Origin of the sequence: Streptomyces sp. ISL-100 (genome assembly GCF_018614615.1) — a bacterium.
GTDB lineage: Bacteria > Actinomycetota > Actinomycetes > Streptomycetales > Streptomycetaceae > Streptomyces.
The window spans coordinates 53799-108528 of record NZ_JAGGOK010000076.1; the positions used below are offsets into that span (position 1 = coordinate 53799).

General features: G+C 69.9%; 31 protein-coding genes and 5 pseudogenes (1 of these 36 running past the window's edge). 19 read left to right on the forward strand and 17 right to left on the reverse strand.

What is annotated here, in order from left to right; all coding sequences use genetic code 11:
* Both J7E89_RS31995 and J7E89_RS32000 read right to left on the reverse strand, forming a co-directional pair.
* Window positions 1-417, reverse strand: the 5' end (the start) of a protein-coding gene (locus J7E89_RS31995) for an acyl-CoA thioesterase II (protein WP_214978404.1). Its footprint begins 462 nt before the window's first position; the window shows 417 of its 879 coding nt (coding positions 1-417); the start codon lies at window positions 415-417; its stop codon lies off the left edge, out of view.
* A gap of 34 nt (window positions 418-451) precedes the next feature.
* The gene (locus J7E89_RS32000; RefSeq protein WP_214978406.1) at window positions 452-2965 is read right to left on the reverse strand and encodes an RNA helicase; all 2514 of its coding nucleotides are present in this window, start codon (window positions 2963-2965) and stop codon (window positions 452-454) included.
* Window positions 2966-3087: 122 nt separating this feature from the next.
* On the opposite strand from J7E89_RS32000, the gene J7E89_RS32005 reads away from it, so the two are divergent.
* The 5 genes and pseudogenes from J7E89_RS32005 (at window position 3088) to J7E89_RS32025 (ending at window position 8668) form a co-directional block, all read left to right on the forward strand.
* Window positions 3088-3879, forward strand: coding sequence for a metal-dependent hydrolase (locus J7E89_RS32005; RefSeq protein ID WP_214978408.1), 792 nt, complete (start codon window positions 3088-3090; stop codon window positions 3877-3879).
* 115 nt (window positions 3880-3994) lie between these two features.
* Window positions 3995-5894, forward strand: a pseudogene (locus J7E89_RS32010) (FAD-dependent oxidoreductase).
* A 181-nt stretch (window positions 5895-6075) separates the two neighbouring features.
* Window positions 6076-6465, forward strand: a complete 390-nt coding sequence (locus tag J7E89_RS32015; protein WP_214978416.1) for a hypothetical protein — start codon at window positions 6076-6078, stop codon at window positions 6463-6465.
* 83 nt (window positions 6466-6548) lie between these two features.
* A complete protein-coding gene (locus J7E89_RS32020; RefSeq protein WP_214978418.1) occupies window positions 6549-7157 on the forward strand; it encodes a carbonic anhydrase in 609 nt (202 codons plus the stop codon).
* Window positions 7158-7165: 8 nt separating this feature from the next.
* On the forward strand, window positions 7166-8668 hold the full coding sequence (locus tag J7E89_RS32025) for a SulP family inorganic anion transporter (protein WP_214978483.1): 1503 nt from the start codon (window positions 7166-7168) through the stop codon (window positions 8666-8668).
* 312 nt (window positions 8669-8980) lie between these two features.
* Here J7E89_RS32025 and J7E89_RS42500 read toward each other — a convergent pair.
* From J7E89_RS42500 to J7E89_RS32035, 3 genes and pseudogenes are all read right to left on the reverse strand, one after another.
* Window positions 8981-9316, reverse strand: a pseudogene (locus tag J7E89_RS42500) (DUF6234 family protein); the annotation flags it as partial.
* 104 nt (window positions 9317-9420) lie between these two features.
* Entirely contained in the window at window positions 9421-11202 is a 1782-nt protein-coding gene (locus J7E89_RS32030; protein ID WP_214978420.1) for an ABC transporter ATP-binding protein, read from the reverse strand.
* The gene (locus tag J7E89_RS32035; RefSeq protein WP_214978422.1) at window positions 11199-13064 is read right to left on the reverse strand and encodes an ABC transporter ATP-binding protein; all 1866 of its coding nucleotides are present in this window, start codon (window positions 13062-13064) and stop codon (window positions 11199-11201) included. Before J7E89_RS32035 ends, J7E89_RS32030 begins: the two co-directional genes overlap by 4 nt.
* 176 nt (window positions 13065-13240) lie before the next feature.
* Here J7E89_RS32035 and J7E89_RS32040 point away from each other — a divergent pair, with 176 nt between their 5' ends.
* Window positions 13241-14860: a peptide-N4-asparagine amidase gene (locus J7E89_RS32040; RefSeq protein ID WP_214978424.1), complete on the forward strand. Its 1620-nt coding sequence runs from the start codon at window positions 13241-13243 to the stop codon at window positions 14858-14860.
* 120 nt (window positions 14861-14980) lie between these two features.
* Window positions 14981-16603, forward strand: coding sequence for a GMC oxidoreductase (locus J7E89_RS32045; RefSeq protein WP_214978427.1), 1623 nt, complete (start codon window positions 14981-14983; stop codon window positions 16601-16603).
* On the opposite strand, the gene J7E89_RS32050 is transcribed toward J7E89_RS32045, so the two are convergent.
* The 4 genes from J7E89_RS32050 to J7E89_RS32065 all read right to left on the reverse strand — a co-directional run bounded on the left by J7E89_RS32050 (window position 16590) and on the right by J7E89_RS32065 (window position 21644).
* Entirely contained in the window at window positions 16590-17072 is a 483-nt protein-coding gene (locus J7E89_RS32050) for a carboxymuconolactone decarboxylase family protein (protein ID WP_214978436.1), read from the reverse strand. The genes J7E89_RS32045 and J7E89_RS32050 overlap by 14 nt on opposite strands.
* Window positions 17069-18148: a dihydrodipicolinate reductase gene (locus tag J7E89_RS32055; RefSeq protein WP_214978438.1), complete on the reverse strand. Its 1080-nt coding sequence runs from the start codon at window positions 18146-18148 to the stop codon at window positions 17069-17071. The genes J7E89_RS32050 and J7E89_RS32055 overlap by 4 nt, the downstream gene beginning before the upstream one ends.
* An 87-nt stretch (window positions 18149-18235) precedes the next feature.
* Window positions 18236-21169: an FAD-binding and (Fe-S)-binding domain-containing protein gene (locus J7E89_RS32060; protein ID WP_214978440.1), complete on the reverse strand. Its 2934-nt coding sequence runs from the start codon at window positions 21167-21169 to the stop codon at window positions 18236-18238.
* A gap of 19 nt (window positions 21170-21188) precedes the next feature.
* Window positions 21189-21644, reverse strand: coding sequence for a MarR family winged helix-turn-helix transcriptional regulator (locus J7E89_RS32065; RefSeq protein WP_214978442.1), 456 nt, complete (start codon window positions 21642-21644; stop codon window positions 21189-21191).
* Between the two features lie 94 nt (window positions 21645-21738).
* On the opposite strand from J7E89_RS32065, the gene J7E89_RS32070 reads away from it, so the two are divergent.
* Together J7E89_RS32070 and mltG are read left to right on the forward strand one after the other, a co-directional pair.
* Window positions 21739-23550 carry an ABC transporter ATP-binding protein gene (locus J7E89_RS32070; RefSeq protein WP_214978444.1) on the forward strand — a complete coding sequence of 604 codons (1812 nt, stop codon included), beginning with the start codon at window positions 21739-21741 and terminating at the stop codon, window positions 23548-23550.
* A gap of 198 nt (window positions 23551-23748) precedes the next feature.
* Window positions 23749-24570, forward strand: coding sequence for an endolytic transglycosylase MltG (gene mltG, locus J7E89_RS32075; RefSeq protein ID WP_214978446.1), 822 nt, complete (start codon window positions 23749-23751; stop codon window positions 24568-24570).
* Window positions 24571-24653: 83 nt separating this feature from the next.
* On the opposite strand, the pseudogene J7E89_RS32080 reads toward mltG, so the two are convergent.
* Window positions 24654-25043, reverse strand: a pseudogene (locus tag J7E89_RS32080) (pyridine nucleotide-disulfide oxidoreductase); the annotation flags it as partial.
* An 80-nt stretch (window positions 25044-25123) separates the two neighbouring features.
* On the opposite strand from J7E89_RS32080, the gene J7E89_RS32085 reads away from it, so the two are divergent.
* From J7E89_RS32085 to J7E89_RS32095, 3 genes are all read left to right on the forward strand, one after another.
* Entirely contained in the window at window positions 25124-26650 is a 1527-nt protein-coding gene (locus tag J7E89_RS32085; RefSeq protein ID WP_214978448.1) for a recombinase family protein, read from the forward strand.
* A gap of 1108 nt (window positions 26651-27758) precedes the next feature.
* Entirely contained in the window at window positions 27759-28094 is a 336-nt protein-coding gene (locus J7E89_RS32090; RefSeq protein ID WP_214978450.1) for a helix-turn-helix transcriptional regulator, read from the forward strand.
* A gap of 49 nt (window positions 28095-28143) precedes the next feature.
* Window positions 28144-28926: a hypothetical protein gene (locus J7E89_RS32095; RefSeq protein ID WP_214978451.1), complete on the forward strand. Its 783-nt coding sequence runs from the start codon at window positions 28144-28146 to the stop codon at window positions 28924-28926.
* Between the two features lie 464 nt (window positions 28927-29390).
* Here the strand turns inward: J7E89_RS32095 and J7E89_RS32100 are convergent.
* A pseudogene (locus J7E89_RS32100) lies at window positions 29391-30122 on the reverse strand (NAD(P)-binding domain-containing protein); the annotation flags it as partial.
* 75 nt (window positions 30123-30197) lie between these two features.
* Between J7E89_RS32100 and J7E89_RS32105 the strand changes: the two are divergent.
* Genes J7E89_RS32105 through J7E89_RS32115 form a run of 3 tightly spaced genes read left to right on the forward strand, consistent with a single transcriptional unit; the run spans window position 30198 to window position 31908 of the window.
* Window positions 30198-30488, forward strand: a complete 291-nt coding sequence (locus tag J7E89_RS32105) for a hypothetical protein (RefSeq protein ID WP_214978453.1) — start codon at window positions 30198-30200, stop codon at window positions 30486-30488.
* A gap of 41 nt (window positions 30489-30529) precedes the next feature.
* On the forward strand, window positions 30530-30952 hold the full coding sequence (locus tag J7E89_RS32110; RefSeq protein ID WP_214978455.1) for a secondary thiamine-phosphate synthase enzyme YjbQ: 423 nt from the start codon (window positions 30530-30532) through the stop codon (window positions 30950-30952).
* Window positions 30953-31002: 50 nt separating this feature from the next.
* On the forward strand, window positions 31003-31908 hold the full coding sequence (locus J7E89_RS32115; protein WP_251061375.1) for a DNA-binding protein: 906 nt from the start codon (window positions 31003-31005) through the stop codon (window positions 31906-31908).
* Here J7E89_RS32115 and J7E89_RS32120 read toward each other — a convergent pair.
* From J7E89_RS32120 to J7E89_RS32130, 3 genes are read right to left on the reverse strand one after another with little or no spacing between them, the layout of a single operon-like run.
* The gene (locus tag J7E89_RS32120; protein ID WP_214978457.1) at window positions 31880-32920 is read right to left on the reverse strand and encodes an ABC transporter ATP-binding protein; all 1041 of its coding nucleotides are present in this window, start codon (window positions 32918-32920) and stop codon (window positions 31880-31882) included. The genes J7E89_RS32115 and J7E89_RS32120 overlap by 29 nt on opposite strands.
* Window positions 32917-34506 carry an iron ABC transporter permease gene (locus J7E89_RS32125; RefSeq protein WP_214978459.1) on the reverse strand — a complete coding sequence of 530 codons (1590 nt, stop codon included), beginning with the start codon at window positions 34504-34506 and terminating at the stop codon, window positions 32917-32919. The genes J7E89_RS32120 and J7E89_RS32125 overlap by 4 nt, the downstream gene beginning before the upstream one ends.
* A gap of 6 nt (window positions 34507-34512) precedes the next feature.
* A complete protein-coding gene (locus tag J7E89_RS32130; RefSeq protein ID WP_214978461.1) occupies window positions 34513-35532 on the reverse strand; it encodes an iron ABC transporter substrate-binding protein in 1020 nt (339 codons plus the stop codon).
* Window positions 35533-35758: 226 nt separating this feature from the next.
* Here J7E89_RS32130 and J7E89_RS32135 point away from each other — a divergent pair, with 226 nt between their 5' ends.
* Together J7E89_RS32135 and J7E89_RS32140 are read left to right on the forward strand one after the other, a co-directional pair.
* On the forward strand, window positions 35759-38356 hold the full coding sequence (locus J7E89_RS32135) for an AMP-binding protein (protein ID WP_214978463.1): 2598 nt from the start codon (window positions 35759-35761) through the stop codon (window positions 38354-38356).
* 95 nt (window positions 38357-38451) lie between these two features.
* The gene (locus J7E89_RS32140; protein ID WP_214978465.1) at window positions 38452-41160 is read left to right on the forward strand and encodes a SpoIIE family protein phosphatase/ATP-binding protein; all 2709 of its coding nucleotides are present in this window, start codon (window positions 38452-38454) and stop codon (window positions 41158-41160) included.
* A 19-nt stretch (window positions 41161-41179) separates the two neighbouring features.
* Here J7E89_RS32140 and J7E89_RS32145 read toward each other — a convergent pair whose 3' ends face one another.
* Window positions 41180-50626 (reverse strand): non-ribosomal peptide synthetase/type I polyketide synthase, encoded by a 9447-nt coding sequence (locus J7E89_RS32145; protein WP_214978467.1) that lies wholly within the window; start codon window positions 50624-50626, stop codon window positions 41180-41182.
* Window positions 50627-50665: 39 nt separating this feature from the next.
* Window positions 50666-51544, reverse strand: a complete 879-nt coding sequence (locus J7E89_RS32150; protein ID WP_251061376.1) for a sterol desaturase family protein — start codon at window positions 51542-51544, stop codon at window positions 50666-50668.
* 300 nt (window positions 51545-51844) lie between these two features.
* Here J7E89_RS32150 and J7E89_RS32155 point away from each other — a divergent pair.
* A pseudogene (locus tag J7E89_RS32155) lies at window positions 51845-53108 on the forward strand (MFS transporter).
* Here J7E89_RS32155 and J7E89_RS32160 read toward each other — a convergent pair.
* The gene (locus J7E89_RS32160) at window positions 53099-53380 is read right to left on the reverse strand and encodes a WhiB family transcriptional regulator (protein WP_214978471.1); all 282 of its coding nucleotides are present in this window, start codon (window positions 53378-53380) and stop codon (window positions 53099-53101) included. The pseudogene J7E89_RS32155 and the gene J7E89_RS32160 sit on opposite strands and share 10 nt — an antisense overlap.
* A gap of 152 nt (window positions 53381-53532) precedes the next feature.
* On the opposite strand from J7E89_RS32160, the gene J7E89_RS32165 reads away from it, so the two are divergent.
* Window positions 53533-54717 carry a zinc-dependent alcohol dehydrogenase gene (locus tag J7E89_RS32165; RefSeq protein WP_214978473.1) on the forward strand — a complete coding sequence of 395 codons (1185 nt, stop codon included), beginning with the start codon at window positions 53533-53535 and terminating at the stop codon, window positions 54715-54717.
* The last annotated feature ends 13 nt before the right edge of the window (window positions 54718-54730 follow it).

The following is a 54730-nucleotide window of genomic DNA, read 5'->3' on the forward strand; positions in this document are numbered from 1 at the left end:
CTCGTCCACCACCGTCGGCAGCGAATCGGGGTCCGGGAAGGAGAGGCGCGGCGGCAGCTGGTGCTCGAAGGCGGCCTCCTCCGGCTGGTGGAAGGAAGCGGTCAGGTTGAAGATCGTCCGGCCCTGCTGCACCGCCGTGACCCGCCGGGTGGTGAAGGAACGCCCGTCCCGCACCCGCTCCACCTGGTAGACGATCGGCACGCCGGGGCGGCCGGGGCGCAGGAAGTACGCGTGCAGCGAGTGCACGGGCCGGTCGCCCTCGGTCGTACGTCCCGCCGCGACCAGGGCCTGGCCCGCGACCTGCCCGCCGAAGACGCGTTGCAGGGACTCCTGCGGGCTGCGGCCGCGGAAGATGTTGACCTCGATCTGCTCCAGGTCGAGCAGATCGACGAGCCGTTCGGCGGGATTCGTCGTCACGGGTGTCTCTCTCCTTAGCTCTTACAGCCGGCGGTTACAGCTGGCCTACCGAGGTGACGCGGACGACCGCCCGCCCCTCCTCGTCGGATGCGGCGAGGTCGACCTCCGCACTGATGCCCCAGTCATGGTCGTCGTTCGGGTCGGCGAAGATCTGGCGGACGCGCCACAGGCCGTGCTCGGCGTCCTCCTCGATCATCAGCAGCTTCGGACCGCGAGCGTCAGGACCCGTGCCCAGGTCGTCGTACTCGTCCCAGTACGCGTCCATGGCCTCGCCCCACTTGTCCTCGTCCCAGCCGGAATCGCCGTCCAGCTCGCCGAGCTCCCGGACGTTGTCCAGGGCGGCCAGCTCGACGCGGCGGAACATGGCGTTGCGTACGAGTACCCGGAACGCCCGCGCGTTCGCCGTGACGGGCTTGACCTGGTCGGCGCGCTCCTGCGCCTGCTCGGCCGTCTCCACCTCGGGGTTGGCCAGCTGCTCCCACTCGTCGAGGAGGCTGGAGTCGACCTGGCGCACCAGCTCGCCGAGCCAGGCGATCAGGTCCTCCAGGTCCTCGGACTTGATGTCGGTCGGGATGGTGTGCTCAAGGGCCTTGTACGCGCCCGCCAGGTAGCGCAGCACAATGCCCTCGGTGCGGGCGAGCTCGTAGTGCGAGGTGAACTCGGCGAAGGTCATGGCCCGCTCGTAGATGTCGCGGACCACCGACTTCGGGGACACCGGGTGGTCACCGACCCACGGGTGGCTCTTGCGGTACACGTTGTACCCGTGCCACAGCAGCTCCTCCAGCGGCTTCGGGTACGTGATCTCCTGGAGCCGCTCCATGCGCTCCTCGTACTCGACACGGTCCGCCTTCATCTGGCCGACCGCCTCGCCGCGCGCCTTGTTCTGCTGGGCGGCGAGGATCTGGCGCGGGTCGTCGAGGGTCGACTCGACGACGGACACCATGTCCAGGGCGTACGAGGGGGAATCCGGATCCAGCAGCTCGTACGCGGCCAGCGCGAAGGTCGACAGCGGCTGGTTGAGTGCGAAGTCATGCTGGAGATCGACGGTCAGCCGTACGGTCCGGCCGTCGGCGTCCGGGGTCTCCAGCATCTCCACCACGCCGCCGTCGAGCAGCGAACGGAAGATGGCGATGGCCCGGCGGATGTGCCGCAGCTGCGCCTTGCGCGGCTCGTGGTTGTCCTCCAGGAGGTGGCGCATGGCGGCGAAGGGGTTGCCGGGGCGGGCGATGACCGAGAGCAGCATGGTGTGCGTGACGCGGAAGCGGGACGTGAGCGGCTCGGGGTCGGAGCCGATGAGCTTGTCGAAGGTCGTCTCGGACCAGGCGACAAAGCCCTCGGGGGCCTTCTTGCGGACCACCTTGCGGCGCTTCTTCGGGTCGTCGCCCGCCTTGGCGAGCGCCTTCTCGTTCTCGACGACGTGCTCGGGCGCCTGCGCGACGACGAAGCCCGCCGTGTCGAAGCCCGCCCGGCCGGCGCGGCCCGCGATCTGGTGGAACTCCCGGGCGCGGAGCGTGCGTACGCGCGTGCCGTCGTACTTGGTGAGGGCCGTGAAGAGGACCGTACGGATCGGGACATTGACGCCGACGCCGAGCGTGTCCGTACCGCAGATGACCTTCAGCAGACCCGCCTGCGCGAGCTTCTCCACGAGCCTGCGGTACTTGGGCAGCATGCCCGCGTGGTGCACGCCGATCCCGTGCCGCACGAACCGCGAGAGGTTCTGGCCGAACTTCGTGGTGAAGCGGAAGCTGCCGATCAGTTCGGCGATCTGGTCCTTCTCCTCGCGCGAGCACATGTTGATGCTCATCAGCGACTGCGCCCGCTCGACGGCCGCCGCCTGCGTGAAGTGCACGATGTAGACCGGTGCCTGCTTGGTTTCGAGCAGCTCGGTCAGGGTCTCGGTGATGGGCGTCAGGCGGTACTCGTACGAGAGGGGGACCGGGCGGGTCGCGGAGCGTACGACGGACGTCGGGCGGCCCGTGCGGCGCGTCAGGTCCTTCTCGAACATCGAGACGTCGCCGAGCGTCGCGGACATGAGGATGAACTGCGCCTGCGGCAGTTCCAGGAGCGGGATCTGCCAGGCCCAGCCGCGGTCCGGCTCGGCGTAGAAGTGGAACTCGTCCATCACGACCTGGCCGATGTCGGCGTGCTTGCCGTCGCGCAGCGCGATGGAGGCCAGCACCTCTGCCGTACAGGCGATGACCGGGGCGTCGGCGTTGACGGACGCGTCGCCCGTCAGCATGCCGACGTTCTCCGTACCGAAGAGCTTGCACAGGTCGAAGAACTTCTCCGAGACCAGCGCCTTGATCGGCGCGGTGTAGAAGGTCACCTTGTCCTGCGCGAGCGCGGTGAAGTGCGCACCGGCCGCGACCAGGCTCTTGCCGGAGCCGGTGGGGGTGGACAAGATCACATTCGCGCCGGACACCACCTCGATCAGGGCCTCCTCCTGAGCGGGATAGAGACTGATGCCCTGGCCCTCGGCCCATGAGGAGAAAGCCTCGAAGAGGGCATCGGGGTCGGCGGTCGGGGGCATCTGATCGATAAGGGTCACGCCCCCATCTTGCCTGGCTTCCCCCCTGAACAGGGAACCGGTCGGTCGCACGAAGATCACGGGCGATACGCTGCCGTGTCAACTGGGCCACACCACAAGAGCAAATGGGGCGGGGAACGACCATGATGGGACCGGCGCACTCACTGTCAGGAGCAGCGGCCTGGCTGGGGGTGGGGGCGGCGGCAGCCGCGGCCGGGCATCCGATGCCGTGGCCCGTGATCGTCGTCGGCGCCCTGATCTGCGCGGGCGCGGCCCTCGCGCCCGACCTCGACCACAAGTCCGCGACGATCTCGCGCGCCTTCGGGCCGGTGTCGAAGGGCCTGTGCGAGATCGTCGACAAGCTGTCGTACGCCGTCTACAAGGCGACCAAGAAGCCCGGTGACCCGCGCAGGACCGGCGGCCACCGCACCCTCACCCACACCTGGCTGTGGGCGGTCATGATCGGCGGCGGAGCGTCGCTCGTGGCGTTCACCGGTGGCCGCTGGGCGGTGCTCGTGCTCCTCTTCATCCACCTGGTACTGGCGGTGGAGGGTCTGCTGTGGCGGGCCGCCCGGGTGTCCAGTGACGTCCTGGTGTGGCTGCTCGGCGCGACGAGCGCGTGGATTCTGGCGGGCGTACTGGACAAACCGGGCAACGGGGCCGACTGGCTGTTCACCGGCGACGGCCAGGAGTATCTGTGGCTCGGCCTGCCGATCGTGCTCGGTGCGCTGGTGCACGACATCGGTGACGCGCTCACCGTCTCCGGCTGCCCGATCCTGTGGCCGATCCCGGTCGGCCGCAAGCGCTGGTACCCGATCGGCCCGCCGAAGGCGCTGCGGTTCCGCGCGGGCAGCTGGGTGGAGCTGAAGGTGCTGATGCCGGTGTTCATGCTGCTCGGGGGAGTGGGGGGCGCGGCGGCGATGAACTTCATATGACGCGTTCCGGATGCATACACTCCGGATGTGTTCTGATGCGTTCTTATGCTTTCCGTTCGGGTGAATCCTGACGCGGACCCGCTGCCGGGCGGGCCAAGATCCAGTTCATGAGATCATGGAATCCTTAAAGCTGACGCGTCGTCAATTCAGTGTTCGCACCGGCGCGGTGGCTACAGCCGCTGGCGTCACCACCGTCGCCGGGGCGGCTGCTCCCGCAGAGGCGTTGGCGCCCGCCGCTCCCCGCTCCACCGCCGACTGGCAGACGTGCCTCACCGTCGCCCGCGCCCTGCTGGTGGTCGATGAGCACAACAAGCCCCTGGTCCCCAGGTACGAGAAGATCCTTCTCGGCGACGGGCTTCCGAGGGCCGGCGCCGCGCCGAAGAAGGTGCTGGTGATCGGCGCCGGACCGGCCGGCATGGTCGCCGCGTCGCTGCTCAAGCGAGCCGGTCACCGGGTCACCGTCGTGGAGGCCAACGGAAACCGCGCGGGCGGCCGCATCAAGACCTTCCGTACCGGCGGCCACGAGAACGCGAAGCAGCCGTTCGCCGATCCGAAGCAGTACGCCGAGGCGGGCGCCATGCGCATCCCCGGCAGCCACCCCCTGGTCATCGGGCTGATCGACCACCTCGGCATCGAACGCCGGCCCTTCCACTACATCGACACCGACCCCGACGGCAAGCCGGTGTACCGCACATGGATCCGCGTCAACGGGATCAGGGCCCGGCGCGCCGATTACGCGAAGAACCCCCAGGCGATCAACCGCTCCTTCGGCGTGCCGCGCGAATACGTGAATGTCCCCGCGTCCGAGATCGTCCGGCAGGCCCTGGACCCGGTCCGCGACGAGTACAGCACCCGCCGGCCCGACGGCACCCGCGTCAACAAGCCGATGCCCCGGCTGGTCGAAGGCTGGGCCCGGATCGTCCAGCGCTTCGGCGACTGGTCGATGTACCGCTTCCTCACCGAGCACGCGAAGCTCGACACCCGCACGATCGACCTCATCGGCACGCTGGAGAACATGACGTCCCGGCTCCCGCTGTCCTTCTTGCACAGCTTCATGGGCGCCTCCCTGATCAGCCCCGGCACCAAGTTCTACGAGCTGACCGGCGGCACCGCGGTCCTCGCGGACGCCCTCCTCGACGACGTACGCGACGAGGTGCACTTCGACCGGCGCGTCACCCGCATCGAAACCCGCGACGCGGGGGCCCCGGGGCCGCGCGTGCGGCTGCACACCGTCTCCGAGGGGCGCGACGGCGAAGTGGTGCGCGAGCAGTTCTCCGGCGACACCGCCATCGTCACCATCCCTTTCTCCGGCCTGCGGCACGTCCAGGTTTCGCCCCAGCTCTCGTACGGCAAGCGCCGGGCCGTCTGCGAGGTGCACTACGACAGCGCCACCAAGGTCCTCCTCGAATTCAGCCGCCGGTGGTGGGAGATGACCGAGGAGGACTGGAAGCGCGAGCTGAACGCCATGGATCCCGGCCTGTACGACGCCTACCGCAAGGGCCGGGTCGCGAACGACGGGCGGCTGCTCGGAGCCCACCCCTCCGTGCCGCCCGGGCACCTCTCCGAGGCACAGCGCACGCACTACGCGGCACACTGCTGGGTCTCCCGCGACCAGCCCGAGGCGGCGGAGGTCATCGGGGGCGGGTCGGTGACCGACAACCCGAACCGCTTCATGTTCAACCCGTCCCACCGCGTGCCGGGCAGCGACGGAGGCGTCGTACTCGCCTCGTACAGCTGGGCGGACGACGCCCGGCGCTGGGACTCCTACGACGACGAGGCCCGGTACGCGCTGGCGCTGCGTGGCATGCACGCAGAGCTGGCAGCGCGACCCGTACGCCTACGGGGAGGCGTCCGTACTCCTGCCCGGGCAGCACACCGAAATCCTCCCGGACATGGGCACCCGCGAAGGCCCGCTGCACTTCGCCGGGTGTCACACCTCGCTCAAGCCCGCCTGGATCGAAGGGGCGCTGGAGTCCGCGGTCCGGGCGGCGCTGGAGGTGCACGGCAGCCGCTGACAGCGTCGTGCTGCGGGGACGGTCCGGGGGGCGCGACGGTGCCCGGACCGTCCCCGCGGGGGTGATGTGGCCCCGTTCGCGGAGAGTTAACGGCGTTGTAAATTGCCGAGTTGCTGTCCGGTACCTCTTCCAGGACACAATGGTGGCGATCTTCGATACGACGTCACGGGGAGGGGGAACAGTGCTGCGGATCACCGCGGCCGCCAAGGCGCTGCTGCTGGCGGTATTCGCTCTGCTCTCCCTCGCGGTGGCGACCGGCAACGCCGTCGCGGAGCCTTCTGCTGTCGGTCCTACGGCTGTTGCCGAACCCGGGGCGGCGCCGCCGGTGGCCGCGCAGGGTTCTTGTTCGCCCCCCGACTCCGATTCCACGGCCCACCCGGGCCAGGTCCGCCGGGCGCAGCGGCCGGAGACCGGCGCCCCGCAGACTGCTGTCCATGCGGCCTGCGCCCTGTCCTCCCCGCCCGTGGAGCTCCCGCGCCACGCTCTTCCCGCCGACGGCGGTGCGCCGTACTGCCACGCGCCGTCGAGATCCGGGGACTTCCCCGTCGCCCTCCAGGTTTTCCGCTGCTGATGACGCTGCCCGTACGGACCGATTCCCGTACGTACTGATCCGTCACATCCCGGCACTGTCATCGCTCCTGGAGGCGATCCCTCATGCAGACTTTCATCGACCACGCCCGCTCCCTCGGCGCACGAATAGCCGCGCGCGACGAGCAGCGCGAGTGGTTCGGACGGCTGGCGGCAGGCCAGTCTCCGCAGGCGCTTTTCATCACCTGCTCCGACTCGCGCGTCGTTCCTTCCCTGATCACCGGCGCGCGCCCCGGCGAGCTTTTCGAGCTGCGTACGGCGGGGAACGCGGTGCCCGGCTACCACGCGGACCGGCCGAGCGGTGAGGCCGCGACCATCGAGTACGCGGTGAGTGTGCTGCGGATTCCCGACATCGTGGTGTGCGGGCACTCCCACTGCGGAGCCATCGGCGCGCGGGTGCGTGGTGAGGACCTCGGCGCCGTACCGGCGGTCGCGGGCTGGCTGAACAGCCAGCTGCCGGACGACTTGAACGGACTCCACGCGGACGCCGACACGGAGGTGGCGGCGGCCGTCCAGCGCAACGTCCGCGAGCAGGTGGAGCGGCTGCGGGCCTACCCCTGCGTGGCGGAGCGGCTGGCCGCCGGACAACTGCGGCTGCACGGCTGGTTCTACGCCGTGGACACCGGCCTGGTCCTGGCGCACCAGCCTGCCGTCGACGCGTTCCTCCCGCTGTGAGCGCCGGCGTGACCACCGCCGTCAAGGCCGTAACGAAGCGTTTCGGGGGGCGGCGCGGTCCGGGCGACCTCCGTGCCGATTTCACCGCCTCGCTCGTCGTCTTCCTGGTGGCGGTGCCGCTGTGCGTGGGCGTGGCCGTCGCCTCCGGCGTACCCGCCGAACTGGGCCTGGTCACCGGGATCGTGGGCGGGCTCGTCACCGGACTGCTGCCCGGCAGCACCCTCCAGGTCAGCGGCCCGGCGGCCGGAATGACCGTGCTCGTGTACGAGGCCGTGCAGGAGTACGGGATCGGCGCACTCGGCGCGATCGTGCTGGGCGCAGGAGTGCTGCAACTCGCCATGGGTGCCTTGCGGCTGGGCCGCTGGTTCCGGGCGATCTCGATCGCGGTGGTGCAGGGCATGCTCGCCGGCATCGGCCTGGTGCTGATCGCCGGCCAGTTGTACGCCCTGGCCGGCGCCGGGGCGCCCGCCGGCGGCCTCGCGAAGATCGGCGGCCTGCCGGGGCTGGCGGCCGGCACCTTTGGGTCGGGACCGGCCCTGGCCGCGCTGGGTATCGGGCTCGGCACGGTGGCGGTGCTGGTGCTGTGGCCGAGGATTCCGGCCGCGGCGCGCGTGCTGCCCGCCCCGCTCGCGGCGGTCGCACTCGCGACCGCGGCGGCGGTGATTTTCGACCCGCCGGTCGCGCGGGTCGAAGTGAAGGGGCTGCTCGACGCCGTACAGCCACCGGGCGTCTCCGACTTGGCACAGCTCGCCGAAGTCGGGCTGCTGGGCACGGTGGTCGCCTTCACCCTGATCGCGTCGGCGGAGAGCCTGTTCAGCGCGGCCGCGGTGGACCGGCTGCACGACGGCCCGAGGACCGACTACGACAAGGAACTCGTCGCCCAGGGCGCGGGCAACGCGGTGTGTGGAATGCTCGGGGCGCTGCCGATGACGGCGGTGATCGTACGCAGCTCCGCCAACTTGCAGGCGGGGGCGCGCACCAAGGCCTCCCGGGTTCTGCACGGGGTGTGGCTGCTCGTCTTCGCCGCGGCGTTCCCGGCGGCTCTCGGCGTGATTCCGGTGGCGGCGCTGGCCGGTGTGCTGGTGCACGCGGGCTGGAAGCTGATCCCGGTGAAGGAACTCGTCCCGCTGTGGCGCGAACACCGCGGTGAGGCGGTGGTGCTCGGCACTACGGCGCTCGCGATCGTCGTGACCAACATGTTCGAAGGGGTACTGATCGGACTGCTGCTGGCGGTCGCGAAGTCGGCGTGGGAAATCTCGCACGTCCATGTGGAGGTGTCCGGCGGCGACGAGGACGAGCGGGGGCCAGTGCGCGTCCGTGTCCTCGGCAACGCGACCTTCCTGCGGCTCCCGAAACTCCTCGACGAACTGGAGGCGCTGCCCCGCGACCGTCCGATCGAGCTCGACCTCGCGGGCCTGCGCCACGTGGACCACGCCTGCGGCGCGGCCCTGACGCAGTGGGCGGACCGCCACAACGAAGCAGGGGTGGAGCCAGTACGGGTCGCAGCCTGACCGACGCACAACGGCAACAAGGCCGCCCACGGACGGCGCCCCTGGGGTGGCGTCCACCGCAGTTACGCTCCCCGCCGCGCGCGGAACGCTCCGTGCGGGGCGGGGTGGGCCCCCGTGCGACGAGGTCGCGCACGGACGGCGTCCTTTCGGGTGGCGGTCCACCGCAGTTACGCTCCCCGCCGCGCGCGGAACAGTCCATGCGGGGCGGGGCCCGCGGCCCGCCAGGCGCGCCGGTGCTAGCCGCCGCTCTCGCTGCAGTCGCTGCCGCTGCGGCACGGCGGTTGTTCCCACACGTGGTCCGGCCGCGCGGGGGGGTGGCGCGGTGCGGTGCTCGTACGCGAACGCGCCCAGGACGCCCACGGCGAGTACCGCGGCTGCCAGTGCCTGTGTCCAGGTGGTCACCCACATCCTGGCGCGGCCGCAGAAGATGGCAACGACGAGCGCGACGGCCCCCGCGGCGCCGGCGCAGATCATCATCTGCGCCTCGTAGGACAGTCCATCCGGCTCGCGGCCGCTCTTGTTGTCGGCCCATGCGTTGATGCCGACGACGAACCACACGCCGACCACCACCGTTGCCTCGACGAGGAGCGCGAGGAGCGCTGCCAGGATGTCGGCGGCAAGGCTGGGACCACTGCGAGCGTTACTCATGCCTGCAGACTGGCGCCGGCGCGCGCGGAGCGCATGAGTGCGGGTACTCAGATGGCGAAGATCGCGAGATCCGCTGCCCCGCAGGAGCGTGCCCCCGGCCACTGCTAGCCGTGCCAGGAGCGCCAGAGCGCCGCGTACGCGCCGTCCGCTGCCACCAGTTCGTCGTGGCTGCCCAGTTCGCTGATCCGGCCCTCCTCGACCACCGCGATCACGTCCGCGTCGTGCGCGGTGTGCAGCCGGTGGGCGATCGCCACGACCGTACGGCCGTCGAGGACGCGGGCCAGTGAACGCTCCAGATGCCGCGCCGCCCGTGGGTCGAGCAGTGACGTCGCCTCGTCCAGCACCAGCGTGTGCGGGTCGGCGAGCACCAGCCTGGCCAGCGCGATCTGCTGCGCCTGTGCCGGAGTGAGGGCGTGGCCGCCGGAACCGACCTCGGTGTCGAGGTCATCGTCCAGCGCCCGCGCCCAGCCGTCCGCGTCGACCGCGCCGAGCGCCGCCCACAGCTCCGCGTCGTCCGCGCCCGTGCGGGCCAGCAGCAGGTTGTCGCGCAGGGAACCCACGAAGACGTGGTGCTCCTGGTTGACCAGTGCCACGTGCGCGCGCACCCGCTCGGCCGGCATCCGTGACAACTCCGCTCCGCCCAGGGTCACTTCGCCCGTACGCGGCGCGTAGATCCCGGCGAGCAGCCGGCCGAGGGTGGACTTCCCTGCGCCCGAAGGGCCGACCAGGGCCATCCGCGTTCCCGGCGCCACGTCCAGCGTCACCTTGTGCAGTACGTCGACGTCCGCCCGGTACCCGAAGTGCACCGCGTCGGCGCGCACCGCACGCCCGTCCGGCGCCATCTTCGTGTCACCCGCGTCCGGCTCGATCTCCCGTACGCCGACGAGCCGGGCCAGCGACACCTGCGCGACCTGAAGTTCGTCGTACCAGCGCAGGATGAGGTTGACCGGGTCGACCAGCATCTGCGCGAGCAGGGCGCCCGTCGTCAGCTGGCCGACGTTGATCCAGCCCTCCAGGACGAAGACGCCGCCGATCAGCACCACCGAGCACAGGATCGTCATGTGCGTGACGCTGATGACGGGGAAGAGCACGGTCCGCAGCCACAGTGTGTACCGCTCCCACGCCGTCCACTCCCTGACCCGCCGCTCCGACAGGGCCACCCGGCGCCCGCCGAGGCGGTGCGCCTCGATGGTCCGCCCGGCGTCCACGGTCTCGGCGAGCATCGCGGCGACCGCCGCGTACCCCGCCGCCTCTGAGCGGTACGCCGACGGCGCCCGTTTGAAGTACCAGCGGCACCCGATGACCAGCACCGGAACGGCCACCAGCACCGCAAGCGCCAGCGGCGGCGCGGTGACGGTGAGGCCGCCGATCAGCAGCCCCGCCCACACCACACCGATGGCGAGCTGCGGCACGGCCTCGCGCATCGCGTTGGCCAGCCGGTCGATGTCGGTGGTGATGCGCGACAGCAGATCGCCGGTGCCCGCCCGCTCCAGCACGCCCGGCGGCAGACCGACCGCCCGTACGAGGAAGTCCTCGCGCAGGTCGGCCAGCATCTCCTCGCCGAGCATCGCGGCCCGCAGCCGCATCTGGCCGGTGAAGAGTGTCTGGACGATCAGGGCGAGCGCGAAGATCGCCGCCGTACGCTCAAGGTGGAGCTCACGCGCCCCGTCCGCCAGATCCTCGACGAGCGAGCCCAGGAGGTAAGGGCCCGCCATCGAGGCGATGACGGCGACCGCGTTGAACGACACGAGCACGGCGAACGCCCTGCGGTGCCGCCGCATCAGCTCGCCCACGTACGTCCGTACGGTCGCCGGACTGCCGACAGGCAGGGTCGTCGCCGACTCCGGTGCCGCTGGGTCGTACGTCGGTGGCGCCACGCCCATCATGCCGATTCCTCGATTTCTTCCAGTACGGGTACGTCGGCGTGTGCCATGGCCCGCGTGCTCGCGGCGCTCGCTGCGTCCACTGCGTCCTCGTCGGCTGACTCGCGCGTGACGACCGCGCGGTACCGCGTGTCGGTGTGCAGCAGTTCGCGGTGCACGCCCACCGCGGCGACCGCGCCCTCATGGACGAGCACCACCCGGTCGGCCTGGTCGAGCAGCAGCGGCGACGACGCGAAGACGACGGTCGTACGCCCCGTCCGCAGCCGCTTCACGCCCGCCGCGACCCGCGCCTCGGTGTGCGAGTCGACGGCCGAGGTCGGCTCGTCCAGGACAAGCACCTCGGGGTCGGTCACCAGCGAGCGCGCCAGCGCCAGGCGCTGACGCTGGCCGCCGGAGAGCGAACGCCCGCGCTCCGTGATCCGGGTGCGCATCGGGTCGTCCGTGCTGTCCGTCGACGCCTGGGCGAGGGCGGCCAGTACGTCGTCGCAATGGGCCGCTTCCAGCGCGTCCGCCGCCGCCACGTTCCCCGAGGCCGGTACGTCGAGCAGTTCGCTGAGCGTGCCCGAGAGCAGCACCGGGTCCTTGTCCTGGACCAGGACCGCACCGCGCGCGGTGATCAGCGGCAGGTCGTCGAGCGCCACCCCGCCGAGCAGCGCCGAAGGCTGCGCCGCTTCGCCGGTGGTGGTGGCGGTGTCCGTGGTGGCGTGACCGCCGAGGCGCTCCGCGAGCACGCCCGCCATGTCCGGGTCGCCGCACACGACGGCGGTGAACCGGCCGGCGGGAGCGAGCAGTCCGGTGGCCGGGTCGTACAGGTCACCGGCCGGGGGCTCCTCGGCGACGGAAGCCGCCGGGTCACCCGGCGCGTACGCCGTGCGCTCCAGCGCCAGCACCCGAGCGGTCCGCTTGGCCGACGGCCGCGAGAAGGAGTACGCCATGGCGATCTCCTCGAAGTGCCGGAGAGGATAGAGCAGCAGCGTCACCGCGCTGTAGACGGTGACCAGTTCGCCGACCGCGATCCGCCCGTCGAGGGTGAGCTTCGCGCCGTACACCACGACCGTGATGAGCAGCAGGCCCGGCAGCAGAACCTGGACGGCCGAGATCAGCGCCCACATGCGGGCGCTGCGCACGGCTGCCTTGCGTACCTCCTGCGAGGCGCTGCGGTAGCGGCCGAGGAACAAGTCCTCGCCGCCGATGCCGCGCAGTACGCGCAGGCCCGCGACGGTGTCGGACGCCAGCTCGGTGGCCTTGCCGGCCTTCTCACGCTGGGCATCGGCCCGCCGGGTCGCCTTCGGCAGCAAGGGCAGTACGGCCAGGGCCAGCACGGGCACGCCGATGGCCACGACGATGCCGAGCGCGGGCTGGTAGACCATCAGCCCCACGCACACGACCACAAGCGTGAGCGCGGCGGCGGCGAAGCGCGAGAGCGCCTCGACGAACCAGCCGATCTTCTCGACGTCGCCGGTGGAGACCGCGACGACCTCGCCCGCCGCGACCCTGCGAGTCAGCGCGGACCCCAGCTCCGCCGTCTTGCGGGCCAGCAACTGCTGCACGCGTGCGGCAGCGGTGATCCAGTTGGTGACGGCGGTCCTGTGCAGCATGGTGTCGCCGAGGGCGACGGCCACACCCAGCAGGGCGATCAGCCCGGCGGCCACTGCCAGCCGGCTGCCGGATCTGTCGACCACGGCCTGTACGGCGAGCCCCACGCCCAGCGGCAGACCGGCGACACCGCACTGGTGCAACAGGCCCCAGGAGAGCGACTTCAGCTGCCCGCCGAGCTGGTTCCGCCCGAGCCAGTAGAGGAATCGGGGACCGGACCGGACGTCGGGGACGCCCGGATCGGGATACGGAAGATCGCGAATCTGCATGACGTCCCACGGCTCGGTGTGCTGGCTTGTCCTGGCTTGTACTGGCGAAACCGTGCAAGGTTCGCGTTTTTCCACCTGAATTCGCAATCGATTTATGGGCGCCGGGACACAGAACGCGCCAAGATCCAACATCTCGCTCTGGCGCTCCCCGCCGTCCCACGCTTCACTCCTGACGCATGAGACGACCAAAAGTCATGTGCATGCTCGCCACCCTGGCCCTGGCCGCCGGATCGGTGTTCGGGGCAGGCCAGGCCGGAGCGGCCACCGCCGCAGCTGAGCCGCCCGCCGAATTCGGCCGCGACTGGCACGATCCCGTCACCGCGGCGCCGCCCGTCGAGACACCCGGCACCCGGTCCTGCCAAGTCACCGTCGCACAGGCCCAGTTCCGCGACTTCACGCCGTACCGGGGCGGGTACTCGCCCCCGAAGGACTGCGGCGACCGCTGGAGCAAGGTGGTGCTCCGCCTCGAAGGCAAGGTCGCGGGACGGCAGTACGACCGCCTCGGCTACCTGCACATCGGCGGGGTCGAGGTACTGCGCACCTCCACCCCGCAGCCCTCTCCCGAAGGCATCACCTGGTCCGTGGAGAAGGACGTCACCCGCTACAGCGACACCCTGCGCCGCGAACAGCCCGTCGAGATGCTCATCGGCAATGTCGTCAACGAGACGTACACCGGGATCATCGACGTCAAGGCGACCCTGACGTTCTACGCCGCCGAAGGCCGCACCAAGCCGGCCACCCACACCCCGGACCGCGTCCTCACCCTCGACGGCGGGGACTCCCTCACCACCCCGCGCAACTCCGAACGCATCCTCGCCGAGGTGTACGCGACGGGCTCGGGCGGCGGCTGCGAGGAGTACTGGTACCTGTCCGTCCCCGAGGAGGCGCCGTACTCCTGCAAGACGCCGGACGGCCCCTACCGGGAAGTGCAGATCAAGGTCGACGGACAACTCGCGGGAATCGCCGCGCCGTTCCCGACGGTCTGGACGGGCGGCTGGTCCAACCCCTTCCTCTGGTACGTGATCCCCGGCCCGCGCGCCTTCGACATCAAGCCCATCCAGTACGACCTGACGCCCTTCGCGGGCAGGCTCAACGACGGTCGCCCGCACCGCGTGGAGGTCTCGGTCGTCGGTGTTCCCGAGGGGCAGACCGGCTGGAGCACGCCCGTCAATGTGCTGGTGTGGCAGGACAAGGGGAGTGAGGTGGTCACGGGCGCGCTGACCCGGCACGACAATGGCGCTCCGGCCAACTCCTCGACGTACACGCCGGGTTCGCAGCACCGTTTCGACGCCAAGGGCGGTCACCGGCTCACCGTCTCCGGCCATGTGAACACCTCGCACGGGCGCGTCGTCACCACCGTCGACCGGACGCTCGCCAACACCTCCGTCCACCGCTGGACCGACGGCGAGAGTCTGGACGCCCTCAAGGGCACGTGGACGGACAACGAGACCGTCACGGTCGACGGCCGCGGCCCGGCCACTGCCGTGCGCGCCCACCGGACGTACACGATGGACGGCACGACGACGCTCGGCGCGGGCGACCGGCTGCGCACCGTGCTCGCGCTCGGCGACCGCGCCGACACCTCTACGGAGCGCGGCGGGAAACGGGTGTCCTGGTCGCGGTTCGACGACGCGTACGAGGGCGACGCGACGTATACCGCGAACGTCCCGCGCGACCAGCGGCACGCGGTCGGCACGTCGAGCGAGCGCTACCGGCTGTACGGGACGGCGGGCTGCTACGACCGGAGCCTGAAGACGGCCCAGGGGACGGTGACGGAGGACCGGCTGCGCTGCTGACCGTGGTGCCCGGTCGGTACGCGGCCGGGCATCCGCCAGATTACTTGCAGGTATGTAGTGACTTCACACGCCAGCAGCAGTAGAACCTGTTCCCATTCACCTTGGAGTGAGGAACGTCACATGAGGCCGACCGGCGTCTCGCGTCGTGGGTTCATCGCTGGAACTGGTTCTATTCTGGGCGGCGTTGCCCTCGCGGGCCACGCCGCCCCCGCCCGGGCGAAGGCCGCCGCCGCGGCCGCTCCGATCACCACCGGGGCTCACGTCCCGGTGCTGGTGATCGGTACCGGATACGGCGGCTCCGTCGCCGCTCTGCGTCTCGCCCAGGCGGGCGTCGACGTCCACATGATCGAGATGGGCATGTCCTGGGACACCTCCGGTCCGGACGGCAAGATCTTCGCCAACACGACCAGGCCGGACTATCGGTCGTTCTGGCTCCGCACCAAGACCAAGCAGCCCCTCAGCAACTTCCTCGGCTTCCCGCTCGACAAGGACGTCCCCCGCCACACCGGCATCCTGGACGCCGAGGACTTCAGCGGCATCACGGTCTATCAGGGCCGCGGTGTCGGCGGCGGGTCGCTGGTCAACGGCGGCATGGCGGTCACGCCCAGACGTGAGAACTTCGGCGCCGTCCTCCCGACGGTCAACGCCGCCGAGATGTACGACGTCTACTACCCACGCGCCAACGCCGGGCTCGGGGTCGGTCACGTCGACCCCGCCTGGTGGGAGAGCGCCGCGTGCTACCAGTACGCGAGGGTCGGCCGTAAGCACGCCCAGCGTTCCGGTTTCCCCTTCGTCTTCGTGCCCAACGTGTACGACTGGGAGTACATGAAGCAGGAGGCGGCCGGAGGCGTCCCCAAGTCGGCGCTGGAGGGGGAGGCCCTCTACGGCAACAACCACGGCAAGAAGTCGCTGCTCCAGACCTACCTTGCCCGCGCCACGGCGACCGGCAAGGTCACCATCTCGCCGCTGCACAAGGTCACGTCGGTCGCTCCCGCGGCGTCCGGTGGCGGCTACACGGTCGTCATCGACCAGGTCAACACCGGCGGCGCCACCACGGCCACCAAGAGCGTGAGCGCGGACAAGGTCTTCTTCGCGGCGGGCAGTGTCGGCACCAGCAAGCTGCTGATCAAGCTCAAGGCGACCGGCGCGCTGCCCGGCCTGAACGACGAGACCGGCAAGGGCTGGGGCGACAACGGCAACGTCATGTGCGGCCGCGCCAACCACATGTGGGACGCGACCGGCAGGCTCCAGTCGTCCATGCCCACGGCCGGCATCGACAACTGGGCCGCCGGCGGCGCGTTCGCCGAGGTCGCGCCGCTGCCGACCGGGATCGAGACGTACGCCTCGTTCTATCTGTCGATCACCAAGAACCCGCACCGCGCCGAGTTCTCCTGGAACGCCGCGACCCAGAGGGCCGACCTGAACTGGCAGACCGCCTGGAAGCAGCCGTCCATCGACGCCGCCAGGACGATCTTCGACAAGATCAACGCGAAGGAGGGGACGATCTACCGGACCGACCTTTTCGGTTCGTACAAGATCTGGGGCGATCACCTCACGTACCACCCGCTCGGCGGCGCTGTCCTGAACAAGGCCACCGACAACTACGGCCGCCTGCACGGCCACCCAGGCCTGTACGTCATCGACGGCTCGCTGATCCCCGGCAACGCCAGTGTCAACCCGTTCGTCACCATCACGGCGCTCGCCGAACGCAACATCGAAAGGATCATCGCTACCGATCTGTAGCGATCACGCACACGGTGTCGAGGCCCAGCACGTGGTTGAGCCGGCCGAACGCGAGCCAGGAGCCGATGCTCATGCTCAGCTCCACGATCTCGCGCTGGCTGTAGTACGCCGTCATCCGCGTCCAGAACTCGTCGTCGAGGCCGTGGTGATCCAGGGCGTACCGCTCGGCGTACTCGGCGGCCAGGCGGGTGCGGTCGTCGAAGGCGTCGGTGGTGCGCCACCGCGTCACCGCGTCGGCGAACTCCTCCTCGACCTTCTGCCCGTCCCGTTCAGTCCGCCAGTCGAGGCAGAAGGCGCATCCGTTGAGCTGCGCGATCCGCAGGCGGGCGGCCTCGAACTCGCGCAGTCCCAGGGTCGTGTGGGCGTACACCGCGAGGGAGAAGTTGGAGGCGGCGGTCCCGATGCCGGGGACCATCTCGCCCCACACGTACTCGATCGCGTTCTTGCCCTCGGGTATGTCGATGTTCATCGCCGGCTCCTTCCGAGCTTGCCGACGGCGGGGCGCAGGGGGACGTCGAGCGCGTCGTAGAGTCCGGGCTTCGCGTCCACGAGCCAGTCGATGGCGCTCACCAGCCGGCCTACCGCGGTGGCGTTCCCGCCCGCCGACCGGTTCTCGCCCTCGTCGGTGGCTTCGACCGTGACCTCGATGCGCGGGCGGCCCTCGATGATCACCCGGTGTTCGCCGGCGCCATCGGGCGGCGACGGCCAATCGGGTGCGCAGGACGGGTGGATGCGGGTGACGTGCTCGATGACGATGCGGGGTTCGCCCGCGACAATGCCCTGCACCTCGAACCGCACGGCGCCTTGGGTGCCGGCCTCGAACTCGCCCATGGTTCGCGTGGTCACTGTCGTGTCGAGCGGGCGCCGGGCCACGGTCTCGCGGATCTCGTCGAGTTCGACGCCGAGCCCCCTGGCCATCAGCCGGATCTGCCCGCCCCACACCATCGTCGGGACCGACGGTGCGAGCATCAGCGGCTCGTAGTCCATCGGCCGGCCCATGCCGACCAGATCGCGGACCGAGTCGGGCTGGTCGTAGGTGGAGTAGTCGAAGATCTCCTGGCAGCGGATCACGTCCACGGTGGTGGCGAGTCCGCTGATCAGCAGGGGCAGTACGTCGTTGCCCCAGCCGGGGTCGACACCGGAGACGAACAGCGAGCCGCCGCTGTCCGCGACGGCGGCCAGCACGGGCTCGCGCAGCTCGGGTGGGGCGGTCAGTTGGTCGTAGAGCGCGTACATCGCGGGGGTGACGACCACGGCTCCGGCGTGGATCGCCTTGACGATGTCGGCGAGGGCCTCGTCGGGGCGCAGGTCGCCTGACGCCGCGTACACGACGGCGTCCGGGCGGGTCGCGAGTACCGCGTCGATGTCGTCGGTCGCCGCTACCCCCAGCGCGCGGCCGAGCCCGCCGAGATCGCCCGCGTCGCGGCCGACCTTGTCGGGGTTGTGGACGACAACGGCCGCGAGTTCCAGCGCCGGGTGGGCGTCGACGGCACGGACAGCCGCGCGGCCTACGTTGCCGGTACCCCATACCACCGTGGAAATCATGCGGCGGAGGGTAGCGCGTGGTCCTTTCGGTTCCCAGGCATGTGACCGTAAATAAAAGGGCAGTTGGGCGCCCCGGCTGATGCATCGTCACATTGTGGCGGGGCGGGTCACGCGCTCCAGCTCCAGCAGTACGGACCGGTAGGCGCGGCCCGTCGCGCGTTCCATCCCCACCTCGCACATCCGGTTCGCGGAGAGATGGACGTCGTACTCGCGCGCCCCGACCTCCGCCCCCTCCCGCGCCGTGGCCGACTCCGTCAGCTCCTTGTGCAGCATCCCGCGGTCGCCGGCGAACGCGCAGCAGCGTACGTCGTCCGGCACGACGACTTCCTCGGCGCACGCCTGCGCGACGGTGCGCAGTTGCTCCTCGTCGCCCAAGTGCCGCATGGAGCATGTGGGGTGCAGGACGGCGGATTCCGCCCTGCGCAGCACCGACAGACGCGGCAGCAGCTCGTCGGCGGCCCAGACGACCGAGTCGACGACGGTCAGCTCCGCGTGCAGCTCCCGGTTGGCATCGGTGAGGTACGGCGCCACCTCGTGCGCGATGCCCAGCGTGCAGGACGACGCGTCGACGACCAGCGGCAATGTGCCGCCGGCCGTCCAGCCCCAGGCGGCCTCGACGATGCGGTTCGCCATGACCGTGGTGCCCGCCTCGTAGCCCTTCGAGTGCCAGATCGTCGCGCAGCACGTGCCGACCACATCACCGGGGATCCACACCGGCCGTCCGGCGCGCTGCGACACGGCGACCACGGCTTGCGGGAGCGAGGGCCCCCAATAGCCCTCCGGCTCGCCGAAGATGCGGTTCACGCAGGCCGGGTAGTAGACGGCGTGCGCGCCCGTACGCACGGTGTGGGGGAGGGGGCTGGCGGCGGCGCCGGGGAGCTGCGGCAGCCACTGCGGCACCAGGTCGGGGCGTACGGCCTTGCGGGCCAGACCCGTGACCGCCTGGAGGAGCCGGTCGCCGGCACGGTCCGCGGCTGCCACCGCGAGGCGCGCGGACACCTCGACGGCCCCGAAGTGCTGGGCGGTCAGCGCCGCGATCCGTTCCTCGCACGGCGAATGCCTGCGGTGCCTGAAGTCCTTCATCAGCGCGCCGGTGTCGATACCGACGGGGCAGGCGAGCTTACACGTCGAGTCCCCGGCGCAGGTGTCCACCGCGTCGTATCCGTACGCGTCGAGCAGCCGGTCCTGGACCGGCGAACCTGCCGGCTGGCGCGTCATCTCCCTGCGCAGCACGATGCGCTGGCGTGGAGTGGTCGTCAGATCGGCGCTGGGGCAGGTCGGTTCGCAGAAGCCGCACTCGATGCACGGGTCGGCGATCAGCTCGACCCTGGGGATGGTCTTGAGGCCGCGCAGATGCGCCTTCGGGTCGCGGTCCAGGACGATGCGCGGGGCGAGCACTCCGTCGGGGTCGATGACCTGCTTCGTACGCCACATCAGTTCCGTCGCCTTCGCTCCCCACTCCAGCTCCAGGAACGGCGCGATGTTGCGGCCGGTGGCGTGCTCGGCCTTGAGCGAGCCGTCGAAGCGCTCGACGGTGAGCCGGCAGAAGTCGTCCATGAAGGCGGCGTACCGCGCGACGTCCGTGGGGTCGGCGGCGTCGAAGGCCAGCAGGAAGTGCAGATTGCCGTGCGCGGCGTGGCCCGCGACGGCCGCGTCGAATCCGTGCCGGCTCTGGAGCCGCAGGAGGGCCTCGCAGGCCTCGGCGAGCCGCGACGGCGGTACGGCGAAGTCCTCCGTGATCAGAGTTGTACCGGCGGGGCGGGCGCCGCCGACCGCCGTGACGAACGCCTTTCGGGCCCTCCAGTACCCGGCGATCGTCTTCGCGTCCCGGGTGAACTCATTGGTCACCGAGGCGACCGGCACGACGAGTTCGAGCCCGCTCAGCACCTCGGCCGCGGCCCGTTCGTACGTCGCGAGACGCGCCTCGTCGGGCGCCCGGAACTCCACCAGCAGCGCCGTCGTCTCCCTGGGCAGCCGCGCCCAGTCCGCCGGTACGCCGTCGACGCTCACCGAGGCGCGCAGGGTGTTGCCGTCCATCAGCTCGACGGCGATTGCCCCCGCGTCGTTGAAGCGGGGGACGGCGGCGGCCGCGGCGGACAGCGTGGGGAAGAAGAGCAGCGCGGTGGAGAGTTCGCGGTCCAGCGGCAGCGTGTCGAAGACGACCTCGGAGATGAAACCGAAGGTGCCCTCGGAGCCGACCATCAGGCCCCGCAGGATCTCCACGGGCGTCACGCCGTCGAGGAAGGCGTCGAGCCGGTAGCCGTTGGTGTTCTTGATCTCGTACTTGGCGCGGATACGGGCGGTGAGCTCCGCGTCCGCCTCGATCTCCGCCTTGATCGCCATGAGCCCCGCGCACAAGCCGGGCTCGGCGTGCGCCAGTTCCTCGTCGGCTGCCGGGTGCGCGGTGTCGACGACCGTGCCGGTCGGCAGCACGAAGGTGAGGGAGGCGACGGTGCGGTAGGAGTTGCGGGCGGTGCCCGCCGTCATGCCGGACGCGTTGTTCGCCACGACGCCGCCGATCGTGCAGGCGATGGCGCTCGCCGGGTCGGGGCCGAGGACGCGGCCATGGCGTGCGAGGGAGGCGTTGGCCCGTACGACCGTGGTACCCGGGCGGATCCGGGCGCGGACGCCACCGTCCAGGACCTCGATGCCTGCCCAGTGGCGGCGTACGTCGACGAGGATGTCCTCGCCCTGGGCCTGGCCGTTGAGCGAGGTGCCCGCCGCCCGGAAGACGACCTCGCGGCCCCTGCCATGGGCGTACGACAGCACCGCCGAGATGTCGTCGATGTCCTCGGCGACCACGACGACCTGGGGGACGAAGCGGTACGGGCTGGCGTCGGACGCGTACCGCACGAGGTCGGAGACCTTCCACAGCACCTTGTCCGCGCCGAGGAGTGCGGTCAGCTCGCCGCGCAGCGGCTCGGGTGTGCCGCCGGCCATGGTGTCCGGCACTCGGTCGGGCGCGGGGCCGTGCGGGGCGGCGGGGCGCAGGGATCCGGGGTCGGGCTCCAGCAGCGGCATCCAGGTCAGTCCCCTCGACTCAGCAGCGGCGCTCCGGCATTCCGTCGACCAGAGCGGACAGCAGGCCGCCGAGCACCTCGCGCTGATCGGCGTCCAATGGAGCCAGGATGTCCTCCGCGGCGTCGCGGCGCGCGGTGCGCAGGGCGCGGAGCGTGGCGCGGCCGATGTCGGTGAGCTCGATCCTGATCACCCGTCGGTTGGTGGGATCGGGCACGCGGCGCACCCGGCCGCTCGCCTCCAGGCCGTCGACGAGAGTGGTCACGGCGCGGGGGACCACATCGAGACGCTTGGCGAGATCGGCCATCCTCGGCGGCGGCTCGTGGTGCACGTCGTAGTGCGAAACGGTGCGCAGCAGGCGTGACTGCGCGGGCGTGATGCCGATCGGCTCCATCTGCTCGCGCTGGATCCGGTGAAGCCGGCGCGTCAGCCGGAGCAGCTGCTCGGCCAGCAGGCCGTCGGCGTCTGAGGTGCTCATACCGGGAACAATATCAGGACCTTATTCATTGTGAGTATAGGTAACAATCGGCTAGGCTCTGAAAATCCGTAACCTCACCCTCTCGAAGGAGCCCATGCATCCCGATCGGCCCACGTGGACACCACCGGCCCGCGATCCGGCCCAGCCGGAGGAGCCCGCGCAGGTGCGCCGCATCCTCCGGCTCTTCCGCCCCTACCGGGGCCGACTGGCCGTCGTCGGCCTGCTCGTCGCCGCCTCGTCGCTCGTGGCCGTCGCCTCCCCGTTCATGCTCCGGGAGATCCTCGACACCGCCATCCCGCAGGGGCGTACGGGACTGCTGAGCCTGCTCGCCCTCGGCATGATCCTGACCGCCGTGGTGACGAGCGTCTTCGGCGTGCTCCAGACCCTGATCTCCACGACGGTCGGCCAGCGCGTCATGCACGACCTGCGCACCGCCGTCTACGCCCAGCTCCAGCGCATGCCGCTCGCCTTCTTCACCCGGACCCGCACCGGCGAGGTGCAGTCCCGTATCGCCAACGACATCGGCGGCATGCAGGCGACGGTGACCTCCACCGCGACCTCGCTCGTCTCGAATCTCACCTCGGTCGTGGCCACGGTTGTCGCCATGCTGGCCCTCGACTGGCGGCTGACCGTCGTCTCCCTCCTGCTGCTGCCGGTCTTCGTGTGGATCAGCCGCCGGGTCGGCCGCGAGCGCAAGAAGATCACCACGCAGCGGCAGAAACAGATGGCCTCCATGGCCGCCACCGTCACGGAGTCGCTGTCGGTCAGCGGCATCCTGCTCGGCCGCACGATGGGCCGCGCCGACTCCCTCACCAAGTCCTTCGCCGACGAGTCCGAGCGCCTCGTGGACCTCGAAGTGCGCTCCAACATGGCGGGCCGCTGGCGGATGTCCACCATCGGCATCGTCATGGCCGCCATGCCCGCCGTCATCTACTGGGCGGCCGGCCTGACCATGCAGACCGGCGGGCCGGCGGTCTCGCTCGGCACGCTCGTCGCCTTCGTCTCGCTCCAGCAGGGCCTCTTCCGGCCGGCCGTGAGCCTGCTGTCGACCGGTGTGCAGATGCAGACCTCGCTCGCGCTCTTCCAGCGGATCTTCGAGTACCTCGACCTGTCGGTGGACATCACCGAGCCCGAGAAGCCGGTCCGGCTGGAGAAGATCTGCGGCGAAGTGCGCTTCGAGGACGTGCATTTCACGTACGACGAGAAGAACGGCCCCACGCTCACCGGGATCGACGTCACGGTCCCGGCGGGCGCCAGCCTGGCGGTCGTCGGACCGACCGGCTCCGGCAAGAGCACCCTCAGCTATCTGGTGCCCCGGCTGTACGACGTGACGGACGGCGGCGTCACTCTCGACGGCGTCGACGTGCGCGACCTGGACTTCGACACGCTGGCCCGCGCCGTCGGCGTGGTCTCCCAGGAGACGTACCTCTTCCACGCCTCCGTCGCCGAGAACCTGCGCTTCGCCAAGCCGGACGCGACCGACGAGGAACTGCGCGCGGCCGCCGAGGCGGCGCAGATCCACGACCACATCGCCTCACTGCCCGACGGGTACGACACGCTGGTCGGCGAACGGGGATACCGCTTCTCCGGCGGCGAGAAGCAGCGCCTGGCGATCGCCAGGACCATCCTGCGCGACCCGCCCGTGCTCATCCTCGACGAGGCGACGAGCGCGCTCGACACCCGTACGGAGCACGCCGTGCAACAGGCCATCGACGCGCTGTCGGCGGGCCGTACGACCATCACCATCGCGCACCGGCTCTCCACGGTCAGGGACGCCGACCAGATCGTCGTCCTCGACGGCGGCAAGACCGTCGAGCGCGGCACGCACGAGGAACTGCTCGCACGGGACGGCCGGTACGCCGCCCTCGTGCGCAGGGACGCCAGGCTCTCGCCCGCGGTCACCTGAGGAAGGCGCCGGCGAGAAGGTCGGTGATGAGGTTCAAAGCGTCCTGCGCCACAAGGCGGTCGAGCAGCGGAACGCCGTACGGCCATGCGTTCGGGCGAACGGCTGCTCCCGTGTTCGGGTGTTCGCGTCGACCGGGACCGACCGATTGCCGTTCTCGGCATCCCAGGAACGGCGAGTGAGGCGAGTTAGCGTGCCCGCATGGAGAACGAGTCCGCACAGAAACGGCCCGCGAACAGCCCCCGCCTGACGCGCCGCGCCCGACTGCTGCTGGTCGCGGGTATGGCCGCGACAGTGGCGACCGCCGCGGTCCTGGTGCCTCTGCTGCTGCTGAGGGAGGAGAAGCGCGAGCCGCGGAGCCTGCTGATTCCGGAGGGATGGCGGTCGTCCCAGGTGTACGCCGCCGTCGACAAGGCGCTCGGAGTCACGCCCAGAACCACCGAGAAGGCGGCGGGCGCGGCGAACCTGAACCTGCCGCGCGCGGCCAAGGGAAACCCGGAGGGATTCTTCTTCCCCGCCACTTATCCCATCGACGAGAGGACGACGCCGGCGAGCCTGATCTCGTACATGGTCAACACGGCCGGTAAGAACTTCGGCGCCACTCCCGCCGCCTACCGGAACGTCGTCATCGCCAGCATCGTGCAGGCCGAGGCCGACACCGCCGAGGACATGGGGAAGGTCGCACGCGTGATCGACAACCGGCTGGCGCGGCGCATGCCGCTCCAGATGGACTCGACGATCAACTACGCGCTGAAGCGCTCGACCCTCGACACCAGCCACGCGGACACGACGATTGACACCCCGTACAACACGTACCAGCGCGCCGGCCTGCCGCCGACCCCGATCGGTAACCCTGGCCGACAGGCGATGGACGCGACGCTCGACCCGCCGCCGGGGGACTGGCTGTACTTCGTCACCGTCGCGCCCGGGGACACCCGCTTCACCGACAGCTATGCCGAACAGCGGAAGAACGTGGCGGAGTTCAACGCGAACCGCAAGGGCGCGAGCAAGAACGGCGGCTGACCCCTTCAGCCACGCCCTCTTCAGTCACCGCCCCCTTCAGCCACCGCCCCTCCAGCCGCCGCCCCCTCCGGTTACCGCCCCCTTCAGCCGCCGACCGCGACCGGCTCGCTCTCCGTCCGCCGCTCCCGTTCCAGCAGCCGCATGATCCCGCGTACGGCCGCCCGCCCCGCCCGGTTGGCCCCGATGGTGCTGGCCGAGGGCCCGTAGCCCACCAGGTGGATCCGCTCGTCGTGGGTCGCCCGCGTGCCCTCCACGCGAATGCCGCCACCCGGCTCGCGCAGCTTGAGCGGCGCCAGGTGGTCGATCGCGGCACGGAATCCGGTGGCCCACAGGATGACGTCCGCGTCGACCGTGCGTCCGTCGGCCCAGGCCACCCCGTTCGGCGTAATCCTGTCGAACATCGGCAGCCGGTCCAGCACGCCCTCCGCGCGGGCCCGCGCGACCGCCTCCGTAACGGGCAGTCCGGTCACGGCTGATTGACAAATATGCGGTACCCTGGTGACCAGAGGTCAGGCACTGTGCCTGGCCTCTCAGTTGAGGGGTGGGGAGCGCGGTGACCGGTACCCGACGTGTCTTGTTGGCAGAGCGGATCTCTGATGCCAAGGGAGAGCGTTCTGAGTCCATTGAGGGCCAGGACGAGAAGCTAAGGACCAGGGCCTCACAAGAGGCAGACGTCACGATCGTAGGCACTGCCGTGGACATGTCGGTGCAGGGGGACGTGGACATGCCTGACAGGCCGAGCCTTGGTCAGTGGCTCACGCCTGAAGGGCTGGAGAAGTGGGACGAAATTTGGGTCACCACTCAGGACCGCCTCAGTCGTAGTGACGTTCACTTTATGGCCTTTGTGTTCAAGGTTATTGAGTGGTCCAAGAAAGTGACCGTGCTGGATGACCCTCAGTTCAATGAGCAGATGCACAGCAGCGAGGGACGGCTCATCCTTCACGCCAAGGCCCTAGGACCGGCCAAGGAGTTGGAGCGCATCAAGATCCGGGTCCAGGATTCGCACGACCGACGGCGCTTCACCAGTCGTTGGCACGGTGGCTTCCCTCCCTTCGGGTACCGGCCTGTCAACAAGTACGTGGACGGAAAGACAGCTGCTTACTTGGAGCTGGATGAAGAGATGGCGAGCGTCCTTCATGAAATGCGGAGGCAGATCATTGAAGGTCAGTCCTTCCTTGGCGTGGCTAAGTACCTGAACAAAGAAGGGATCCTCACATCTAGGGACAGGTCCCGTGTCCGTAAGGGGAAGCCAGTTAAGAGCAAAGGTGGTCAGGGGATACCCGAGCAGTGGTGTGAGACAACTGTTAGGCGAATCCTCACCGATGAGTCAACGCAGGGACTGAAGAAGCATAAGCGAGAAGTTGTCTATGGTATGGACGGTACCCCCGTCCGGTTGGCAGAGCCCATCTTCACGCCGGACGAGTGGGAGTCTCTGCAAGCGGCTGTTGCTAGAAGAGTGAAGACCACAGTGCGCCGGGTGAATGGGACCAACCCCATGTATGGCGTGGCGTTTTGTGCTGCGTGCGGCGCAAAGGCCGTACACAAGGTCTTTACGCGCGGCGAGACGACCTACCGGTACTACAAGTGCGGAGCCTTTCCAAAAGAAGTGCGTTGCCTGGGAACTACCATGCGAGCCGAGGAGGTGGAGGAGTGGATAGAGCTTCACTTCCTCCAGAAGTTCGGGTGGCAGAGGGTGACAAAGAGGGTTTGGATGCCGGGCTCTGACACTTCCAAAGAAATGTCAGAGATCACTCAGCGCATGGCTCGTCTGCGGAAGCAGGATGAAGAAGGTGACTGGGATGATGACCAGGACGGTTATCGTCACCGCATGAACACCTACAAGGCCCGGAAGAAGGTACTGGAATCTCTACCCGTCAAAAAGGCTGGTTGGGTGGAAGAGGACCAAGGCATGACCTTCCTTGAGCTCTGGCCGACCCTTGACCTGGATGGAAAGCGGAAGCAGCTCATTGACTCGGGGTACAAAGTGATGGTTGGTAGGAAGACGTTCGACTTTGAGCCCAAGCCTGATACTGCCGAGGAGAAGGAAGCCAGGGTGAAGGCTGCGACTACAACGCAGTAGGCAAAGGTGGGACGCAGAGATAGGGCCCTGGGTAATCGCTCAGGGCCTTTCTCATGTCACTCTTCGCTCTCACTTCTCCATGGCGCTGTCTCGCCTGTCTTCTGTTCCCAACGGCAGTCCTGGCAATTGCCTGCCCTGCCACCCTTCCTACGGGGATCCTTTCGGAACATCGAGAATGGCAACACCCTCTTACACCTTGGGCATTGGCGCGTCTCGACTTCTGATGACACTGGACTGTCTCCACACATGAAGAAGGGGCCGACCGGGATAACCCAGCCGACCCCCAGTGCAGATACTGCGCTTACTCCTCCGGATAAGGCCAGAGAAGGCACAGAACGTCGCACAGCGTCTCGGCAGTCAGGACATTCATGTCCGTCCATCCTGCGTCGTTCGCTGCCTTACGCAGCGTGCCAGGGGAATAGCCAAGCCCACGTTCGGCTGTCTCGAACGTGAACGTTGGAACTAACTGAGCTTCAGGGGTGCCGGTCAACGCGCTTCCCCCTCCCTTCATCGGTCGGGTACCGGGCCAGCCTAGTGCGACAGGCTCAGGCCGGAGAAGACCTAGGGGGAACAACGACAGACCATGCGAGTCGAGTTCCCATGGGCCCTGGATGGCCGCACAGGGCGTAGAAGGCCCTGCGCGGCTCCTGAGGCTCTAGCGGGTGCAGATCGCCGGGTTTGCCTGCCCTCCATCGAACGGGCCTCAGGGAGGCGTACAGAGCTTCCGATGGATCCCGTGCCGACTGAACCCCTGCCGGAGCATGGGCCTGAACAACTCTCGACCTTGGCGGGTGTGATCCGGATCTCTCTTCACGCCTTGGCTGTCCTCAAGACGCCAAAAGGACAGGTACCTACATAGTGAATACTATTTACAAGTAAGAACAGACTTACTAAGTAACAGATATTACCTCTAACTTCTATCAATCTAGCCTTTGGGGTTGCCTCTTCTCTTGGGGTTAGATCTGTCGAACCTTGGTGCTCCTCCATCAAGGTTCATTAGTCCTCAGTCGAGGCTGCGAAACCCTGACTCTCCGCCGTTGGCGGAGTCCCCTAACCAGGGAAGGTCAGGGTTATTTTTTTGCCCTCAGTCAATCCTCTTGGAGACATCATGGATAAGAGCATTGTTAGCAAGATATACAGCGGCCCTGAGTTCCGGTATCGACGGAAGGTTGTTCTCAAGATGAGCGCCGAGGAACTTGCTTCAAAGCTCGGCGTACATCCACACAGCATTAACCGCTACGAGAATGGCAACCGGATGCCTACGGCCTACGAAGTGGTTCTGATGGCTCACCACCTAGGGATCCCGTTCCTAGATATTACCGAGAAGGTATCCGATGATTCCTTGGCGTTCTTGGTGCTGCTCAATCTGGAAAGGCTCCGGTACGCCAAGGACGGTGAGGAGCCTATTTGCACCTGGCCTGATCTGGCTGAGGCGAAGCGATAAGAAAGTGCCCGAAAGGGCGGCCTGCTCAATATCATCTAGGAGATTCTATATGCCTCGTACTTTCCATACCCCTGTCCCTTCCGGTTTCAAGTTCTCTGCCGCGACGCAGAAGTTGGTGAAGAAGCGGGATGATCTTTACCATCAACTCTCTGAATACAAGGCACGTAATGCCGACTGCCAGCCACGCCGCAGCGGCTCTGTTTACCACCACGACAACCCGTCCTATGTGGTGCCTGCTGTGAATGCGGCAAAGCGCGAACTGGCAGAGCTAGAAGTGCAGGCCATTGCGGCAGGTAAGCCGCTGCCTGATAAGGATGCCCACATGGCCCCTGTGATGGCCAGGGTTGCTGAGTACGAGCGTATGACCCCTGCGCTTCGAGGAGCTTATGAGAAGGCATCTGAGGACGTGGAGAAGGCCATTTGGAAGGACATGCCTTCTCTTGCCTCTCAGGCCATGAAGGAGAGCGACAAGGCGCAGAAAGAATACCAGGAAGCCATTGGGAAGGCAGAGGCCGCACGGGACAAGATGAGTGGCAGCATCGACCGATTCCTGTGGGCCGTTTCTGGCACTGCCATTAAGGCGCCGATGGGCCCTGGCTGGGGTGGGGACCTCGAAGAGGATGCGACTGTCTGGGAGATGGACGGGAACGACCGAATCACTTATGAGTGTGCCAAGGCTCTTGGTCTCATCACCACGTACTCAGGAGACCTTGTTGAGCTGCGAGAGTTTATTGCAGAGGACGACACGGAAGAGGTTGCGACGCCATTTCATTCGGGCAGTCGGAGTCTTGGTGGTGCTGCCTACTCTGCGAACATCGACGGTTTCATCTAAGAGATTGACATAGTGGGGACACCTCTCGGGGTGTCCCCCTCTTTGTCGTTTCCAGAAAAACTGAAACCCGTACACGATGGAAGGAAGGCGCCCCTGCGGTCCTCGTCGCAGCATTTTCTTCGTATTATCCCCTGGGGTGCCAGGCCTATCCCCAGTGAGAGTCATTGGGAGTGTCCCGGAATTTGGTGCCTGAAGCAGACACGCTCCCTGCGCAGGGGTCAGTGAGGGGGCAGGAGAACAGTCCTGGGAGAAGGCGGTGCGTTGCCTGCCCCGGTGAGCAGGCCCAGGGCCACGGGCAGGGTGTAGGGAGCGCTGGTGCCACTCCTCTAGCCGAGGGGGTTCCAGCGTGGCTGGCTGACGGCGGTCTGAGGCTGTCTTCGCGACTGGGGCAGACGTCCCGGTCAGTAGCTACGGATAGCGATAAGCCCAGTCACGGGCAGGTGTTGTCAAAGTCTGGTAACTCGTAGGCCCGTCACCGACACGACGCTCTGCGGCGGCAGCCCGCGCCGTACCCGCTCGTCGACGAGCGCGACGGCGGCCCGCCCCTGGTCCTCGCCGAACGGGCCGTCGCGGAAGACCGGCGGCCGTCGCGTCACCCACGTCGTCCGCGCCCCGGCGCCGGCGATCTCCATCAGGTGCTGTACGCCCGACGTCCCGCCGCCCACGACGACCACCCGCTGTCCGGCGAATTCCCCCGGTCCCGGGTAGTTCGCGGTGTGCAGCTGCCGTCCGCGGAATGTCTCCTGGCCGGGGTAGCGGGGCCAGAAGGGCCGGTCCCAGGTGCCCGAGGCGTTGATCAGGGCGCGCGCCGACCAGACGCCCTCCGAGGTCTCGACGAGCAGCCGCCCGCCTTCTCCCTCACGTACGGCCGACACGTCCACGGGCCGGTGCACCCGCAGGCCGAAGGTGCGCTCGTATGTCGCGAAGTACTCCCCGATCACCTCGGAGGAGGGCCGGCTGTCGTCGGCGCCCGTCAGTTCCATGCCCGGAAGCGCATGCATCCCATGGACTTTGCCGTACGTCAGCGAGGGCCACCGGAACTGCCACGCGCCGCCCGGGTGGGGGGAGTGGTCCAGTGCGACGAAGTCGCGGCCGGGCTCCAGGCCCGCGCGCCGCAGGTGGTAGGCGCTGGAAAGACCGGCCTGCCCGGCACCGATCACCACGACGTCCACTTCCCGCACCCCAATATTGTTCATGTTTCTACTAACAGGGCGGTGGGGCCGGATCTTCCCGCCCCACGTAATCCCCTGCGATGTGGGTACGGTGCCGGAATGACCCCCGTCGAATACGTGTACCGAGTGGACGCACCCGCAGGAAGCGCCGGCTGGCATCCCCTGGGCCCCCGCTACCGGGGCACCATCACCACCGCCACCCAGCCGGAGGACGCCGAATTCGTGGCGGCGGTGGTGGTGCGTGACCTTGCGACGGAGTGGGACCACGAGGGTTCGGGCGTCCACCACGTACGCATCTGCGTATGGCGCGACGCAGAGGGTGTGGGCCCCGAGGACGCCGAGTGCACGGTAGAGGTCCAGCCCGACCTGGACACTCTGCCGGGCGCGTAGACCCCCACCCCCCGGGCGGGCTCGTGAGACATCATGGAGGCATGTCCGACGTGTTCACCACCCGCATCCTGAACGTCACCACCGGCTCGGACGAGACCGTGGCCGATCTGACCCAGGAGTGTGAGCGCTTCCTCGAGCAGGCGGCGCGCGGCAGGGACGGCCTGCTCAACGTCTTCGTCCCGCACGCGACGGCCGGTATCGCGATCCTTGAAACGGGCGCGGGCAGCGACTCCGACCTCCTCGCCGCGCTGCATCACCTGCTCCCCGCCGACGACCGCTGGCAACACCGCCACGGCACCCCGGGCCACGGCCGCGATCACGTACTCCCGGCCCTGGTGCCACCGCACGCGACGCTGCCGGTGATTGGCGGCCGGCTGGAGCTGGGCACCTGGCAGTCCGTCTGCCTGGTCGACACCAACAAGGACAACCCGGACCGCCAAGTCCGCCTGAGCTTCCTGGGCTGATCAAGATCGCCCACGAGGACAACGACCGTGAGCCGCTGATCCCGCTGGCCTTGCGCACCATTGAGCGCCTGGTGGCCATCGATGTCGCGCGGGGTGCGACGGCCGCGATGCCCGCCGTGCGCGACGCTGTGCGGCGCATACCGGAGTTGGGGGCCGACCCCGGGAGTATGCGCGGTCAGGACGGCGACCTGCTCGCGGCACTCGCCGAGCTGTGCGAAGTGATGGGGTGGATACTTTTCGACGCGGGCTTCTACCGTCAGGCACACCGCATGAACGCAAGGGCGCTGGCCCTGGCGGAACTCGGCGGCGACCGCTGGACGACACGGCTCGTGCTGCTGAACCACAGCATGCTCGGGGCCCATACCGGACGCCCGCGGGCCGCCCTGGCGACCGCCTCCCGCGTGAGCGGGCCGCGGACTCTGCCCGCCCGGGTGAGCAGCCTCGTCCTGGTGCGTCAGGCGCACGCGCTCGCCATGCTGGGCAGCCGCAAAGAGCCCATGGACCTGATCTCCCGCGCCCAGAGCCGGTTCCTGGACGGCGTCTCGCGCCACGACCCGCCCTGGGCCTGGTGGATCGACCAGACCGAGCTGACGGGTCACCAGGGATGGGTCCTGGCCAGACTGCGCCGGTGGCGCCGGGCCATACCCCTCCTGCACCGGGCAGCCACAGCTCCTGGTCCTTCCTACCGGCACCTGTTCGCCGCGGAGCTACTCTCCGCCCTTGCGGGGGCCGGTGCCTGGAGAGAGGCGGAGGACCTCATCACGGATGTCGCTCCCCGCGCCGCCGGCATCGGTTCCGTACGGACGACGGAGAGACTCCACAGGACGGCGACCCGCCTGCGCGGGTGCGCCGACGCTCCGGCGCCGCTGCGTGACGCGGCTGTCTTCCTGCTGGAGTCCCTGCCCGCTCGGCAGTCCGCAGGAGGAGTCAGGGATGCAGGGTCGCGTCGCCCGTGACGCGGATGCCGGTGCGCCGGCCCGGGCGTACGGACACGGGTCCGGCGACCCGTATGCCGACCGGGTCCCCCAGGCCGTCGACTGCGACCGTGACCATGGCGTCGTGACCGTAGAAGGCCACATCGGTCACGGTGCCCCGGACTTCCGATTCCTCATCGTTTTCGGTCAGTTGAAGTTGCTCGGGGCGCAGCAGGACGGTGCCGTCGCGCCGGCCCCCGGCGGGCGCGGCGAGCGACAGGCGGCCCAGCGCGGTCGCGGCCGTGTTCTCGTCAGCGGCGGCCGGGAGCAGTACGGCGTCGCCGACGAAGCGGGCCACCCAGGTGTCTGCGGGGCGGCGGTAGACCTCCTGCGGCGTGTCGCACTGAGCGACCCGGCCGTCCCGTACGACCGCGACGAGGTCCGCCGTGGAGAGGGCTTCCTGCTGGTCGTGGGTGACCAGGACACCGGTGGCTCCGGTGGCGCGCAGGGCCGCTCGTACATCCGCCCGGACCCCTGCGCGCAGGGCGCTGTCGAGGGCGTTGAACGGCTCGTCCAGCAGGACCAGGGCGGGCTCCGGTGCCAGGGCGCGGGCGAGCGCGATGCGTTGCTGCTGGCCGCCGGACAGTTCGTGCGGCATACGGTCGCCGTATCCGGCGAGGCCGACGAGTTCGAGCATCTCTTCCGTACGGCCGCGACGCTCGGCGCGGTCGAGGCCGGTCAGGCCGAAGGCGACGTTGCGGGCGACGCTCAAGTGCGGGAAGAGCGCGCCCTCCTGGGGCACGATGCCGACCCGGCGGTTCTCGGGAGGGAGATGGACCCCGGGGGAGGTCAGGGTGCGGCCGCCGACCGTGACGGTGCCCGCGTCGGCCCGCAGGAAGCCGGCGATGACGCGGAGCAAGGTGGTCTTGCCGCAGCCGGACGGGCCGAGCACGGCGGCCAGAGCGCCGCCGGGGACGTGCAGGTCGAGTCCGTCGAGGACCGTCGAGCCCGGGCCGTAGGCCTTGGACACTCCGGTGATCCGCAGATCGTTCATGTGCGGTGCCTCCCAAGGAGGTAGGAGGGGATGGCGGCGAGCAGGATCAGCGCCGCGGCGTACGGCGCGGCGGCGGCGAACGATCCGGTCCCCGTCTCGGTCCACAGACGGGTGGCGAGAGTGTCCATGCCGGTGGGGCGCAGGAGGAGGGTCGCCGGCAGTTCTTTCATGCATACGACGAAGGTGAGAGCCGCTCCCGCCGCGACACCTGGCGCGGCCAGCGGCACCGTGATCTCGCGCAGCACGCGAAGGGGACTGCGGCCGAGCGAGCGCGCGACGTCCTCCAGTACGGGCGGCGACTGAAGCACGGCGGCTCGCGTGGCGGCGACGGCGACCGGGAGGAAGAGCACGGCGTACGCGCAGACCAGCAGCGGGTAGGCCTGGTAGAGCGGTTCGGCGTAACGGACCGCGAAGAAGACCAGTGAGAGGGCCACCGTGATGCCCGGGAGCGCGTGGCCCGCGTAGGCGGACTGCTCCAGCAGGTGTGCGGCGCGTCCCCGGTGGCGGGCGGCGATCACGCCCACGGGGAGGGCGAGCAGGGTGGTGAGCGCGGCGCCCGCGGCGGCGACGCCGAGGGTCGTGCCGGCGGTGTCGAGCAGCCGCGCCGGGTCCCAGGTCGCGGAGTTACCGACGGCGAGCCAGTAGCCGAGCGTGGCCAGCGGAGTGACGACGGCGACGGCCGTGACCGCCCCGCACCAGGCCACCGCGGGTGTCCGCCACCGGCCGAGGGCGGCCGGAACGGCCGGACGCGCGGCGCCGGTTCCCGTCCTGGCGTGGCCCGCCCGGCCGCGCGTACGTGCCTCGGCGGCTACCAGCGCGATGGTCATCACCACCAGGACGACACTGAGCGCTGCGGCCGGAGTACGGTCGAAACTCGCCCGGTACGAGGTGTAGATGCCGCGCGTGAAGGTGTCGTACCGCATCAGGGACACGGCGCCGAAGTCGGAGAGTACGTACAGCGCGACCAGCACCGCGCCCCCGGCCGCCGCCGGCCGCACCTGCGGCAGCGTCACGCGCAGGAAGGTCCGCAGCGGCCCGATGCCGAGCGAGCGGGAGACCTCCTCCTGCGCCGGATCCGCGCCGCGCAGCGAAGCCGTGACGGGCAGGTAGACGTACGGGAAGCTCACCAGGGTCAGCGCGAGTGCCGACCCGGTGAAGCCCGCCAGCTCCGGGAAGGCGGACAGCCACGCGAACGCCGCGACGTAACTGGGCACCGCCAGCGGCAACGTCACCAATACCGACCAGACGCGGGCACCGGGCAGAGCGGTCCGTACGGTCAGCCAGGCCAGCGAAATGCCCAGCAGCAGACAGGCCGCGACCACGACAGCGGCCAGCCCAAGGCTCCGGCCGAGCAGTTCGGCCGTGCGCTCGTTCGCGACGACCTGCCAGGCGAAGGCGGGACCGCGCTCCAGGGAGCGGACCGCGAGATAGCCGAGCGGCAGCAGCGCGAACACCGCTGCCACGACGGCGGGAACGATCAGGACGGCGGGCGGGCGGCGCTCGGCGCCGGGCCGCCCCGCCGGCGTGGCCGGGCGGGGCGGAAGGGCGGCCGGTCCCGCCGGTACGACGGGATCCGGAGCAGTCATGACGGCTCAGACCATCCCGACGTCCTGAAGCATCTTCAGGGTCTCCTGAAGTGACTCCAGCTGGCCGAGGTCGATCTTGGGGGCGTCGAGGGAGTCCAGCGGCGGCAGGTCCTTGACCGTGCTGGTCACGCCGGCGGCCAGCGGGTATTCCTTGGTGTCCTCGGCGAAGTACGTCTGCGCCTTCTTGGAGAGCAGGAAGTCCACGGCCTTCTGCGCGGCCGCGGTCTGGTCGCTGCTCTTGAGGATGCCGACGCCGGCCGCGTTCACGAGCGAGCCCGGGTCGCCGCCGGGCAGGAAGTGGATCTTCGCGCCGACCTTGTCCTCGCCCTTCTCGGCTACCTGCTCGTACCAGTAGTAGTGGTTGACCAGGCCCAGCGCGACCTCGCCCTCGCCGACCGCCTCCAGCACCTTGAGGTTGTTCTCGTACACCTTCGGCTCGTTGGCCTTGAGGCCCTTGAGCCAGGTGCGAGTGGCGTCGTCGCCCTCCAGGACGCGCATGCCGGTGACGAACGCCTGGAAGGAGGCGTTGGTCGGTACGTATCCGACCTTGCCCTTCCACTCCGGCTTGGTCAGCTCGTGCACGCTGTCCGGCACCTTGGTGACCTGGCCGGGGTTGTACGCGAGGACGCGGACGCGTCCCGAGGTGCCGATCCAGTCGCCCGCGCTGCCGCGGAACGAGGGCTCCACGCGGTCCAGCGTCGACTGGGGGAGCTTCTTCAGCAGGCCCTTCGTGGAGAGGGCCCCGAGGGCTCCGGCGTCCTGGGAGAAGAACAGTCCGGCCTTGGTCTTGTCGCCCTCTTCCTGGATCTGGGCGGCCATTTCGGCGCTGTCGCCGTAGCGGACGGCGACCGTCGTGCCGATGGCCTTCTCCAGATCGTCCAGGAGCGGCTTGACCAGATTCTCGTTGCGGCCGGAGTAGATCACGAGGCCGGCGTCGTCCTCGGCGTTGCCGCAGCCCGCGACGGTGGCAAGGAGGGCCGCTGCCGCGCAGAACGCGGTCAGACGTCGGATCAGTGGGCGTCGCATGCGAAGCCTTTCTGCATGGCTGAAATCCGCCGCGCGGCGCGTCGTCGGGGCCCTATAGATAAGGCAAACCTAACCTAAACGTCAAGAGTGACGTACGCAACGTTTTGGCAGCGTCGAGCGAGCGGCGGAGCCGACCTTACCTGTTCTTTATCTGTGCACCGGGAGTGGATCAGTTGTGACTTTTCTGTGACTATGCCCTGAGGTAAGCCTTCCCTAAGATGCGGTTGTGATAGCCCCTTCCGGCCTGCTCCCAGGCGCCCAGACCGTCCCGTTCGCCCGCGGCCTCGCGGCCCACGGCGACCGCACGGCCGTCATCACCGCCGACGGCCCGGTGTCCTACCGCGAGCTCGCCGCGCGGGTCGACGCGACCGCCCGCAGCCTCGGCCGGGAGCGGCGCCTGGTCCTGCTCGTCGCCGCCAACACCGTCGACGCCCTCGTCGTACACCTGGCGGCGCTGGCGGCGGGACACCCCGTCCTGCTGGTGCCGGGCGACCACCCCGAGGCCGTACGGTCACTGATCGAGGCGTACGACCCGGACGTCGTGGCGCACCCGGACGGCGGCGAGTGGGTGCTCGACGAGCGGCGTGACGTCTCCGCGCACACCCTGCACCCGGACCTCGCGCTGCTGCTGAGCACCTCCGGCTCGACCGGATCGCCGAAGCTCGTCCGGCTCTCGCACGAGAACCTGCAGGCCAACGCGGAGTCCATAGCCGAGTACCTGGACATCCGGGACGCCGACCGCGCCGCGACGACCCTGCCGATGCACTACTGCTACGGCCTCTCCGTCATCCACAGCCACCTCCTGCGCGGCGCCGCGGTGATCCTCACCAGCCGGTCCGTCACCGACGCCTGCTTCTGGGAGCTGTTCCGCACCGCCCGCGGGTCGAGCCTCGCCGGCGTCCCGTACACCTTCGACCTGCTCGACCGCGTCGGCTTCGCCACGATGGACCTCCCGCACCTGCGCTACATCACCCAGGCGGGCGGCCGGCTGGCGCCCGAGCGGGTCGCGCGGTACGCCGCTCTGGGCCGCGCCGCCGGCTGGGACCTGTTCGTGATGTACGGCCAGACCGAGGCGACGGCCCGTATGGCCTACCTGCCGCCGGACCTCGCCGAAACCCGCCCCGAGGCAGCCGGAATCGCGATCCCCGGAGGGTCCTTCCGGCTCCAGCCGCTGCCGGACTGGCCCGGCGAATCCACCGGCGAGCTGGTGTACGCCGGACCCAACGTCATGCTCGGTTACGCCGAAAGCCCGGAAGACCTCGGACTGGGTCGTACGGTCGACGAACTGCACACCGGGGACATCGCCCGGCGTACGCCCGACGGCCTGTACGAACTGGTCGGCCGGCGCAGCGGGTTCGCCAAGATCCTCGGCCTGCGGATCGACCCCCAGCAGGTCGAGGTCATGCTCGAAAGGCACGGCGTCACCTCCTGCTGCACCGCTGACGACGACGCCTTGGTCGTGGCCGTCGCCGGCGATCCGGACGCGCTCGACCCCGCCCGGGTACGGCGACTGGTGAGCGCCGAATGCGGCCTGCCGGCGCGAGCCGTACGCGTCCGTGTCCTTCCCCAACTGCCCAGGCTCGCCACCGGAAAGCCCGACTACCGGGCGATACGCGAGCTGACCCGGCCGCCCGCGTCCGACGGGCCTGCCGGCGAGGCGGTGTCCGTGCCGGACGCTGTCGACCTGTGCCGGCTGTACGCACAGATCCTCGACCGGGACGACGTCACCGAGGGCAGCAGCTTCGTCAGCCTCGGCGGCGATTCCCTTTCGTACGTCGAGATGTCACTCAACCTCGAAGGGCTGCTGGGGCGTCTGCCCGACAACTGGCACACGCTCCCCATCCGCGACCTTCAGCAGTTGTCGGGGCAGCGGCCGGCCCAGCGGCGCCGCAGCACGCGCCGCCGCTCCCTGGAGACCGGCGTCGCCCTGCGCGCCGTAGCCATCGTGCTCATCGTCGGCTCGCACATCCACCTCTTCAACATCAAGGGCGGCGCGCATGTGCTGCTCGGCGTGGCGGGATACAACTTCGCCCGCTTCCAGCTCAGTTCCGCCGGACGTCGCGAGCGCCTGCGGAACATGGGCCGGAGTGTCGCGCGCATAGCCGCGCCGAGTATGGCCTGGCTCGCGCTGATGCTGCTCGTCACCGGCGACTACGGCTTCACCAGCGTCCTGCTGCTGACCAGCCTCCTCGGACCCAACGACGGCTTCTGGTTCATCGAGGTCCTCCTCTACATGCTGGTCGCCGCGGCGGCGCTGCTGGCCGTGCCCCTGATGGACCGCACCGAGCGGCGCTTCCCGTTCGCCCTCCCCGCCGGTCTGACGGCCGTGGGGCTGATCGGCCGCTACGACCTCTTCGGCCTCGACGCCCGGGGGCACGTTCCGCTGGCGGTCACGGTCTTCTGGCTCTTCGCCCTGGGCTGGACCGCCGCGAGAGCGACCACGGTGGGGCAGCGACTGCTGGTGAACGCCGCGGCCCTGGCGACCGTGCCGGGCTTCTTCAGCGGGCAGCCGTCCCGGGAGGTGGTCGTCATGGCCGGCCTGACGCTGCTGATCTGGGTACGGAACGTACCGAGCCTGGCCTCCGTCAACCGCGTCGCGGGCCTCCTCGCCGGCAGTTCCCTCTACATTTACGTGACGCACTGGCAGGTCTTCCCGCGCCTGGAGGACCAGTTCGCGGTGGTGGCGACGATCGCCTCGCTCCTTGTCGGCATCGCCTACGCCGCACTGGCCACCCGGGTGATGCGGTGGCGGCCCTCCCTGCGCCCATGGCGTACGGCTCCGGCCGGCGCCGGGCACGAAAGCGGGGCGAACCCCGTCCGCTGAACGGGTGCAGGGGCCGGGGGCGGGCCGCCCGGCCATGGGGTCCGCCGACCGGCACCGCCGTCGCCGGAGGGCGACAACGAGGCAAGAATGGCCCTATGGGCGGATTCGACCGATTCAGGGCGCGGCTCCGGGGATCCGGCCGCTCCCGGCAGGCGGGCCCGCCCCTCCGGTCCCTGTTCAGCGTACGAACGGTGGCCGGCCAGGTGTTTCTGCTGCTACTGGTCTTCGTGGTGCTCCTGGTCACTGCGGCAGTGGTGTCGCACGTACTGCAGGGCCGGCGCGAGAGCACGCAGGAGGCGTCTCTGCGCACGCGTGCCGTCGCCGAGGCGTTCGCCCACTCCCCGGCGATCGTGCCGGCGCTGGACAGCGAGAACCCCACCGCCACTCTTCAGCCGTGGGCCGAGGAGGCCAGGCGGGGCGGCGGCGTCGACCTTATTGTCGTGTACTCGCCCGACGGAATCCGGTACACCCACCGGTACCCCGACCTCATCGGGGAGCACGTGGTCGGCAGCGGAGAGCCGCCGAGTGAGCCCGTCACGCAGACCACGGACACCACCTCGGGCGTCTCCGTGATCTCCCTGTCTCCGGTCCGCCGGCCGGACGGCTCGGTCGCCGGCACCGTGGCGGCCGGCATCACGGTCGAGCGGGTGCAGGGCGTGGTCGGCCGGCAGCTGCCGGTGCTTCTCGGCTCCGCCGGCGTGGCGATGGCCCTGGCCACCGGCGGTGCGGTGCTGGTCAGCCGACGCCTGCGGCGGCAGACCCGCGGGCTGGACCCGGCTGAACTGGCGCGGCTGTACGAGCACCACGACGCGGTGCTGCACGCTGTCCGGGAAGGGGTTCTCATCATCGGGAGCGACGGGCGGCTGCTGCTGGCCAATGACGAGGCCCGCCGACTGCTCGACCTGCCCGCCGATGCCGAGGGGCGCCGCGTGAGCGACGTGGGCCTGGATCCCGCCACCGCCCGACTGCTCACCTCGCGCCGCGCCGCCACGGACGAGGTGTGTGTGGCGGGCGACCGCCTGCTGGCCGTCAATCTGCGCCACACCGGCGAACACGGCGGGCCGCCCGGGATCGTCGCCACCCTGCGGGACACCACCGACCTGAGGGCGCTCGCCGGCAAGGTGGAAGGGGTACGGGAGCGCCTGCTCCTGCTGTACGAGGCCGGGGCGCGTATCGGTACCACCCTCGACGTGACCAAGACCGCCGAAGAGCTGACGGAGGTGGCGATCCCCCGGTTCGCCGATTTCGCCACGGTCGACCTGGTGGAGAGCGTCCTGCGCGGCGAGGAACCGATCACTCCGCGCGGAGCGGTCACGAACATGCGCCGCACGGCCGTCGCAGGCCTGAGCACAGACCACCCCTTCCATCCCGTCGGCTACGTGCTCGGTTTCATTCCCGACGGTCCGTCGGCCCCGGGCATGCGCAGCGGCCGCACGGTTCTGGAACCCGATGTGACCACATCGCCGGACTTCCGCCGACGGGATCCCGAGCGTACGCAGAGGATCATCGCGTACGGAGTCCACTCGCTGCTCTCGGTTCCGCTGCACGCGCGCGGCGTGGTCCTGGGGATGGCGAATTTCTGGCGTACTCGCAATCCCGAGCCCTTCCACGAGGACGACGTGTCCTTCGCCGAGGAACTGGTGGCCCGGGCCGCCGTGTGCGTGGACAACGCCCGCCGCTACACCCGCGAGCACGAGATGGCGGTCACCCTGCAACGCAGCCTGCTGCCGAGCACTGTGCCCGAGCAGAACGCCGTCGATGTGGCCTTCCGCTACCTGCCCGCACAGGCCGGCGTGGGCGGCGACTGGTTCGACGTCATCCCGCTGCCCGGCTCCCGTGTCGCCCTGGTCGTCGGTGACGTCGTAGGGCACGGTCTGCACGCGGCCGCCACGATGGGGCGGCTGCGGACGGCGGTCCAGAACTTCTCCACCCTGGACCGCCCGGCCGACGAACTCCTCGCACGCGTCGATGAACTCGTCGGCCGGATGGACCAGGAGGAAAGAGCCGGCGCAGGGGAGACGGAGGTCACGGGGGCCACATGCCTGTACGCGATCTACGATCCGGTCACCGGGCGCTGTTCAGTCGCCAGAGCCGGACACATGGGACCCGCGGTGGTCCTGCCCGACGGCACCGTGGAGTTCCCCGAGACACCGGCCGGCCTCCCTCTCGGCCTGGGGGGCCTGCCGTTCGAGGCGGCCGAAGTGCGGCTGCCCGAGGGGAGCCGGCTGGTGCTCTTCACGGACGGTCTCGTCGAGGCGCGCAGCCGGGACCTCGATGCCGGTCTCGAACTGCTGCGCGCCAGCCTGAGCCGCCGTGGCCGGACTCCGGAGGAGACCTGCGCCGACGTACTGCGGACCATGCTGCCCACCCCTCCGGGCGACGACGTGGCTCTCCTGGTGGCCGGGACGCGCATTCTCGACCCGGACCGGGTCGCCAGCTGGGACGTGGCGCCCGATCCCTCCGCCGTCGCCGAGGTGCGCAAGGAGGTCACGCGCCGGCTCGGCGAATGGGGGCTGGAGGCGGAGGCGTTCGCCACGGAACTGATCCTCAGTGAGCTGGTCACCAACGCCATCCGGTACGGCGCGGCCCCGATCCGGGTCCGTCTGCTGTACGACCGCACACTCATCTGCGAAGTCTCCGACACCAGCAGCACCGCGCCGCACCTGCGCTACGCGGCGACGACCGACGAGGGCGGCCGGGGCCTGTTTCTCGTCGCCCAGTTCGCCGAACGCTGGGGCACCCGCTACACCGACAACGGCAAGGTCATCTGGTCGGAGCAGACCCCGGGCGCGGGCGTGCTCTGAGTGCGCGACGGGCCGGGTGTCACGCGACACGGCTCTCGCCTCCCGTGAGGCCGGTGAGACCGTCGAGGACGGCCAGGGCGAGTTCGGCGTTCTGCGCGAGGTACTTCTCGTCGAGCATCTCGGCGTGCGTGCCGAACCCGCGCAGCAGTTCGGTGCGAGTGGTCGAGCTGCCGTGCCACGTGCCGCGCTGCCCCGCCGTGTAGAAGGCCGACTTCCGCTCGTCGGAGATCACGCTGACGGTCGCCGCCACCGTGCCCAGGTTGGGAGTACGGCAGCAGAAGTCCAGGTACTCCCTGGCCTGTTCGAGGGTTTCGGCGGTGACGGTCTCCGAGCCGGTGTGGCGGTGCACATGGGCCCGCAGTTCCTGCTCGAACGCCTCGATGTGCTCGTCGGCCAGGGAGTGAGGGGTAAGGAGGCGGTACGAGTCCATGATCACCACATGGGGGACTTCGCGCCCGCGTTGTTCGAGTTCCTTGGCCACCTCGAAGGCGAGGTTGCCGCCGAGGGAGTAGCCGAGGAGGGGGCAGGGGCCCTCGGGCCGCAGCGTCTCGACCAGGTCGGTGTAGCGGGTCACCTTGTCGCCGTCGAGGTGGTTGAAGGCGACCAGTTCGTACTGGGGGAGGTGCGCTGCGAACCGGCGGTAGACCAGTCCGTGTCCACCGGCCGGCGGGAAGCAGAAGAGGACGGGGTCATCGCCGCCACGGCCGGAATTGAAGGTCAGGTACGGGCGGTTGCCGGAGATCCTGCCGGTGACGATGTCCTCGACCGTCCTGGCCATGCCGTGCAGGGTGGTGACCTTGAAAAGCAGACCGACCGGGATGGCGATGCCGAACTCCGACTGGAGGCGGTGGATCAGCTCGATGAGCCTGATGGAACTGCCGCCGGAGGTGAAGAAGTCGTCGCGCAGGCCCGTGCGTTCCCTGCCGAGCAGCGCCTGCCAGTGGGCCGCCATGCTCTGTTCGTAGAGCGTGACCGGCGGTTCATGGGTCCCGGCCGCCGGTTCCACTCGGTGCTCCGGAAGCGCGGCGACGTCCACCTTCCCGTTCGGGGTCAGCGGCAGGGCGTCGAGCGCCGTGAAGTACGTCGGGATGAGGTAGGTGGGGAGCCGGGCGGCGAGATGTCGGTGCAGCGCTCGCGGATCGAGCTCGGTGGCGGCGGCCGGCACGCAGTAGGCGCACAGCACGGCCTCGCTCCTGGCGTCCGTGCGAACTGTGACGCAGGCCTGGGCGATGCCGGGCCAGGACATCAGCAGGGACTCGATCTCGCCGGGCTCGATGCGATGGCCGCGCACCTTGATCTGGGCGTCGGCGCGACCGATGAGGTGCGTCCGGCCCTGCGGGTCGCGGCGGGCCAGGTCGCCGGTGCGGTACAGCCGTTGGGGTGCGGCGCCGGGGCCCCGGCCCAGGGCCAGGGTCACGAAGCGGTCCGCGGTCTGCCCGGGGTCGCCCGCGTAGTCGATGGCGAGGCCCGCGCCACCGACCCACAGTTCGCCCGTGACGCCGGGCGGGACGGGCTCGCGGCGGTCGTCGAGGATGTGCAGGGAGCAATTGGGCAGGGGGCTGCCGATCGGGACCGTCTGATGGGGGTCGAGTCCGTCGGTGGGTCCTTCGAAGCAGGCGCTGTCGACCGCGGCCTCGGTCAGGCCGTACGAGTTGATGACACGCGTGCGGGGGCCGCACAGGCGGCGCAGCCGCTCGTACTCCGCGACCTTCCACACGTCGGAGCCGACGATCAGCAGCCGCATGAAGTCCAGCCGGTGGCCGCCTTCTTCGCAGTGGGTCATCAGGGAACGTACGACGGCGGGGACGAACTCGGCGCAGTCGACGGCCTCGGCGGTCATCGTCTCGTGCAGCCGGGCGGTGTTGAGCAGCAGATCGCGGCCGATCAGGACCAGGCGGCCGCCCGAGCACAGGGCGCGGACGAGGTCGCCGGTGAACACGTCGAACGAGACGCCGGCCATCTGGAGGTGGACGCCGGGCGCGGCGGCAAGACCGTACTGCGCGCGCCAGGCGGCGTGTACGGCGGCGAGGGCGCGGTGGCTGACGCGTACGGCCTTCGGGCGGCCCGTCGACCCCGAGGTGTGGATGACGTAGGCGGGAGCGTCCATGTCGCAGGGGACGTCGTCGAAGTCCGACGCCGGGTCGCCGTCGGCGAGCGGATCGGTGAGGAAGCCGGCGTCACGCAGCGCCGCCCCCAGCCGTTCGCGTCCCGCCGCGTCGGTGAGGACGAGGCCCGCGCCCGCGTTGTCCGTCATGAAGGCGAGCCGGTCCAGGGGATGGTCCGGGTCGAGCGGCAGATAGGCGGCTCCCGCCTTGAGTACGGCGAGGAGCGCGACGATCAGCTCGGGCGACTTGGCGAGGCAGACGGCGACGACATCACCGGCCCGTACGCCCCGCTCGCGCAGCCTGCCCGCCAGGGCGCGGGCGTGGCGCTCCAGTTCGCCGTACGTCAGATGGCGCGTCGCGCCGGTCTCGGAGGGCACGGAGAGCGCGACGGCCTCGGGGGCGCGGCCGGCGGCCTCGGCGATCAGCCGGTGCACCGGTACGTCGTGGGGCAGAGGGCGGCCCACGGCGGCGCAGTCGTGGAGGACACGGTCGCGTTCTTCGGCGCCCAGCAGCTCCAGCCGGGGCACCGGCTCGTCGGCGGAGGCGCGGGTGAGGGCCTCCAGGGCGTTGACGTAGTGCGTGACCATCCGGCGTACGGTCTCGGGCAGGAAGAGGTCGGTGTTGTACTTCAGGACGCAGTGGAAGCGCCGCTCGGCCTCGTCCTCGTACGCCGACAGGGTGAGGTCGAACTGCCCTTCCTCCTCGGGGAGTTCGATGTAGTCGAGGGAGTATCCGTACTGCTGCGTGGCCACCTTGTGGGCGAGCAGGATGAACATCGCCTGGAAGACCGCCGACCGGCTCGGGTCGTGCTGGAGACCCAGCTTCTCCACGAGCAGGACGAAGGGGTACTCCTGGTTGTCGAGACCGCCGAGCACCGTCTGGCGGACCTGGGACAGGAGAGCGGAGACCGACGGGGCGCCGGACAGATCGGCGTACAGCGGCAGCGGATTGACGAAGTGGCCGTAGACGGAGGCGAACTGCTCGTCGGTGCGGCCGGTCACGGGGCTGCCGATGATGATGTCGTCCTGCCCCGAGTAGCGGTGCAGCAGGATGTAGTAGGCGCTGAGCAGCACCATGAACACCGTCACGTCGTGCTCGCGGGCCAGGGCGTGGACGCGGGCGCTGAGTCCGGCGTCGAGCACGAAGAACTCGGACGCGCCGTTGTGGGTCTGCACCGCGGGCCGGGGCTTGTCGGTGGGCAGGTCGAGGGCCGGGATCTCGGCGGGCAGGCTGCCCCGCCAGTACTCCAGCATGCGACGCGCTTCGGGGGAGGCCAGGAACTGGTTCTGCCGGTTGAGGAAGTCCAGGTACCGGGCCGGTACAGGCGGCAGCTGTACGCTCCGGCCCGCGCGCATGCCTTCGTACAGGGCGAGGAGTTCCTCGATGAACGTGAAGGTGGAGATCGCGTCGGAGATGATGTGGTGGACGGCCTTCATGATGACCCAGCGGTCCGGGCCGCGCTTGAAGAGCCGGAAGCGGATCAGCGGGTCGTGTTCGAGGTCGTACGGCTTGCGGTACTCACGGACGATCAGGGCGTGGATGTCGGTCCAGCCGAGGTCCTGGACGTCGAACAGCGCCACGTCCGGCTCGCCGGGGTCCGAGACGCGCTGCACCGGCTGCCCGTCCTCCAGCGCGAAGTTGGCGCGCAGCATGGGATGCCGGGCGACGAGGGCACGAACGGCGGCGAACATCAGCTCCGGTTCCAGCTCGGCCCCCACCTCGACGGCGCCGCCGATGTTGTAGGCGAAGCCGTCGGGATTGAGCTGCTTGAGGAACCACAGGGCCTGCTGGTTCTGGGTGAGGGGATATAGGGACGCGTCCTCGTGGATGGCGACCGCCACCGAGGCGCCTGCCCCGCCCGCGGTCTCCTCGGCCAGGGCGGCGGTGGCGTCGTACAGCTGGGTGATGAGCTCGTGCGTCGGAGCGCCGCTGAGCAGGGCCACGACGGGCAGGGCGACGCCGGTCTCGGCGTGGACGCGGGCGCGCAGTTCCATGGCGAGGAGCGAGTCGAGGCCGAGCGAGCCGAGGCGGCTCGCCGGGTCGATCTGCTCGGTGCGTACGCGTAGTACGGCCGAGGCCAGCGCGGTGAAGCGCTCGACGATGAGCCGGGTGCGCTGCTCCTCGTCCGCGGTGCGGAAGACATCCAGGAAGTCGCTGTGTCCGTCCGCAGACGCGTCGCCGGCGGCAGCGGCCTCGGCGGCGAGTCGCGTGACGAGCGGGGGAGGGGATGCGTACCAGGCGAGGAAGACCTTCCAGTCGACGATCGTGGCGATCAGCAGCTGCGGGCGGTCCTGGCCGATGACGCGTTCCAGCACGCCCATGCCGGCGCCGGGCGTGAGCGAACTCATGCCGCGGCTGGTGCGGTAGTGCTCGACCAGGCCGAGCTCCTCGATCATGCCGGTAGCCCACGGCCCCCAGTCGAGGCTGAGTGCGGGCAGGCCGCGGGCGCGGCGGTGGTGGGCCAGCGCGTCGAGGAAGGCGTTGCCCGCCGCGTAGTTTGTCTGGCCCGTCGTGGTGAGGAGGGAGGCGACGGAGGCGAAGAGGACGAAGTGTTCGAGCGGTTCGTCACGCAGATGGTGGTGCAGGAGCCAGGCACCGGCGGCCTTGGGGGCGAGGACGGAGTCGAAAGCGGTCCGGTCCATGTCGCGGACGAGCGTGTCCTGTACGTGCCCGGCGAGGTGGAACACGCCACGCACGGGCGGCGCGTCCTGTTCGCGGTACGTGTCGAGCCAGGCGGCCAGGGCCTGTTCGTCGGTGATGTCGAGGGCAGCGTGCACGGGGTGGGCGCCGAGGGCTTCCAGTTCCTTGACGAAGTGCGTGTTACTGCCTGCCGCAGAGGCGGGATCAAGGTCGCGCCAGCGGCTGCGTTCGGGCAGCGGGGTGCGGCCGACGAGGATGAGGTGGCGGGCGCCGCGCTGGACGAGGAAGCGGCACAGGAGCCTGCCGAGGGCGCCGAAGGCGCCGGTGACGAGGTAGGCGCCGTCCGGGCGCAGGCGCGGCGGGAGGGGGCGGGTTAGCCCTTCGGGACGGGTGAGCCTGCTGATGAGGCGACGGCCGTCGCGCAGGGCGACCTCGTCGTCCGTGGTGCCCCCTGGCCCGGCGGGGGCCGCCAGGATCTCGTCCAGCAGGGCCTCCGCCTCCGCCCGGCGGGTCATGCTCGGGGCTTGCGCGACATCCGGGGCGAGGTCGATCAGTTTGCCGGGGTGGGCGGTCAGTTCCTGGTGGCGCAGGACGCGGCCGATGCCCCAGGCGGGGGCGCCCAGCGGCTCGACCGGGTCGCCGGCGGCCGCCGCCTGCGTACCCCGGGTGACGATGTGCAGAGCGGCAGGAGAGGCGGTCTGCCGAGGGTCGTCCTGGAGCGCCTGGGCGAGGGCGACGAGGGAGTACCCGCCGGTGGTGCTGTGCCGGCCGAGATACCGGCGCGCGGTGTCGTCCAGCGTCGGCAGGTCGAGGTTCCACAGGTGGACGACGGTGTCGGCGCCCTCTTCCAGCTCGGCGAGCAGCCGGCGCAGGTCGTCGGCGCGGCCGGGCACCACGGTCGAGGTGCGGGTGTCGTGGCTGATGGCGTAGGAGTCGCCGGGGCGCACGAGGTGGCAGCGGCCGCCCAGCGCCGTCACGAGCTCCGCGAGCACGTCCGCGACGCCGCCCCGCGCGTCGGCGAACAGCAGCCAGGTTCCCGGGGCCGTGGCGGTGGCGGCCGGGTCGGCGTCGAGAGGCGCCTCGGACCAGGTGAGTTCGGTGAGCCAGTTGTCGATCGTGGCGAGTCCCACGGTGGCCGAAGTCTTCTCGACGTCGGCGGCCCGGAAGCCGCCGATGTGTCCGAGCGGCCGGCCGTCGTCGCCGTAGAGGGTGATGTCACCGATGAGTTCGTCGCCCTGTTGCCGGGTGACAGTGGCGTGGGCCCACAGCGGCCGGTCGCCCACCGCAGTGGTGCGTACGTCGGTGATGGACAGCGGCAGCAGGATACCGGTGCCCCGCACTCCCGGCTTGTCGCTCGCGGCGGCGAGCAGGGTCTGGAAGCAGGAGTCGAGCAGGACGGAGTGCACATGGTGACGCGCCGCGTCGTCACCGATGGACTCGGGCGGTCGGATCAGGGCCAGCGCCTCGCCCTGGCCGGTCCACACCTCTTCGATGCCCTGGAAGGCGGGTCCGTAGTGGTAGCCGAGTGCGCCTAACGCCGAGTAGCAGGCCGTGGCGTCGAGGTGCTGTTCGCTGCGCGCTCTGATCGCGTCGATGTCCAGCGGGGCGGCGGTGCGCGCGGAGTCACTGTGTCCTGTACGGACGACGCCGCACGCGTGGACAGCCGACTCGTCGCTGCCGCCGCTTCCTGTCCCGATGGTGAAGGCGGCGTTCTGCGAGGAGAACGACAGCTGCACGGAGCGAGGCGCGTCGTCGGGAAGGAACAGTGCCTTGCGCAGTTCGATGTCGCCGAGCGAGACGTCCATACCGCCGGTCATGGCCCGTACCGCCTGGGCGGCCATCTCGATGTAGCCCGCCGCCGGGAAAAGGGTCCGGCCCTGGATGCGGTGGTCGCCGAGGTAGGGCGCGCTCTCGACGTCGAGCTGCGCTTCCCACGCGGGTTCCGCGGTGGCCAGGCGGCGGCCGAGGAGGGGGTGGTCGACCCGGCCGAGCCTGACCTGCGCCACGGGCGCGGGCTCGGTCCAGTACCGGTCGCGCTTCCACGGATAGCGCGGCAGCGGTACGGTCCGGCCCGCGCCCCGCGGGTGCAGTACGCCCCAGTCGATGGCGCAGCCCACGTTGTGGAGCGCGGCGAGCGAGGTGGTGAAGCGCGCCGCCTCGTCCTCCTCCCGGCGGATCGAGGTCAGCGTCAGCACGCCCTCGGCGGCCTGACCGGCCGGCCCGCCGTCGACGCACTCCCTGATCGAGTGACCCAGCACAGGGTGCGGGCCGATCTCCAGGAAGACACGGTGGCCGTCGTCGGTCATCCGCTCGACGGCCGCGCGGAAGCGGACGCTGTCCCGCACATTGCTCCACCAGTAGTCCGCGCCGAGTTCGGGGCCGTCGGCCAGGCCCTCCCGCGCTGTCAGGTAGAGCGGTACGCGGGCGGGGCGCAGCTCGATGCCGGCGAGGCTGCCGAGTAACTCGTCCTTGATCAGTTCCATCCGGGCGCTGTGGTAAGGCACCCGTACGGTGAGGAACTTGGCGAAGATCTGCTCCGCCTGCAGGGTCTCGGCGAGCGCGGCGAGCGCCGTCTCGTCCCCGGCGAGGGTGAGCGCGCCCGGGCTGTTCACGGCGGCGACGGACACCTGGCCGCCGTACGGGCGCAGGCGGCGTACCGCCTCCTCCTCGGCCAGGCCCACGGCGAGCATCGTCCCGGTGCCCACCAGCCGCTGCTGGAGACGGCTGCGGTGTACGACGATCCGCACCGCGTCGCGCAGGCTGTAGACGCCGGCTTCGTAGAACGCGGCGATCTCTCCCGTGCTGTGGCCGACGATGGCGTCGGGATGTACGCCGTGCGCGCGCCACAGGGCGGCGAGCCCGGTCTGGACGGCGAAGCTGGCGGGCTGAGCCAGCCACGTCTCGTCCATCCGGGAGTCGGCCGCTTCCGCGCTCATCTCCTCGACCAGGGACCAGCCGGCCAGCGCGGCGATCTCACGGTCGCAGCGCTCGACGGCCTCACGGTAGACGGGCTGCGAGGCGAACAGCTCACGGCCCATGCCCCACCACTGGGGGCCCATCCCGGTGAACACCCAAGCGGGCCGCCGCTGTTGGCCCTCGCGGCGCCGGCCGAGGGTCACGCGGGGGTGGGCCTCGCCCCGTACATACGCCGAGAGCGCCTTGTCGAGTTCGTCGCGGGAGCTGTACACCACCGACAGCCGGGCGTCGTGATGCTGGCGGCGGTGCGCGAGCGTGTGACCGAGGTCGGCGGTAGAGGTGGTGTGGCCGCTGAAGGGGCTGTGGGGCCGTGCCAGTTCCTGGCGGATCCCTTCAGCGAGTACGGGCAGGCCGGAGGCATCGCGCGCGGTCAGCGGAAGGATGCTGTAGCCGGGGCGGGGCGCCGCGTCCCGGTGACTGGCGTGCGAAGGCAGCGGCGGCGCCTCCAGCAGGACATGCGCGTTGGTGCCGCCGAAGCCGAAGGAGTTGACGCCGGCGCGGGCCGGTCCCTCGTGTGCGGGCCAGCGGGTGACCTGGGTCGGAATGTCGAAAGGCAGAGCGGCGAGGTCGATGGCCGGGTTGACCTGTTCCAGATTGATGTGCGGGGGGATGACTCGGTGCTTGACGCTGAGGGCGGTCTTGATGAGTCCGGCGATTCCGGCGGCCGACTCGGTGTGCCCGATATTGGTTTTGACGGAGCCGACATAGCAGTCGGCGCCCGGCTCGCGGCCGATGGCGAGGGCCCGGCCGAGGGCGTTGGCCTCGACGGGATCGCCGACCGGGGTGGAGGTGCCGTGCGCCTCGACGTAGTGGAGGTCACCCGGTGCGATGCCGGCCTCGGCGCACACCCGCTGGATCAGGGCGACTTGGGCGTCGGCGCTGGGCACGGTGATGCCGTTGCTGCGCCCGTCCTGGTTGACACCGCTCGCGGTGATCACGGCATGGACGGGATCGCCGTCGCGGACGGCGTCCTCAAGGCGTTTCAGGGCCACCACACCTTCGGCGCGGACATAGCCGTTCGCACCGGCGTCGAACGCGCGGGATCTGCCCTCGGGAGAGAGGAAGCCGCCCTTGGTCTCGGCGATGGTGTACTGCGGGGCCAGATGCAGCAGCGTGCCGCCGGCGAGGGCGACGGTGCTCTCGCCCCGGCGCAGGCTCTCGCAGGCGAGGTGCACGGCGACCAGGGACGAGCTGCACGCGGTGTCGATGGAAACACTGGGCCCGCGGAAGTCGAAGCAGTACGAGATGCGGTTCGACACCATCGTCATCATCGTGCCGGTCGCCGTGTGTGCGCCCAGGGTGTCGAACCGCAGGTCGGCGAACTGAAGGATCTTGTAGTCCAGGGTGAACGCGCCGATGAACACGCCGACATCGTGTCCGGCCAGCTCGGCCGGCTTCTGCCCGCCGTCCTCCAGCGCCTCCCACGCCACCTCCAGCAGTTTTCGCTGCTGGGGGTCCATGTGGGTCGCCTCGCGCGGGCTGATGCCGAAGAACGCGGGGTCGAACTCGTCGAACCCGTCGATGTATCCGCCCCTGCCTCCCACCAGGCGGCCGGGTTTGGCCTTGTCCCGGCTGCCCAGGGTGGTCACGTCATATCGGTCGTGCGGCGTCGCTGTGATGCAGTCCTTGCCGTCGAGCAGGTTCTGCCAGAAGGTCCGGTGGTCGCACGCGCCGCCGGGGAAACGGCAGCCGATGCCGATGATCGCGATCTTCTCGGGAGGGGTGGTGCGGAGCGAGTCGGTCATTTCAGCTCCTTGAGTTGGGTAGCCGTAAAAAAGACAAGGTCATCCGGGGGTTTCGCCGGTCCTGACGGACCGGCGGCGCAAGGGGTGCACGAGGGTGGCGACGATGGCGCCGGTACCGGGGAACGAATCCGGGTCCGCGAGCCCGACGGCGGCCGGTTCGCGCCCGGGATGCCAGGTGAAGCTGCCGAACGCCCGGTCCCAGATGGACAGGTCGGCGCCGTAGTGCCCGGCCTCGGCCAGATCGGCGCTGTGGTGCAGCCGGTGCTGCTCGGGGCTTGCGAAGACGTGGTTCAGCGGGCCGAGCCGGACGGCGACATTGGCGTGGATGAGGTAGCCCTGAGCGACCACGAACAGGCCCACCCCGAAGACGGCCGTGTCCGAGAACCCGACCAGCGCCAGGGCCAGTTGGACAATGGCCTGGCTCAGCAGGATGTCGCCGATGTGGTTGACGCCGTTGTTGCCGACGTTGACCTTCTCGGGCACATGGTGCACGCCGTGCAGCCGCCACAGCCACGGATTGGTGTGTCCGAGCCGGTGGAAGCCGTAGCCGGCGAGCGACCCCAGCAGCAGGGCGAGCGGGATCTCCGCCCCGAGCGGGAGTATGGAGTCGGGCCGGGCCAGGAGGCCCACGGCGAACACCACCAGGGCCGACCCCAGAGCTCCGCCCACTGCCGTGAGCGCGTAGTACACGGCGTACCACCGCCACTCCCGCCGGTCGGGACGCCAGGCCGGCTCGTACGGGATCAGGCTCTCCAGCACCACGAGAGCGCCGAGCGTCGCGAGCTGGAAGAGGAACGTGACCCGGCCGGGTTCCCAGCTGTAACGCACGGTCGCGGCGAAGACGGCCACGACCGAGAGCAGGAGAAGGGGGTGGGCGACGCGGGCCAGGACAGCGCCGCTTGTCGACGAACTGGACATGGGCATCCCTCTCATCGACGGGTCGTCACGGGAGCGCTCCCCTTGGGGCGTAGCCCGGCGGGGAGCGTGCCAACAGAGTGCTGTGGATCGATTACGCAGAGCAATGGCGCCCGACCGGCGCGCGGAGTCGCACCGCGCGAGCCGTGATCCGCCCGCCCCCCGGGCGTGACCCCGGCGGCGCTCGCGATTTTGCATATCTTGCGAATGGCGGTTCAACGGAGCCGCCGCGGACGGCCTGAGTGGCCCACGTTCCACGGTGCGAAGTGGTCCTGTCGGGGGCTCCATTGCGGCCCTAACGTCATGGCTGTGACGACAACTCACCGGCTGCTGCCGCCCCCAGGACCTCCACGGATCCTCGCTCTCGCCCAGCTCGGCAACTCCGTTGGTGACGGCGCGTATTACGTCACCTCGGCGCTCTACTTCACGCACGTCGTCGGCCTCTCGCCGGCCAGGGTCGGGCTCGGGCCGACGATTGCCTGGGCGGTGGGCTCGGTCGTGGGTGTGCCGGTCGGGCGGGTCGCGGACCGGTGCGGGCCGCGGGGTACCGCGGTGGTGCTCGCGCTCGGGACGAGCGCGGCCGTCGCGTCGTTTCTGGTGATCCGTTCGTTCGCGCCGTTCCTGGCCGCGGCGACCCTCTACGCTATCGCGCAGTCCGGTCTCGCCGCTGCCCGGCAGGCACTGCTGGCGGGGCTGGTCGCGAAGGGGGAGCGGACCGGCGTACTGGCCCATCTCCAGTCGACGCTCAACGCGGGACTGGCCGTCGGCGCGGCGCTCGGCGGTCTCGCGCTGCACTACGGCACGCAGGGCGCGTACCTTTCGGTCTTCGCGCTGGACGCCGCGAGCTTCCTCGTCTGCGCGCTGGTGCTGCTGCGGCTGCCCACTGTGGCGCCCGTACCGGCGGTGAAGGGTCATGGGCTCGCGGTGCTGCGCGATCGCCCGTACGCCGTCGTCACCCCCCTCAACGCGGTACTGCTGCTGCGCATGCCGCTGCTCAGCCTCGGCATTCCGCTGTGGATCACGGAGCGCACGCAGGCGCCCGAGTGGATGGTGTCGGCCCTGTTCGTGCTGAACACGCTGGCTGTGACGTTCTTTCAGGTGCGCACCGCACGCGGGGTGACCGGGCTTGCCACGGCCGCCCGCGCCGTCCGTCACTCCGGGCTCATCATGCTCGTCGCGTGCGCCGTGTTCGCCCTGTCCGCCGCCGGGGTGTCACCGTGGGTGGCGGCCGCGGTGCTCGTCGGCGGCGCGGTGCTGTTCGTCGCCGCCGAGATGCTGCAGTCCGCGGGCTCCTGGCAGATCAGCTTCGACCTGGCGCCGCCCGGACGGGTCGGCGAGTACCAGGGCTTCTTCGGTACGGGCGTGACCGTGGCCCGCACCCTCGGCCCCCTGCTGCTCACCGCGCTGCTGGTGACCTGGTGGCGTACCGGGCTGGCTGCTGCTCGGCGCGCTCTTCCTGGCCGCTTCATGCGCGATGGGGCCGGCGGCGCGCTGGGCCGAGCGGTCGCAGCTCTCCCCTGCGGGGACTGCGGCGCAAGCCGTGGAGCACCTGCCGGTTCAGTCCTGAGCGCCCGTCTTCCGGCCGGACCGCGCCTTGGCCCGGTGCAGCGGAGAGCGTTCCTCCTCGCCCAGGCCGCCCCACACTCCGGTGCGCTGTCCGGAACGCAACGCGTAGGCGAGGCACTGCCGGGTCACGGAACAGCGCCCGCAAATCTCCTTGGCCGCGGCCTGCTCTTCCAGCGCGGGTCCTTTGACCCCCACGGGGAAGAAGAGTTCCGGGTCGGTGCCGGCGCAGGCAGCCCTGCGTAACCACCCTTGGTCCAGTGGCAGCCCATCCATGAGTCGCCGGGTGCCCTTCCCGTTCCGGGCCAAACGCGGGTGTGGCGGGTGTGTCATCCACCGGGCAGCAAGGAATGACGGCGGCCGTCAGGGGGACCCGGAGCGTCATGGAGACCCAGTGACGAGGGAGACCCAGCGACGAGGAGAGAGCGATGCGCGCACTGACCTGGCACGGAAGGCGGGACGTACGGGTGGACACCGTGCCCGACCCGCAGCTGAAAGAGCCGACCGACGTGATCGTACGCGTCACCTCGACCGGCATCTGCGGTTCCGACCTGCACCTGTACGAGGTCCTGGGGCCCTATCTGGACCCGGGGGACATCCTCGGACACGAGGCCATGGGCATTGTCGAGGAAGTCGGCGCCGGAGTCTCCACGCTCGCGCCGGGCGACCGCGTGGTGATCCCCTTCAACGTCTCGTGCCAGCACTGCTTCATGTGCGAACAGGGGCTGCACTCGCAGTGCGAGACCACCCAGGTCCGGGAGCGCGGCACGGGCGCGGCACTGTTCGGATACACCAAGCTGTACGGCCAAGTCCCCGGCGGCCAGGCGGAGTTCGTGCGTGTACCGTTCGGTGACAGCCTGCCGATCAAGGTGCCGGAGGGGCCACCCGACGATCGGTACGTCTTTCTCTCCGACGTCCTGCCCACCGCCTGGCAGGCCGTCGAGTACGCCGCGATACCGCCCGGCGGCACCGTGACCGTACTCGGCCTCGGCCCCATCGGTGACATGGCGGCCCGTATCGCCCTGCACCGGGGCGCGAGCCTGGTGGTCGGCGTCGACCTGGTGCCGGAGCGGCTGAGCCGGGCGGGCACGCGCGGCGTCAGGGCGCTCGACCTGCGCAGTTACGGGAAGGACCTCTCCGACGCCATCCGCGACCTGACCGACGGCCGGGGCACCGACGCCGTGATCGACGCCGTCGGCATGGAGGCCCACGGCGCGCCCGTCGCCAAGGCGGCGCAGTGGATGACCGGTCTGCTGCCCGACGCCGCCGCGCAGCGGCTGATGGAACACGCGGGAGTCGACCGGCTGCACGCCCTGTACACCGCGATCGACGTGGTGCGCCGGGGCGGCACGATCTCCCTGTCCGGCGTGTACGGCGGCATGGCGGACCCGATGCCGATGCTGACCCTCTTCGACAAGCAGATCCAGCTGCGGATGGGGCAGGCCAACGTCAAGCGCTGGGTGGACGACATCCTGCCGCTGCTCGGCGACGAGGACCCGCTGGGCGTGGAGGGATTCGCCACTCACTCCATGCCGCTGGCGAACGCGCCGAGGGCGTACGAGATGTTCCAGGCCAAGGAGGACGGCATGATCAAGACACTGCTGAGGCCCTAGAAGGCTCGTGAAG

Excerpts from the sequence above, each read along its gene's own strand:
- J7E89_RS32005 (WP_214978408.1), top strand. The coding sequence starts at position 3,088 with ATGATGGGACCGGCGCACTCACTGTCAGGAGCAGCGGCCTGGCTGGGG.
- J7E89_RS32020 (WP_214978418.1), top strand. The coding sequence starts at position 6,549 with ATGCAGACTTTCATCGACCACGCCCGCTCCCTCGGCGCACGAATAGCC.
- J7E89_RS32030 (WP_214978420.1), bottom strand. The coding sequence starts at position 11,202 with ATGATGGGCGTGGCGCCACCGACGTACGACCCAGCGGCACCGGAGTCG.
- J7E89_RS32035 (WP_214978422.1), bottom strand. The coding sequence starts at position 13,064 with ATGCAGATTCGCGATCTTCCGTATCCCGATCCGGGCGTCCCCGACGTC.
- J7E89_RS32040 (WP_214978424.1), top strand. The coding sequence starts at position 13,241 with ATGAGACGACCAAAAGTCATGTGCATGCTCGCCACCCTGGCCCTGGCC.
- J7E89_RS32045 (WP_214978427.1), top strand. The coding sequence starts at position 14,981 with ATGAGGCCGACCGGCGTCTCGCGTCGTGGGTTCATCGCTGGAACTGGT.
- J7E89_RS32050 (WP_214978436.1), bottom strand. The coding sequence starts at position 17,072 with ATGAACATCGACATACCCGAGGGCAAGAACGCGATCGAGTACGTGTGG.
- J7E89_RS32055 (WP_214978438.1), bottom strand. The coding sequence starts at position 18,148 with ATGATTTCCACGGTGGTATGGGGTACCGGCAACGTAGGCCGCGCGGCT.
- J7E89_RS32060 (WP_214978440.1), bottom strand. The coding sequence starts at position 21,169 with ATGCCGCTGCTGGAGCCCGACCCCGGATCCCTGCGCCCCGCCGCCCCG.
- J7E89_RS32065 (WP_214978442.1), bottom strand. The coding sequence starts at position 21,644 with ATGAGCACCTCAGACGCCGACGGCCTGCTGGCCGAGCAGCTGCTCCGG.
- J7E89_RS32070 (WP_214978444.1), top strand. The coding sequence starts at position 21,739 with ATGCATCCCGATCGGCCCACGTGGACACCACCGGCCCGCGATCCGGCC.
- mltG (WP_214978446.1), top strand. The coding sequence starts at position 23,749 with ATGGAGAACGAGTCCGCACAGAAACGGCCCGCGAACAGCCCCCGCCTG.
- J7E89_RS32090 (WP_214978450.1), top strand. The coding sequence starts at position 27,759 with ATGGATAAGAGCATTGTTAGCAAGATATACAGCGGCCCTGAGTTCCGG.
- J7E89_RS32095 (WP_214978451.1), top strand. The coding sequence starts at position 28,144 with ATGCCTCGTACTTTCCATACCCCTGTCCCTTCCGGTTTCAAGTTCTCT.
- J7E89_RS32105 (WP_214978453.1), top strand. The coding sequence starts at position 30,198 with ATGACCCCCGTCGAATACGTGTACCGAGTGGACGCACCCGCAGGAAGC.
- J7E89_RS32110 (WP_214978455.1), top strand. The coding sequence starts at position 30,530 with ATGTCCGACGTGTTCACCACCCGCATCCTGAACGTCACCACCGGCTCG.
- J7E89_RS32120 (WP_214978457.1), bottom strand. The coding sequence starts at position 32,920 with ATGAACGATCTGCGGATCACCGGAGTGTCCAAGGCCTACGGCCCGGGC.
- J7E89_RS32125 (WP_214978459.1), bottom strand. The coding sequence starts at position 34,506 with ATGACTGCTCCGGATCCCGTCGTACCGGCGGGACCGGCCGCCCTTCCG.
- J7E89_RS32130 (WP_214978461.1), bottom strand. The coding sequence starts at position 35,532 with ATGCGACGCCCACTGATCCGACGTCTGACCGCGTTCTGCGCGGCAGCG.
- J7E89_RS32140 (WP_214978465.1), top strand. The coding sequence starts at position 38,452 with ATGGGCGGATTCGACCGATTCAGGGCGCGGCTCCGGGGATCCGGCCGC.
- J7E89_RS32145 (WP_214978467.1), bottom strand. The coding sequence starts at position 50,626 with ATGACCGACTCGCTCCGCACCACCCCTCCCGAGAAGATCGCGATCATC.
- J7E89_RS32150 (WP_251061376.1), bottom strand. The coding sequence starts at position 51,544 with ATGTCCAGTTCGTCGACAAGCGGCGCTGTCCTGGCCCGCGTCGCCCAC.
- J7E89_RS32160 (WP_214978471.1), bottom strand. The coding sequence starts at position 53,380 with ATGGATGGGCTGCCACTGGACCAAGGGTGGTTACGCAGGGCTGCCTGC.
- J7E89_RS32165 (WP_214978473.1), top strand. The coding sequence starts at position 53,533 with ATGCGCGCACTGACCTGGCACGGAAGGCGGGACGTACGGGTGGACACC.